The following is a 55,988-nucleotide window of genomic DNA, read 5'->3' on the forward strand; positions in this document are numbered from 1 at the left end:
AAGCTCCGAAGGGGCGGCGGCTCGTGCCGCCGCCCCGTCTTCTTACTTGGACGTGCGCTTCTGCACCGTCTCGGCCTCGAACGTGCTGTCGGTGAAGGACACCGTCGCGTCGTAGGGCTGGTCTTCGTTGATCATCGCGGTGACGAAGTAGCGGCCGGAGTTGAGGTGATAGATCACCTCCGGCTGGGTGGTCGCCGCCAGGATGTTGAAGTACGGCACCAGGTGCCCTTCCTGGAACTGCATCAGCTTGCCCTGCTGGTCATAGTCGTCGATGGCGACGATGTTCCAGCTGTCCTCGTCCAGGTAAATGCGACGCTTCTTGAAGGTGTGGCGCTGGTCTGGCTTGTTGTCGGCCTCCACCACCCAGACACGGTGCAGCTCGTAGCGCGGCAGATCCTGGTTGATGTGGTTGGGCCGCGCGATGTCGGCATACTTGGTCTTGTTGCCGGCGATGCGGTAGGCGTTGTACGGGATGTACATCTCCTTCTTGCCCACCAGCTTCCAGGTGAAACGCTCCAGCACGCCGTTGTACATGTCCACCTGGTCGTAGAACTGGTGGCCGTCGGTGCCTTCATACGGGTTGTCGCAGCAGACCGCAGGGGCGCGGCGGATGCGCTTGAGCACCGGCGCGTACAGCCAGGCGGCGCGACCTTCCGTGCCGAAGCCCGCCTTCTCGTGCACCAGGATGAAGGTGCCGGCGATGCGCGGCGGCGAGATCGTCTCCGACAGGTAGCGCAGGAAGTCGGTGCCCGGCTTCAGCTCCGGCGGGTTGGCGTTGCCGACGTTGGCGTAGTAGAACTTCACGTCCTCGACGATCTTGGTCAGCGTGAACTTGCCGTCCTGCTGCACGATCATCTGGTTGTTGTAGCGACGCAGCGCGTCACCGCGCCACTTCACGCGGTGATTCCAGATCGGCTCGGCACCGGAGCGCGGGATCGGGAACGGAAAGCCGACGAAGGCGCCCTTGGGGTTGTCCACGCCTTCCAGCTCGGCGCGGGTGGCATTCTTCACCGTCTCCGCCAGCACCTTCTCGGGGAAGTTCACCTTGCGGTGGCTGGGGTAGACGTTGAGCTTGTAGCTGGCCGGGAAGCGCTTGAGCAGCTCCTTGTGGCCCTCGGTCAGCTTGTCGGCGTACTTCGCCTGGTTCTTGGCGTCGATCGTGAACAGCGGCTTCTCGCCTTCGATCGCCGGATCGGAGGGGAACTGCCCCTTCAGCGCGCCCGACTGCTTGGCGGGCTTCCACTCGGGGATGGTGCCGTCCTTGTTGCCGGCGCGCTCGGCGCCCACCGGGGTCAGCTCCTTGCCCAGCTTGGCCGCCTCTTCGGCGGACACCTTGGCCAGCGCCGCCGATGGCAGCGCGGCCGCCAGCGCCACGATGGCGAGTATTCGCATCTTCATCTCGATTTCTCCTCTGTCACTTCTGTAAGGGGGGACAACTCAGGTCACTTGCGGGCCGGCCACCGGTGCCGAAACCGCGGTATCGGTGGGGGGACGCAACAGGAAGGCGGCGAAGGCCGGCAGCAGCACCACGGCGGCCACGGCGTTGGCGACGAACATCATGGTCAGCAGGATTCCCATGTCGACCTGGAACTGCAGGCCGGAGAACAGCCAGGTGCAGACCGTGGCCGCCAGCGTCAGCGCGGTGAAGATCACCGCCTTGCCGGTCTGGTGCAGGGTGTTCTCGTAGGCCTCGCGCAGCTTCATGCGCTTCTGCAGCACGTTCTCTTCCAGCACCGAGTAGATGTAGATGCCGTAGTCCACGCCGATGCCGGCGGCGAAGGCCGCCACCGCCAGGTTGGAGATCTTGATGCCGATCTCCAGGTAGACCATCACCGCATAGGACGCCACGTGCACCAGCGCCAGCGGCACCAGCACGCAGACCAGGCCGGCGACGCTGCGGAACGAGGCCAGCACGCAGATGCCGATACCCACGAACAGCCACAGCAGCACCGAGAACTCGGTGTCCTTGATGACGTCGTTGGCCGCGGCCATCACGCCAACGTTGCCGGTAGCCAGGCGGAACTTGACCGGCGCGTCCTCCGGCAGCTCGGAGACGAACTGGTTGACCGCGGCCACGATGGTGTCGATGGTCTCGGCCTTGTGGTCGCGGGTGAAGACCAGCACCGGCATGGCGCTGCAGTCTTCGTTCAGCAGGCCCGTGGAGCTGGGGAAAGGCTGCACGGTGATCACCAGCGCGCCGCTTTCACGCGGCAGCGTGTTGAACTTGGGGTTGGACTCGCTGTAGCTGTTGAACACCTTCTGCTGCAGCTTGGGCAGCGACAGCGTGGACTGCACGCCCGGGGTGTTCTCCATGCGCCAGGCGAAGCGGTCCATCAGCGAGACGATGGAGTGATCGATGCAGCCGTCGGTCTTGCCCTCGGCTACCACCTTGAGCACGTCCACGCCGATGGAGAAGTCGCGCACCACGGCGGCGGAGTCCAGGTTGTAGCGCGAATCCGGGCGCAACTCGGGAACGCCGGCATGCAGCTCGCCGATCTTCAGATCGCGCGCCACCCACTCGCCCCAGCCCCACAGCGCGGCGGCAGCCACCAGCACCACCGCGGCCACGGGCTTGGCGGTCAGGCCCGACAGCATGCGCCAGATCGGGGCGAACTGGCGGTCACGAGCCTTCTGGTGGGCACGGAACTTCACCGGGTCCTTGACCGTGGCGAAGGTCAGCAGGCAGGGCAGCAGCATCTTCTTGCACAGCACGATCGCCAGCAGGCCAAGCATGGCGTTGATCGCCATCTCGCGGATGATGTCGATGGGGATCAGCAGGATGGTGCCGAAGCCGATGAAGTTGGTGGCCAGCGCCGACAGGCCCGGGATGACCAGACGGCGGTAGGTGGCCACCGCAGCTTCCAGCGGCGGCAGGCCGTTGTCGGCCACTTCGTTGAGCCAGAAGCTGGTGATCTGGATGCCGTGCGAGGTGCTGATGGCCAGCACAATGAAGGGCATCAGCACCGCGAACGGGTCCAGCGCCAGACCGACCATGTGCAGCAGGCCCAGTTCCCAGATCACCGCGAGCACGCCGCAGGCCAGCGGCAGCAGCGCCACCTTGGGCGAGCCGCAGTAGCGCCACAGCAGCAGCCACACCAGCAGCACGGTCAGGCCGAAGAAGCTGAACACCTCGACGGCGCTGTCGGCGATATCGCCCACGGCCTTGGTGAAGCCGATGATGTGCACCTCGATGCCCGGGTTGTAGTCCGGGTTCGCCACTTCCTTCACGTCGATCTGGTAGCCGCGGAAGCTCTGCGCCACGCCATCCTCGCCCGGCGCTGCGTTGACGCTCTTGAGCGCGAACAGCAGCCCGCGCGGGTCGCTGTAGGTGCTGCCGACCAGGGCACCGGCCTGCAGCGGTGGCGCGGCGGACTTGAGGTGGTACTCGTAGAGCTTGGGGCTGGTGAAGCGGCCACGCACCTCTTCCAGCCGGTGGGCGGTGTCGATGTAGTCGAGCTTCACGCCGGTGACCGGATCGCGCTCCAGCAGTTCGGAGAACACCATGGCGCCGCCATGGTCGTTGGCGATCAGGCGGCCGACGATGCCGGCCTTGTCGACGTTGGCGCGCACGCGCTGCAGCGACTCCGGGGTCGGCTGGAAGTCGGCCGGCACGACGTTGCCGCCGGCGAAGCCGCCTTCCACTACCTCCAGGTAGCGCACGTCCGGCGTGAAGATGGAGCTGACGCGGGCGCGGTCCATGCCCGGCGTGAAGTACACCGCGTCGGTCAGCGCGCGCAGCGTGCGCATGAAGGAGGCGTTGTAGATATCGCCTTCCTTCTGGCGCAGCGCCACCAGCGTGACGTTGGCACCGCCGAATTCCTTCTGGTACTGCTTGTAGACGCCGATGTAGGGATGGCCCAGCGGCAGCTGCTTGTCGAAACCGGTCTCGACGCGCAGGTGCGTGGCCTGCCAGCCCAGGAACACGGTGATGATGGCCAGGACGGCCAGTGTCAGGCGACGGCGGCTGAAGATCAGCGGCTCCGTCAGGCGAACAAACGCCTGCGCGAATGCGCTACGTGAATCGTGCATGGAAGGACCTCAGATGTTGTCGGGTGTGGGCGGCGAAGCCGCCCGGGCCAGTTCAGAGCGGAGCGAAGTCCGGCTTGTCGCGGACGGCGCAGTGCGGACAGCTCCAGTCCGCCGGCAACCGCGCCCAGGGCGTACCCGGCGGGAAGCCCTCGGGCAGGTACCCGAGCCTTTCGTCGTAGATGAAGCGGCAGTTGGGACACTGGTACTGCGCCGCCCCCTGGACCGGCGCCTGCGGCGCGGGTGCGGCGCCGAGCAGCGGCGGCCCGCGATCGCGATCCGCCACCGAGCGGCCCATCCAGCGGGCCAGCAGCTGCCAGCGGCGCGAGGGCTGCAGGTTGGCGCGGGTCAGGTCGCCGCCGTGGTGCGCCACCACCCTCGGGTCCATCAGGCGGAACCACAGCGGCGGGAAGTAGGCGATCAGCACCATCGCGGCATAGCCCGAGGGCAGCTGCGGGCTGTCGTCGAAGTGGCGCAGTCCCTGGTAGCGGCGCGTGGGATTGGCGTGGTGATCGGAGTGGCGCTGCAGCTGATACAGCAGCAGGTTGGTGACGACGTGGTTGCTGTTCCAGGAGTGGCGCGGCTGGCAGCGCTCGGGACGGCCGTTGGCGTCGCGCAGGCGCAACAGGCCGTAGTGCTCCAGGTAGTTCACCACCTCCAGCAGGGTCGCGCCGTAGGCAGCCTGCGCCACCAGGAACAGCAGCGCCCAGGGACCCAGCCACACGGTGAGTGCGCCGAACATCAGCACGGTCATCGCCCAGGCCTGCAGGTTTTCGTTGCCCAGGGTCCAGGCGCCCTTACCGCTGCGCGCCAGGCGTGCGGCCTCGATGCTCCAGGCCGAGCGGATGCTGCCAATCACGGTGCGCGGCAGGAAAGCCCAGAAGCTCTCGCCCATGCGCGAGCTGGCGGGATCTTCCTGGGTGGCGACGTTCTTGTGGTGGCCCTTGTTGTGCTCGATGCAGAAGTGGCCGTAGGCCACCGGTGCCAGCGTGATCTTGGCCAACCAGCGCTCAAGCGCGTTGGTCTTGTGGCCCAGCTCATGCGCGGTGTTGATGCCCACGCCGTTGGTCATGCCCACGGTGACCACCAGGCCCACCAGTTCCCAGGCGGCCAGGCCACCATGGGCGGCGAGCCAGGCGCCGAGGATCGTCGCGGCGTACTGGCTGGGGATGTAGGCGTAGACGATGCGGCGATAGTAGGTGTCGCGGTCCAGCGCGGCGACGGCGGATTCCGGCGCGTTCACCGGATCGGTGCCGATCAGCCAGTCCAGGAACGGCACCAGGCCGTAGAACACCACCGGCATCAGCCACAGCAGCAGGCCGTTGCCGCCCAGCATCACGCCCAGCACCGACACCGCGCCCAGCAGCGGCAGGGCCGGGCTCAGCAACCACCACCAGCGCTTGCCGTCGCGCCAGCTGGCGGTTTCTCCCATCGTCGTTTCGAACGTATTCATTTTTATAACTTTCTCCAGACGGCGTGCATGCTGCCCGTGCCTACCCACCCGTTCTTGTCTTTTTGCGCCATGTTGTTGTCATAATGAGACAGGACCCCAGGTAGGAGCCCCCATGGCCAGGCAGGAACTGCGCGTGCCAGCGCGGTACTACATGCGCTTGCAGGAAGTGCTGGCACGCCAGGGCATTGACATGCGCGACCTGCTGCGCGATCTGTCGCTGCCGGTGGCCGCGCTGGAGCAGCCCGACGCCACGCTGTACTTCTCGCAGGTGGAACAGATCATCGCGCGCGCGGTGCAGGCCAGCGGACGCAGCGATCTCGGCTTCGAGCTCGGCAAGCTGCTGACGGTGAGCTCGCACAGCATCGTCGGCTTCGGCATGGTCAACAGCCCGACGGTAGAGCACGCGATGCATTTCGTGGCGCGCTACTTCCGGCTGGTGCTGCCGAGCTTCCGCATGCGCTACTCCAGCGGCCCCGATCACGGCGAGCTGCTGTTCACGCCGACCGCCGCCATGGGTCACCAGTGCCTGTCCTTCCATATCGAGACCATCGCCATGGCCTCGCTGCGCGACGTGCACGACATGGTCGGCTCGCGCATCCCCTGCCGCATGTACCTGACCATCGCCGAGCCTTCGCACCTGCATCGCTATACCGAGATCCGCGACCTGCACTGCACGTTCGGCACCGACCGCGAGCCCAGCGTGCGGCTGCAGTTCAACGTCGATTTCCGGCGCTACCCGATCGCGATGGCCGACGCCAATGCCCTGAAGGTGGCGGAGGAACGTTGCCGCGAGCTGGTGCAGCAGGTCACCGACGTTCGCCAGTTCGCCGACTGGGTGGCGATGACCCTGCGGGAGGTCGGCGACGGCGTGCCCACGCTGGCCGAGCTGGCCGGGGCGCTCAACCTGTCCACCCGCACCCTGAACCGCTACCTCGAACGCGAAGGCACCAGCTACCGCGAACTGGCCGGGCGCATCCAGCACGAAATGGCCTGCGAGCGGCTCGCCGCCGGCGTGCTCAGCATCACCGAGATCGCCTATTCGCTGGGCTTCCGCGACACCGCCAACTTCACGCGTGCCTTCCGCAGCCGCGCCGGCTGCAGCCCGCGCGACTACCGCATCCAGCTGGCCAGCAAGGCGCCGTCATTACCTGAGGGGTAATTGAGACTCCGCGCCCACGGCGGGAAGCTGCAGCCTCCCAAGACAAGGAGACTGCGATGAACCTCAACACCCTGCTGCTGGCCGTCCTCTTCGCCGCCTTCGGCGCGCTGAGCCTGGTGGCGATCGCCGAACACGGCTACATCGGCATCTTCACCAACCTGTTCCAGAACACCGCCGGCTGGCAGGCCCTGGCCGACCTGGGCATCGCCTGCCTGTTGATCGTGATCTGGATGGTGGGCGACGCCCGCCGCAGCGGCCGCAACGCGTGGCCGTATGTGCTGCTGACCCTGGCCGCCGGCTCCTTCGGCCCGCTGCTGTACCTGCTGGTGGGCCAGTTCAGCGGTGCCAAGGCACGCCATGCGCTGGCCTGAGGCCCTGCTGAGCTTCAGCTTGGTCGCGGCCGGAGTGCTGCACCTCCTGCCGCTGACCGGGCTGCTGTCCGCCGCCCGGCTCGAAGCGCTCTACGGCATCCCGGTGCGCGACGCCTCGCTGGAACTGCTGCTGCGCCACCGCGCCCTTCTGTTCGGCCTGCTCGGCGCGCTGCTGATCGCCGGTGCCTTCCGCAGCGAACTGCGGGCCGCCGCCATCATCGCGGCGCTGGCCAGCATGGTCGGCTTCCTGCTGCTGGCCGTGCAGGTCGAGGGCCTGGCCGCGCCGCTGCGCCGCGTCGCTCTGGCCGACGGGCTCGCTACGCTGCTGCTGCTCATCGCCCTGGCCGTGCATGCCTGGGGCCCCAAGGGAGACTCTGCTTGATCCAGGCCCAACCCCTGTCCCTGCGCTGCGCGGACAGCGTCACGCTGTCCGCGCGCGAATACGCCGGCGGCGATGCCGGCGCGGTCGTGATCTCCGCCGCGCTCGGCGTGCCGCAGGGCTTCTACGCCGCCTACGCCAGCTGGCTGGCAGCGCAGGGACTGCACGTCATCACCTGCGACAACCGCGGCTTCGGCGATTCCGCCAAGGCCCTGCGTGGCATCGCCGTGGACCTGGCCGACTGGGGCCGGCAGGACCTGGAAGCCCTGCTGCAGCGCGCACGCTCGGTGAACGCACGCCACTTCCTGGTCGGCCACAGCATCGGCTGCCAGATTCCCGGCCTGGCGCCGTCCAGCTCAAGCCTCAGCGGCGCCGTGTTCGTCGCCGGCACCGCGCCGCATCTGCGCTACTACCCCTGGGGCCAGCGTCCCGCGCTGGGCCTGCTGTGGTACGGCCTAGTGCCCTGGTTCACGCGCGGCCGCGACGCTGTGCCGCAGTCGAAGCTCGGCCTCGGCAAGGGCCCCGCGCTGCCGGTGGGCGCCGCCGCCGGCTGGGCCCGCTGGGCGCGCTCGCGCGACTACCTGTTCACGCCGGAGCTCGGGCTCGACCTGTCCGGCTATGGCCAGATCCGCGCACCGATCCTGGCCTGGAACTTCCCCGACGACCAATATGCCCCGCGCGCCGCCGTGGAAGCGCTGCTGCGCCACTACCCGCAGGCACGCATCGAGCGCTGCGGCGACGAGTTCACGCAGGGCGTTGGCCACTTCGGCTATTTCCGCGAGGCCCACCGCGACACGCTATGGCGCCGCACCGCCGACTGGCTGGCACAACAACCACCAGCTTCAGGAGCAACCCCGTGATCGATGCCGGCCGCCTGTACCGCTCCCTGCCGGTGCGCGAGCTGCAGGTCGGCGACGCCAGCCTGCCCTACTGCTGCCATGGCGGCGGCCCTGACCTGCTGCTGATCCACGGCTTCCCGCTGTCCGGCTACACCTGGCGGCACCTGCTGCCGGAGCTGGCCCGGCACCATCGCTGCCATGTCGTCGATCTCGCCGGGCTCGGCGACTCGCGCTGGCGCGACGACACGGACTTCACGTTCACCGGCCACGCCCGCCGCCTGAAGGCGATGGCGGAGCAACTCGGCCTGACGCGCTACGACATCCTGGCGCAGGACACCGGCGCCACCGTCGCGCGCTGCCTGGCGCTGCTGGCCCCGGAGCATGCGCGGCGCCAGGTGCTGATCAACACCGAGATTCCCGGGCACCGCCCGCCCTGGATCGTGGAGTACCAGCTGCTGATGCGCCTGCCCTTCACGCTGGCGATCTTCCGGCAGTTGCTGAAGTCACGGACCTTCCTGCGCTCCGGCATGGCCTTCGGCGGCAGCTTCTGTGAGCTGGACCTGATCGACGGCGACTTCCAGCGCCGCTTCGTGCAGCCGCTGATCGAACAGCCTCAGCGCCTGGAGGGCCTGAAGCACTACCTGCTCGGTATCCACTGGCCGACGCTGGATGCGCTGGCCACGCGTCATGCGGAGCTGCGCGAAGCGGTGCTGTTGCTCTGGGGCGAGGAGGACCGGACGTTTCCGCTGGCACAGGCCCGGCAGATGCTGCCCCAATTCCACGAGGCGCAGCTGGTCTCCATACCGGGCACACGGCTACTGCCGCAGGAGGAGAAGCCGGCGGCCGTGATCAAGGCGACGCTGGAATTCCTCGGAGCCTAGACTCGGGGATCAGGAACGCTCTGCCCGCAACTTGCGCGTCTGCGTCGGCGCGCCCGTCACCAGGCGGTCGCCGATGTGCCGCGTGAAGTACTTCCAGGTCCACTGCACGAACACGCGCAGGCGCTGCGCACCATCCACCAGCGCCGCGATATGCACGAAGGCCCAGGTCAGCCAGGCGAACCAGCCGGTGACCTTCATGAACTTCAGGTCGCCCACGGCCTTGTTCATGCCGATCACCGCCATGGTGCCGCGGTCCACGTACTTGAAGGGCTCGGGCGCCTTGGCGCCGGTGACGCGGGAGTGCAGCAGGTCGGCCGCGTAGCGGCCCTGCTGCATCGCGGCGGGCGCCAGGCCCGGCACTTCGCTGCCGGTGGCGTCGGTCAGGCGGGCGAGGTCGCCCAGCACGAAGATTTCCGGGTGGCCCGGCAGCGAGCAGTCCGGCTCCACCTTCACGCGGCCGCCACGGTCCAGTTGCACGCCGGTGCGCTGCGCCAGGATCTCGCCGAACAGCGAGGCGCGCACGCCGGCGGCCCACAGGATGGTCTGCGTGCGGATGGTCTCGCGGACCTCGCCCTTCTTCGTGCGCACGGAGTCGGCGTCGATGTCCTCGACCATGGTCTCGGTCAGCACCGTGACGCCGAGCTGCTCCAGGTGCTTGCGGGCGGACTGGCGCAGGCCCTCCGGGTATACCGGCAGAACGTCCTTGGCGCCTTCCACCAGCAGGATGCGCGCTTGGCTGGGGTCGATGCCGCGGAAATCGCGGCGCATGGTCTTGTGCGCCAGCTCGCCGATGGCGCCGGCCAGTTCCACGCCGGTGGGGCCTGCGCCGACCACGACGAAGGTCAGCAGCTCGCGGCGCAGCGCCTCGTCGTCGGTCAGCTCGGCGCGCTCGAAGGCACTGAAGATCTTGCGGCGCATCTCCAGCGCGTGCTCCAGCGTCTTCAGGCCGGGGGCGAACTCGCGCCACTCGTCGCGGCCGAAGTAATGGTGCTTCACGCCGGTGGCGACGATCAGGGTGTCGTACTTCAGCTCGCCGAACTCGTGCTTCAGCACGCGCGCCTGCGGGTCCACGTCGAAAGCCGTGGTGGCCAGGCAGCGCACACGGGGATACTTGCGCAGCACCACGCGCTGCGGGATCGCGATGTCGCCGGTGGACAGCGAGCCGGTGGCCACCTGGTACAGCAGGGGCTGGAACAGCTGGAAGTTGCGCTTGTCGAGCAGGGTCACCTGGTAGCCGCGCTGGCCGAGACGCTTGGCCGCATGCAGGCCGGCGAAACCGCCGCCGACGATGACGACATGATGCTGGTCGGGGAGGGACATATTCGAGCTTTCTAGTGGTAATGTTGCACTGCGGCAAAGATTACCACAGGCCCTCAGCCGGGCGGGGGCAGGACCTTGAACGGCGCCGATAAAGCCTTGTTTTTCGGGTACTTGGCATGCAGCCAGCGCTCCTGGAAGACGTAACGCGCTACCCCCGCCACGTCGTGCACGTACCAGGCGTTCATCGATGCGCCGACCGCCGCGCCCAGCACCGGGACCACCCCCATGACCTTGCGCCGGCCCATCTGCACGCCGATGCGGCTGGCCAGGGTCTGCATGCTGAATACCGCCGCCTCCTTGGCCATCTCGCGCTCGGCCACGCGCTCCACGCCATCGCGCCAGGCCGCGTCCAGCAGGTCGCCGCGCGAGCGCAGGGCCGCCAGCGCGGCCTGCTTCTCTTCCATGGAGTTGGCCGAGGCCAGCGCGAAGATGCCGATGGCCATGGCCTTGTGGGCCTGCAGGCCGTCCTCGCCGTAGCACATGGCGGTGCGGTGGATGGTGCGCAGGCCCATGCCCAGCAGCGCCGGCACGTCCACCACCATCCCGGCCGCGCCGGCCACGCCCAGCACCGCGCCGCCCGCGCCGGCCAGGGCCATGGCGCGGCGTTCCACCTGCCGGGACAGCTGGTCGCAGACTTCCAGCGGCAGCTCGCGCAGCTGGCGCGGCTCGTCGATGCCGGCGGTCTTCAGCAGCGCCTCGCGGCCGGAATAGCGGAAGGCCACGTCGTTGAGCCCGTTCAGCGCGGCGCGCAGCGCGGACACCGGCACCAGGGTCTTCACCGCCACGGCGGCCTTGCTGCCCGGCTTGGCCAGCAGGCGCGTACCCCAGCCCGGCGTCTCCTGCTCCCACTGGCGCAGGGCTTCCAACTGCTGCTGTTCGTACTCGGTCATTTCGGCACCCGGTTGACGTGATATGCAGTCTGACAACATTCTGGCGCATGTGTTTGATCGCCCTGGCCTGGCAGGCCCATCCGCGTTACCCGCTGGTCATGGCGGCGAACCGCGACGAGTTCCACCACCGCCCCACGGCGGCGGCGGCGTTCTGGCCGGACGCACCCGGCGTATTCGGTGGCCGCGACCTGTCGGGCCACGGCAGCTGGCTGGCCGCCTCGCGCGATGGCCGTATCGCCGCCGTCACCAATGTGCGGCGCATGGTCCCGCCGAGCCCGCATGCGCCCTCGCGTGGCGTGCTGGTGTCCGACTTCGTTGGCGGCCGGCTCAGCTGCGCCGAGTATGCCGCGCAGCTTACGGGCGGCGCGGCGCTGTTCTCCGGCTTCAACCTGCTGCTGATCGACAGCAACAGCGCGCTCTACGTCACCAATCAGCCGGAGTACCGCGTGGAGGTGCTGCGCCCGGGCGTGCATGGCCTGAGCAATGCCACGCTGGACACGCCCTGGCCCAAGCTGCGGCGCCTGCGCGACGGACTCTCGACCTGGGTGGCGCGCGACCGCACCGACAGCGACGCACTGTTCGAACTGCTGGGCGATTCACGCAGCGCCGACGACGCCGAGTTGCCCGACACCGGCGTGGGCCTGGAGATGGAGCGCTTCCTGTCGCCGCCGTTCATCCGCGGCACCAGCTACGGCACGCGCAGCAGCAGCCTGCTGCTCTGCGAAGACGGCCAGCTCAGTTTCAGCGAGCGCCGCTACGGCCCCGACGGCCAGCCCGCCGGCGAAACCCTGGAACGCTTCGCGCTTGGCGACTAGGCTGCGGCCATGGACGCACTGGAGCAGGAAGAGCAATTGCTGGACCAATGGCTGGAGCGCTTGCCGCAAGGCAGCGGCGCCGCCGATGTCTGGCTGCGCCGCATGCACACGCCGCTGGGCACGATGCTCGCCGGCGCAGCTGCGCAGGGCGTGGTGCTGCTGGAGTTCGCCGACGCGGCACGACTGCGCCGCGCCGGTGCCGCGTTGCGCCAGCATTTCGGCGATGACTGGACCGCCGCGGATCATCCCTGGCTGCGCCAGCTGGAAGCAGAACTGTCGGCCTACTTCAACGGCCGCCGCCATCGCTTCGAGGTACCGCTGGTGTTCCCCGGGACGCCGCTGCAGCAGTCGTTGTGGCAGGCACTGACCGAGATCCCCCATGGCGAGCGGCGCAGCTACGAGCAGATGGCGGCTCAACTCGGCGTGCCCGGCGCCGTGCGCGCCATCGGCACCTGCAACGGCATCAACCGCCTGGCCATTGTCGTGCCCTGCCATCGCCTGGTGAACAAGGATGGGCGTGGGCTTGGCGGCTATGGTGGAGGCTTGTGGCGCAAGCAGCGCCTGCTGGAGCTGGAATCCGCCATCTCTGTGCGAACCACGTCCTTGTCGGAGCCTCCCCGCTCGCCGACACTCTAGGACCAACCCTCCCAGCGAAGGTCCCACCAGGAGCAGGCAGTGTCTTACAGCGGCGATCTCGCCTTCCTCCGTCTGCTCTGCAGCTCGGGGGCCGACATCATGGTGCAGATGCCGCTGGCCTCTGAGGTGCTGCGCCGCCTGATTCCGGCGTTCAGCCTGTCGATGATCCGGGTCGATGCGCAATGCGCGCCCCAGGAGCACTACAGCGAATACTTCGACGAATACAGCCATCAGCTGTTCGCCAGCGCTGGCCATGTCTTTTCCGCGCGCAGTGACGATCCCGCTGCCTTCAGCAGCCTGCTGGCCGCACCACGAGCCTATGGCAACCTGATCGATACCTCGGTCGACTACCAGAATGGCGCCACCTACCAGCACCTGTTCCAGCGCAATGGCATCCATCATTGCCTGGATATCGCGTTGCGGGACGACAACGGCCCCATCGGCATCCTCGGCATCTTCCGCGAGCGAACAGCCCCTCATTTCTCGCGAAAGGACGTCGACACGGTTGGCGCCCTCTACTCTCACCTGGTACATGCCTGTCTCGCGCGCCCGGTACCGGGCGATTTCGACGAGGTCGATAGTGCCCTGCTGATCGCCACTACCGATGGGCGTATCCAGTGGGCTTCGGAGCAGGCCTGCGTCTGGCTCGAAGCCTCGAGCTTCGGCCAGGAGCGCAGCCTGCTCCGGGATCATCGCGTTTTGCCCGAGGCCTGCCGCCGTCTCTGCCGTGATTGGACGGCGCAGCGGCGTCCGCTGCGCAGCCACGCTTCAACCGCGCATCGGGCTCCAACCCTGACGCTGCCCGTCGCCGGTGGGCGCCTGCGGTTACGCGCCTATGGCCTGTCCTCCTCCAGCGCCGATCAATCCACCCATGTCGGCATACAGATCAGCCTGGAGATGCCGCGCGAACTGCGCGTACTCGGCGCGCTGGAGCGCAGCCCGCTGACGCCACAGCAGCGGCGTATCGCCTTCGCGCTGTGGCGCGGTCATTCTCCGATGGAACTCCGGGCCACTCTTGGCATTGGCCTGAGCACACTCAAGGCCTACCAGAAGGACCTGTATGCCCGCCTCGATGTGAGCGGCGTCACAGGCCTGCGCGAATTGCTGACACGACAGTCCGACTCCGTTGTGCTTGATCTGCAGAGGCATCAGCCCCGCTCCAACTAGGTCTTCAGGCTCTGTCCTGTGCAAATACCCCCCTGGGGAGGTATTTGCAAGATCAGGCTTCCCCTAGCATCTGACGCACCCCTCCTTGGCGCGCGTCCCATGATCCAGCTTTGTCGTTGCCTTGCCCGAGCCCGGGCATACCCGTCCGTACTGCCCGGCCTGCTGCTGATGACCTGCGCCGTCACGTCCCACGCCGGCAGCGCCGTCGTCGAGAGCGGAGCCGGTGCTGATCGCCAGCGCGCCGCCCTGGACTATCGCGGCGACCGGCTGCGCGTCGACGTGCAGGGTCAGGCCGGCGGCGCCCTGATCGTGCGCGAAGGCAGGGCCTATGCATTGGCCGAGGGCATGGTGATTGACCTCGGCGGCATGGGCGGAATGCTGGGACAGATGCAGCAGGGCGCGATCAGCGCCGGTCCCGACGATCTCGCCCGCTACATCGGCCTGGAACGCACCACGCGCAAGGAAACCATCGCCGGCGCGGCCGGCACGGTCCACCTCTTGCGCTATGAAGATGGCGCCGGGCACCCGCATAGCGAAGAGCTGGTGCTGTCAGCCGATGTGCGGGCACGCGAACTGGCCGACGCGCTGCAGCAGATGGCACTGGCCTTCCGCAACATGACCGGCAAGGCCGAAGCCCCGGGCGAGGCCGCCCTGCGCCAGCAGCTTGGCAATCAGGGCGTGCTGCGCTACGGCAGCGAGTTCCGCGTCATCAGCTTCGGCGGCCAGCCCGACGCAGCACGCTTCGACCTGCCCTCGGCGCCGCAGCAGATCCCGGCGCTGGGCAGTATCGGCGGCGAAGCCGCCGTACCCGAAGCTGCGAACAACGACGGCGGATGGCTGGGGCGCGTCCTCGGCGGCAAGGCGCAGCGACAGCAGGACCGCATCGAGGGACGCACCGAATCGGAGGCCGATGCGGCGACCGACCGGACGGTGGACCGTGTCCTCGACAAGGCCTTCGGCAAGATCTTCGGCGACTGAACATTTCCTGGATTCTCCTCATGAACATGAAAACAAGATGGCCTTTTGCGGCCACCCTGATCGCCGGCCTGCTGCTGGCGGCCTGTACCGACCAGGATGATGGCGGTCCGGACGGCCGCCCACCGAGTCCCGGGCCCGGCAAGATCATCGCCGCGCCGCTGGGCAAGGCCGTGCCCTGCCGGCTGACGCTGACCCCCGCCCGGGCTGAGCCAGGCGAGGTCGTGCAGGTCAACGGTATCCCTGCAAGCTTCGTCCGCCCCGGCATGCGCGTCATCGCGCGCGACGGCTCGTCCGAAGCGATCGGCGCGGCGTTCTTCGAGGCGCCCGCCAGCGGCCAGCCCTCGCGCTTCACCGTGCCACCGCGCCCGGCCAAACCGCTCGAAGGCGGCCCTGTGCTGATCGAGATCGGCGACGGACGCCAGCGCTGCGAGGCCGTGTCGCTGGAGATCGGCGCTTTGCCGGATGCCGAACCCGCGCTGGTCGGGCGGGTGGCGGACAAGCTGGAGGAATGGCTGGAACTGCAGGTCCGCCTGCTTGGCGGCGATCCCGCAACCCTGCTGACCGCGGACCGCAGCGCGATCGATCCCTCCCTGCTGCCCTTTGCGCTCAACCTGCGCCTGCTGGGCAGCGAGGCACAGCCGGGCTGGTTGCGCAGGCAGGTGACGCAGGCCGTCGCCAGCGGTGATCGTGTGATCCCCGGCGTGATGGCAGCCGCCGATCTGGAAGGCGAACTCGACCGCGCCATCGCCGAACTGCGCGAACTGCCGCTCCCGACTCTCGCCGCAGCCGTCCTGGCCAAGAACGCGCTCTGCCAGGGTGAGCAGCTGACCCCCAACCCTCCGCCGATCGGCAGCGCCGCGGAGTTGTCGCGTCGCATGCTGGCCGCCGGCAAGGGCGGGCTGTACCAGAGCAATGCGCTGGGTCAGCTCCTCGGCACGGTCGGCATCGCGGCCAGCGAGGAGGCCAGCAACGGGGCCAATGCCTTCGGAGCCGGCAACGTCAGCCTCGGGGCCAACGCCCTGGGCGCCAAGCTCTACATCCTCAAGACCACGGAAGCCGCCCGCCAAGCGCTGGAGCCCCGCACCATCGAATCCTTCGACGTGCGGCGCGCCGACACGCTGTTGGTAGAGGACCGCCCGGCCAACCAGCCAGGCCGCTGGGAGAATGCTTCGGTCATCGCCGTCGGCACGGAGTTCAACATCAATGCCGCCGCACTGGAGGGCCTGATCACCACGGTCGGCATGATTCCCGGCCCGGTGGGCGCCGCCGTCGGCGTGGGCAGCACCGCTTTCGCCAATCCGCTCAGCAATATCCAGAGCGAGCTGACCGAGGACGGCTGCACTCGCATCAAGGCTCCGCGCTACGGCCCGATCAACGTCTCTGACGAGGACTGGACGCGCTCCGAAATCATCGGCGATGCAGTGACGCGCATCGATCACCGCACCTACCGTGGCGCAGCCATCGGCGGCGCGGAACTCAAAATCACCCTGCGCGGCGAGAAGTTCGGCGTGCTCAGTGTCGGCATTTCCCGGACCTTCGCCATCGCCGTGAATCCGCAGATGCTGTCGCTGCTGCCTTCCTCGGTACGCCTGTCGGCACCGGGACAGACCGCCAGCATCGGCGCCACCATCGCCAATTCCGAGGCCGGGCCCAATGGCCCGGTCAACATCGCACGGCGCATCCTGACCCTGGGCGACCACCAGATCAGCAACACCCGGATCAGCGGTGACCTGCTGGAGGCGGATGTGCAGACCAGCGCCAAGCGTGAGGACTTCCCGCTACGCATCGAGTTCAAGCCGCTGAATCCGGTGCTGCCCGGCGGGCCGCCGCGCGAGCGCATCGCCGTGATCGACATCGGCGGCGAACTCACGCTGAAGCGCCAGGGCAGCGCCTGCCTGCTGCCGGGCTCGGAGGTGGAGTTCCAGGCCAACCTGGCCGGATTTGCGGCCAACGAACTGGGCGTGGACCTGCAGCTCAGCGGCGGCACACTGGTCAGCCATGCCAACAACCAGGCCGCTCAGCGCATCGTGGTGCGTGCCGGCGAAGCCGGCACGCTGAGCCTGCGCGCCACCTCGCGCGCCGACCGCAATGCCAGCGACGAGATCAGCCTGCCGGTGCTGCGCAGCTGCCTGCGCAAGGTCCACTACTCGGGCACCTCCTTCGACGCCGGTGGCATCGGGACCGAGTCCGACGGCAGCGAATCCTGCCCGCCTTTCTCGACCGTCGAGCTGCAAAGCACGCGCATCGGAGTCGATCCGGAGGAGATCGTGTTGCCGCCTGCGATCCCGCCGGACGGAAAGCTCTGGTTCGAGCGCAGCGAGCGCATCACGGCAGACTTCCTCACCGATTTCACCCTGCGCCAGGGTGACGGCGAGGGCAACTGCCCCAGCGCGCGGCTCAGCGGCAGCAGCAAAGGCGAGGGCCTGACCTATGCACGCGAGGACGGCACGCTGGGCCTGCGCCTGAATGCCGACATCAGCGGCAGCTGTGTATCCCAGGGAGATATCTCGGGCTGTAGCGGCAACCAGGCCACCGGCGTCATGAACACCCTGAGCTACTTCGAGGTCACCGAGGACACGCCCGTACGCATCGAGGGAGAGTTGCGATGCGCGAACCTGTCCGGGCTGGTCCTGATGACGGCCTTCTCCGGTATCGCCTCGCGCTATGAAAACGGCGTGACACCCTACATCCCGACCGACCCGATTGAGGGCAGCCTGATCCGCAAGCCCGACGGCAGCGGGCGGGTGCCGGTTCTGTGGGTGGCGGAATGCAAGTCGGCGAACCAGGTTATCCCCTTCTCCGAGACCGTGATTTTCCAGGCGCCCCGGCGGGTCGGCGGCAAGGATCTGATCATCGTCTCGACCAGCGGATCGGCCCAGGTTCTGGCGAGTGGCAAGCCCGCCATGGTACCGATCAGCGATCCGTCGCAGATTCCCTTCCCCGCCCCCGGCAACTACCGCAGTACGGCTGATGTGGAGTTCCGCGTGAAGCTGCTGCCGCAGTAGAGGCTCCAGACTTCAGCGGCTGACCGCGCGCAGCAATGCCAGCGGGCCCATCAGCCGCAGCCGCTGAAGTTCCTCTTCCCCGCGCAGCAGCAAGGTACCGGCAAAACCCAGCGCGTTGACCCCCAACCCTTCGTGCGCGCCGCGGCTGCGGCGCACCACCATCATCCAGTCCGGCGTCATCAGCAGGTTGTAGCCGCTGTAGCCCGCTGCCCCGCCGAGGCCGATCCCGGCAATCAGATGATCGTAGCGTGCTCGCAGCCGCGCGGGCTGTGCCAGGTCCTGCGGCGACAGCTCCACGCAGGCATGGGCGAAGGGCCAGCCGGCTTCCCGCTGCGCCCACTGCCGCGGGTCGAAGGGCTGCGCCTCGGCGGCTGGCATCAGCGGCCAGGGCAGCAACTGCACATGGCGGTGCCGCTGGCTGGCACCGGCGGCCGCGCCGCCGTTGAAGAAGGCAAGTCCCGCGGTCTGCCGCAACACCTGCGCCACCGCGGCGAAATCCGCTTCCTCCAGTGCCGCTTCCTGCTCGGCGAAGGCACGGGTCACCACCAGCACGTGGCCTTCCAGCACCTGGAATTTGTTGAGTAGCAACGCGTGCGTGTCAGACAGCTCGGCCACGAGCATCGCGGGGTCATAGGGCAGGAAGGGATTCGTCGGCTGCGGGGCGGCACGCTGGCGCTGCTCGGAGTCGCTCTTGCGGCGCAGGTCGCCGACACGCAGCACGAAGTCCAGCCCCTGGTCGCGCACGACCTGCGGCCGCGTCGGGATCGGCTGCAGGGCGCCGCTGTCCAGCGCGCGGCGCGTGGCCGCGCGGATCCGCTCCGGCAGGTCCATGCTCAGCCCAGGCGCAGGCCGCCATCCACCGGCAGCACGGCACCGGTGATGTAGGCCGCCTCCGGCGACAGCAGGAATTTCACGGCACGGGCGATCTCCTCACCGCCGCCCAGACGCGCCATCGGCACGCGCGCGAGTTCGGCGTGCTGCTGCAGCTTGTTGAGGCTGCCGGCCTCGGGCCAGATCATGTGACCCGGCGCGACGCCGTTGACGCGAATGCGCGGCGACAGTTCAAGTGCCAGCGATTCCGTCACCGCCCACAGGCCGGCCTTGGCCGCGGTGTAGGCGCTGTAGCCGCGCTGCGGGCGCCGGGCATGCACGTCGATGATGTTCACCACCGCGCCCTGCTCCATGCGCGCGGCGCAGGCCTGGGTCAGCAGCAGGGGCGCGCGCAGGTTGCTGCCCACCAGGTCCTCGAAGGCCGCGGCGGTCAACTCGCCGACTGGCGTGGGATACCAGGTGGAAGCATTGTTCACCAGCGCATCCAGCCGCCCCCAGCACTCGTGCGCCGCCTGCGCCAGCTTCTCCAGTGCCGCGGGGTCCAGCAGGTCGGCCTGCAGGGCCTGGGCCGAGTCCGGGCGGGCCTGGTTGAGGGTCATGGCCAGGGCCCAGGCCTCCTCGAAGGAGCGGTTGGCGTGGATCACAACACTCCAGCCCGCCGCATGCATCTCGCGCACGATGGCCGCGCCTACGCGCCGGGCGGCGCCTGTGACCAAGATCACTGGTGACATTGCCATGACGTACCTTTGCTTTATCCTTAGACGCTCTTTCCTCAATGCCAAGTGTAACTGTCCTGTGGACGGCATCCTCGAAGCGATTCTCCTCGGCGTCATCGAAGGCGTCACCGAATTCCTCCCCATCTCCAGCACCGGTCATCTGTTGATCGCCCAGCACTGGCTGGAGCGCCGCTCGGACCTGTTCAACGTTGCGATCCAGGCCGGTGCCATCCTGGCGGTGACCCTGGTCTACCGCCGGCGCCTGCTGGACCTGGCCACCACCTGGCGCGATCCCGGCACGCGTGACTACCTGGCCAAGCTGGCCACGGCCTTCGGCGTCACTGCCGCGGGGGGCCTGACGGCCAAGAAGCTGGGGGCGGAATTGCCCGACACGGTGCAGCCGGTCGCCTGGGCCCTGATCGTCGGCGCTTTCGTGATCTTCGCCGTGGAACGCTGGAACCGCGGACGTCCGATCGTGGAGGCCGTAACCTGGAAGGTGGCGATTGCAGTGGGCGTGGCGCAGGTGATCGCGGCGGTCTTCCCCGGCGCCTCGCGCTCCGCCGCGGCGATCTTCGCGGCCTTGCTGTTCGGCCTGTCCTGCCGCCCGCGCGCGGCGGAATTCGCCTTCATGGTCGGCATCCCGACGATGTTCGCCGCCACCGGCTACGAGCTGTACAAGACCCTGGGCAACCCCGCGGCGGCACAGGCGGAGAACTGGGCGGAACTGGGCATCGCCTTCGGCGTATCGGCGGCGGTGGGCTTCTTCACCGTGAAATGGCTGATGAAGTTCATCTCCAGCCACAGCTTCGAGCCGTTCGCGTGGTATCGGCTGGCGCTCGGCGGGGTACTGCTGACGATGCTGTAGCGGCGTCCCTGTCCGCAAGGGCGGCCGTGCGGATGCAGACGCGAGCTTGCTGGCGGCAAGCTGCTGGTCGCCAGCAAGCTGACTCGTGCATGCGTGGCGCTCACATCGAGTCGGGTTGCCGGACCGCCTGCTGCTGCGCCTTCCAATCCTTCAGACGCCGCGTGCGCCGCTCCTTCAGCGCCTCGCCGATGGCCGCGCCGCTGATGCCGTCGGCCATCACCTGGGCCGCCTGGATCTCGTTGGCGGCCACGCGCGCCGCGCGCAGGTAGTCGGCCTGCTCGTAGGGGCTTTCCTCGAAGCCGAGACGGCCGCGCGCATCGCAGACACTGGCCTGCAGTACCTGCTCGAAACGCTCACCCTTTGCAAAGCCTCCCATCCGCTCCAGCAGGCCCAGCAGCGTCGAAGGCTTGAGCTGCAGCGCCTGGTGGATGATCAGGTGCTCCTTGGTATGCACCAGCGCGAGGTCGCGGCAGGCCGAAGGCACGCGCAGGCGCGCACTGAAGGTCTCCACCAGCGGCACGCCGCGCATGTCGTGCATGCGGTGGCTGGGCCACTCCTGCTGCGGCGTAGCACCCTTGCCAAGGTCGTGCACCAGCACGGCGTAGCGCACCTCCAGCGGCAGTTGCAGCGCCGCCGAGGTGTCCACGCACATCAGCACGTGGACCAGCGTGTCCACTTCGGGGTGATAGTCGGCGCGCTGCGGCACTCCGTGCAGCGCCGCCAGCTCGGGCATGATGCGCGCCAGTGCACCGCACTCGTGCAGCGTGCGGAAGTAGGTGCCGGGCGAATCCGTCATCAGGCCCTTCCTGGTCTCCTGCCAGACGCGCTCGGGCACCAGGTGATCCACCTCGCCGCTGTCGACCATCTGTCGCATCAGCGTCAATGTCTGCTCGGCCACGCGGAAGCCCAACGACGCGAAACGCGCGTGGAAGCGCGCCACGCGCAGGATTCGCACCGGGTCTTCGCAGAAGGCCTCCGACACGTGGCGCAGCAGGCGCGCGTCGAGGTCGCGCTGGCCACCGTAGGGATCGACCAGCCGGCCGTCATCGTCGCGGGCGATGGCGTTGATCGTCAGGTCACGCCGGATCAGATCGTCCTCCAGCGTGACCTCGGGGCCGGTGTGGAAGCTGAACCCGCGGTAGCCCGGTGCAGTTTTTCGCTCGGTGCGCGCCAGCGCATGCTCTTCCTTGGTCTGCGGATGCAGGAACACCGGGAAGTCCTTGCCCACCGGCAGGTAGCCGGCCGCGCCCATCTCCTCGGGCGTGGCGCCGACCACCACCCAGTCGCGCTCACGTATGGGCAAGCCCAGCCGCTCGTCGCGTACCGCTCCACCAACGAGATAGCGCTTCACACGCAGCCCGGGCTGCCCTTCAGGCAGGCCGCCGCTGCCGGCGTCGGGATCGACACCGGCAGCAGGAGATTGCTCGCATCCTGCGGCTGGCCCGAAGCCAGCCAGCCGTCGGCGGTGATGTGCCAGATGATCTTCTGGATGTAGCCGCGCGTCTCGTTGTACGGCACGTTCTCGATCCACACGTCGGCGTCGCGCGGCTCTTGCGGCAGCCAGCGTGCCACTGCGTTGGGACCCGCGTTGTAGGCGCCCAGCGTCAGGATGAAGCGGCCGCCGAAACGGTCGGTCTGGTCGCGCAGGTAGGCGGCTCCCAGCGGCACGTTAATGGCGGGGTCGAACAGCGACTCGCGCGTAGGCGCCGGCTGCTTCCACTTGCGCGCCACCTGCTGCGCGGTGGGCATCAGCAGCTGCAGCAGGCCCAGGGCCTGCGAGCGCGATACCGCGGTGGGCAGGAACAGGCTCTCCTGGCGCATCACGCCGTAGATCCAGGGCCCCGGGATGCCGGCGAACTGGGCGCCCGCCTCGATCTCCTTGGTGAATGCCTGCGGATACAGCAGCGTCAGGTCGCGGGTCAGGTTCATCTGGTTGAGCATGCCCACCGACTGGATATGCCAGCCCCAGGCCGAGGCCAGGCGTGCGGCCTGCACGCGCGTGAGCTCGTCCGCACCCTGCAGCGCCAGGCGCCACTCGGGGTTGGCCAGGTCGGTACGCTCGATCAGGTACAGCTCGCGGGCACGCTGCATCTCCGGCTTGGCCATCAGCTGCTGCTGCACGGCCTCGTCCACCACCAGCTTCTGCGACACCGGCACCAGCTTCTTCTGCAGGCGCCAGGCGGCCAGCACGGCGTAGTAGCCGTTGTCCTGCATCAGCGTGCTGTAGATCGGCTCGGCCTGCGCGCGACGGCCCAGCGTCTCCAGCGCGCGGGCGCGCCAGTAGCTCCAGCGCGGCTCCGCCGCCTGCGCCGCCGGCATGGCGTGCAGCCACTGCGCGGCCAGCTCCCACTGGCCCTGCCACAGCGCCGCGCGCACGCGCCACTCCTGCGCCTTGTCGTCCAGGGCGTCTTCGGGCACCAGCTTGTAGAGCGACAGCGCCTCGGAGCGGCGGTCCAGCGCGTAGCCCATGGCCAGGTCGCGGCGCAGCTCGGCGATCTGCCGCGCGTCGATGCGGCGGCGCTCGATCATCTTGGGCAGCAGCGGCGCGATCTCGTCCGGCTTGCTGCGCGCCAGCTTGGCCCAGGCGGCTTCCAGCGGCGCCCACTCCACGGTGTCCTGCGGCGCGGCGATCAGCGCCTCGATGGCGGGGCGCGGCTCGCGCAGCAGGCGCGACCAGCGCTGCAGCGGCGCCGCGCGTGCGGCCGGCACGCCGCGCAGCAGCCAGTCAGCCAACTCCGTGTTGCCGGCCTCCAGCGCCAGGCGGGCGCGCTGCTCCAGGCGCTCCGGCGTCAACACGCCGCGCTGCTGCAGCCACTGGAACGGCGGCACGCAGGCCTGCGGCAGCTGCTGGCCGGTCATCCACACGCCCAGAATCTCGTCGCGCAGGCCGTCCTCGATACCGCCGGTCTGCAGCCAGGCGTTGTAGCGGTGACAGCGCAGGGTATCGTCGGACGCCGTCGCGTCGCTGTTGGCCAGCAGGGTGGTCCACTGCTGGCGCTGGGCCAGGTTGCCCAGCCAGTCGCGCTGCAGGGCACGCGCGGCCGGCAGCGCGGAGTTGGCCCGCAGCCAACCGGCGATCTCGGCGTCCAGCGCCTCGCCCGGGCGGGTCTTGAGCGCCTGGCGCAGGCGCGCCGCCTGCAGGTACGGATACAGGATGTAGTTGCGCAGGCCCGGGCTTTCGGCGGCCTCACCGCCGCTCTCGACGGTCTTTAGGGCGGAACGGAACTCGACGCGCAGCACGTCGCTGGTGGTCTGGGCCGAGACGGTGCCGCTCAGGAATAAGCACAGAAGGAATGCTGGGAGACGGAGCATCAGTGGGGGGTGCCTGTTGTAGGATGCGCGCCTCATTGTAGTGCGCTGCAACCTGAGAGTTCGCTGAATCATGGAATCCTTGCTCATCTACCTTCTGACCGGCGCAGCGGCCGGATTGCTCGCCGGATTGTTCGGGATCGGCGGCGGCATGGTCATGGTGCCGGCGCTGGCGCTCGTGCTCCCAGGCCAGGGCGTGCCACCGGAAGTGACCATGCAGGTCGCCGTGGCCACCTCGCTGGCCGTGATCTCCGCCACCTCCATCTCGTCCATGCTCAGCCACCAGAAGCACGGCGCGGTGATCTGGCCGGTGTTCCGCTGGATGGCCCTGGGCCTGGTCGCCGGCTCGGTGGGCGGCGCCTTCGTCGCCGACCAGCTCGCCAGCCGGACCCTGGCCCTGATCGTGGGTTGCGGCGCGCTGGCCGTGGCCGCGCAGATGTTCTTCGACCTCAAGCCCAAGGCCGCCGCGCCCCTGCCCGGCCCCACCGCGCTGACCGGCACCGGCGGCGTCATCGGCCTGCTGTCGGCCCTGGTCGGCATCGGCGGCGGCTCGCTGACCGTGCCTTTCCTGACCTGGCGCAGCGTGGACATCCGCAAGGCCGTGGGCACCTCGGCCGCCTGCGGCGTGCCGATCGCCTGGGCCGGCGCCGTGGGGTTCATCCTGTCCGGCTGGGACCGCGCGGACCTGCCCTCCCCGCACCTGGGCTACGTCAGCCTGCACGGCTTCGCCGGCCTGGCCATCGCCAGCGTGCTGATGGCGCCGCTGGGGGCGAAGCTCGCACACCGCCTGCCGCCGCGGCAGCTGAAGCGCGGTTTCGCCCTGCTGCTGACCGGCGTTGGGATCAAGATGCTGATTGGCTAGAATCAGCGGGCGGCGATCATCGCCGCGGGTGAGAAAAGTCTTGGTCAGACGGGGAGTTATCGGGGGTATCCGCCGCAGGGGCAGCGCCATGCTGCTGGGCCTGCTACTGGCCGCCGCCAGCGCCCAGGCCGCCGAGGTCTACGTCTACCGCGAGCCCGCCGGCACCCGCCTGTTTACCGACCAGCGCGTGCGCGACCCGGCCTACGTCTTCATCTCCAAGTTCGGCCGCCCCACCGCCTATGTTTCCTGCAAGGGCATCAGCTCCGCCGGCCTGGAGGCGCGCCTGCGCAGCTACGAGGATCTGATCGTCAAGTACGCCGATCAGCAGGGCGTGGAACCGGCGCTGGTCAAGGCCGTGATGCGCGTGGAGTCGTGCTTCGACCACCGCGCCGTGTCGCGCGTGGGCGCGCGCGGCCTGATGCAGCTGATGCCCGGCACCGCCGCCGACATGGGCGTGAGCGACAGCTTCGACCCCGCGCAGAACATCCGCGGCGGCGTCACCTATCTGCGCCTGATGCTAGACCGCTTCGGCAACAACCAGAAACTGGCCCTGGCCGCCTACAACGCCGGCCCCGGCGCGGTGACCAAGCACCAGGGCGTGCCGCCGTTCAAGGAAACCCAGGCCTACGTCGAGAAGGTGCGATCGCATTACGAGCGCTACCGCTCGAGCTAGCCCGGCTTCAGCTCGGCCAGGAAAGCCTCCAGCGCCGGACTGTGCCAGGCGCTCTTCAGCAGCACGCGGTACAGCGGCCGCCGGATGCGCAGGCCCTTCACTTCCACCACCCGAAGGATGCCGGCCTTGAGCTCGGTGCGGGTCGCCTGCGCCGACAGGAAGGCCAGCGCCACGCCGCTGGCCACGGCGTGCTTGATGGCCTCCGTGCTGGCCAGGGTCATCGCCGGACGCGGGCGGATGCCCTTGGCGGCCAGCGCGCGCTCGGTCACGGCGCGGGTGCCGGAGCCGGGTTCGTGCATCAGCAGCGGGCACTCGGCCAGCGCCGCCAGCGTCAGCGGACCCGCCGCCGCGAGCGGATGGCGCGGCGCGGCGATCAGCACCAGTTCGTCCTCGGCGTACACGCGGTAATCGAGCTGGTCGCTGCTGACCACGCCCTCGGCGAAGCCGATGTCGATCTCGCCGGCCAGCAGCTTGGCCTCGATGGCCTGTGTGTTCTCCACCTGCAGGCTCAGCTCCACGCCCGGATGGCGCCGGGCAAAGGCCGCCAGCATCTCCGGCAGCATGTAGCCGCCGATGGTGCGGCTGGCACCGATGGCCAGGCGCCCGCGGCCGAGCTGCTGCAGGTCGCCCAGGGCCTGAGTGGCCTCGGCCTCGATCGCGAACAGGCGGTTGGCATAACCCAGCAGCAGGCGGCCGGCCTCGGTGGGCCGCACGCCGCGCGGCAGGCGGTCCAGCAGCACCACGCCCAGCGCCCGCTCGAACTCCGCCAGCTGCTTGGAGACCGCCGACTGGCTGATGTGCAGCTCGCGCGCGCCGCCACTGACACTGCCGCTGGCGGCCACGGCCTGGAAGATGGCGAGATGGTTGAGATTCATGCCGGCCTACATATGTATTAAAGAGAACGATGGCATCTATATATTGCAATTTATTTATGGTTCCGTGGGGGCCTACAATGCCGGTCCGGCGCCCGGAATCCCGGTGCCCGCCCCCTCACCCAAGCTGGACACGACCATGATCAAGCCCCACGGCTCCGACACCCTGAACCCGCGCTACGTCGCCGACGATGCCCGCCGCGCCGCCCTGCAGAAGGAGGCCGAGGGCCTGCCGAGCCTGCTGCTGAACTCCGCCGCCGCCGCCAACGCGGTGATGCTCGGCGCCGGCTACTTCAACCCGCTGACCGGCTACATGAACAAGGCCGACGCCCTGGGCGTGGCCAAGGACCTGAAGACCAGCGCCGGCCTGTTCTGGCCGGTGCCCATCGTCAACCTGACCAAGGAATCCGGCATCAAGGCCGGCAGCCGCATCGCGCTGCGCGACCCCAATGTCGACGGCAACCCGGTGCTGGCGGTTATGGACGTGCAGGCCGTGGAGAGCGTCAGCGACGACGAGCTGCAGTTCATGGCCAAGGAAATCTTCGGCAACCTCGACGCCAAGCACCCCGGCGTGCAGACCTTCCTGAACCTGGGCAACACCCTGGTCTCCGGCCCCATCGAGGTGCTGAACTACAGCTACTTCCAGGGCGAGTTCCCGGAAACCTTCCGCACCGCCGTGGAGATCCGCAACGAGATCCAGCAGCGCGGCTGGAAGAAGGTCGTGGCCTTCCAGACTCGCAACCCGATGCACCGCGCGCATGAAGAGCTGTGCCGCATGGCACAGGAGCGCCTGCAGGCTGACGGCATCGTCATCCACATGCTGCTGGGCAAGCTCAAGGAAGGTGACATTCCGGCGCCGGTGCGCGACGCCTGCATCCGCACGATGGTGGACCACTACTTCCCGAAGAACACGGTGATGATCACCGGCTACGGCTTCGACATGCTCTACGCCGGCCCGCGCGAGGCCGTGCTGCACGCGCTGTTCCGCCAGAACATGGGCGCCAACTACCTGATCGTGGGCCGTGACCACGCCGGCGTGGGCGACTACTACGGCCCCTTCGACGCGCAGACCATCTTCGACGAGCGCGTGCCCGCCGGCGCCCTGCAGATCGAGATCTTCCGCGCCGACAACACCGCCTACAGCAAGAAGCTGGGCCGCGTGGTGATGATGCGCGAAGCCCCGGACCACACGCCGGAAGACTTCATCGCCCTGTCGGGCACCAAGGTGCGCCAGATGCTGGGCCAGGGCATCGCCCCGCCGCCCGAGTTCTCGCGCCCGGAAGTGGCCAAGGTGCTGATGGAGTACTACCAGCTGGAAGACGCCAAGAAAGCCTGAAACGGCCGAGGCGGCAAGCGTTGCAAGGGAAAGGGGCCTGCGGGCCCTTTTTCTTTTGCCCGCCCGCCGTGTGATCCAGGTCCATGACCGCCGGGCCCGCCAGGCCTATAGTGGCAGGACTGGGAAACTGCGGGGGCAGATACTCATGAGCGGACCGACATCATCGCGGCTGCTGGCGGCGGGGGCCGCCCTGGCCGCACGCTACACCCTCGAACAGCTGACACCGGAGAACGTGGCCGACACCACGGGCCTCACGCGCGAGCAGTTCGCGGCGCAGTTCGGCAACCTGGACAGCTACCTGACCGAGATGAACCGGCAGTTCCTGGATCACATCCTGGACCGCCTGGTGCGCGACGCCGCCAGCACCCCGCCGGGGCTGCCGCGCATGTGCCGCGCCACCGAACTGCAGCTGGACCTCTGCCTGGAACACCGCAGCCTGCGCCTGCTGCTCAGCGAGGCGCGCCGGGTTCTGCCCGGCATGGCGCAGGCCTTCCACAAGCGCAACCGCACCACGGCCATGATGATCGGCGTGGAGCTCAAGTCCCTGGGTTGCCCCAACTCCAATGCCATCGGCCGGGTCTATTGCCAGATGGTGCTGGAAGCCGCGCAGATCGAATGCGAAGCAGGCTCGCCGAACCCGGCCTTGCGCCGCGTGCTGGCGGAGTTCCTGGCCAACGCGCTGGCGGCACCGCCGGTGGCCAAGACGGCCAGCGCGCCGGTGGCGGCGAAGGACTAGGCAGGTCAAGGCATACAGGCAGGCCGTGCTGTCACTGCATATTCAGAAGAACTGACTGGAGCGTTCAAGCGCGAACGTGCGCCTGCAGCGGCTCTTTAGCTTTCATACGCGACGTGGTTGTCATTCTCACTGGTCAGCCTTGCCATACTTGCTTGAACGCCAGACCGAACAGTCGGTGTTCTCTCACGAGCCCCAGAAGGTTCTCCGAACCATCTTCGTGATCTGCGCAAAAAATCCCGAAGGGCTGTGCTTCGATCTTGAACAGCAATCTACGAGGAACGGCTTCCTTGATGAAAGAATACTGCTCAATGAACAACCGCTTCCCCGAGCCCTGATGAACGAGCCAAGTCGATTCTTTCTCATCCAGGCAAGGCGACAGCCCCAGCACATTGACGAGAGCTCCGTCTCCTCCGCCCCAGAAAACAGGGAGCAGTTCGCAATAGGCCTCGAGCCTTGGCCCCAACAACTTCCTTGATTCAGACCATATCAGCAGATTCCCCGCACCAAAGCTGAATATCTGAGGCACCAAAGCCTTGTCGTTATCAAACTCCGCAGCAATGGGAGTAGTCCATTCGGCCTTTTTTGAGGAACCGTCCAGGGCCAAGAGCCTCCGGTCATTTACCGAGTCGTCCTGAGGTAAAAGACTTTTAAATCGATCAACCTCAAGTTCTATCTTGTAGATTTTCATCTGATGATCGTAGGGCGGGAAAGCGCAGCGCATCCCGCCTTGTGGATGCTCTCAAGGCGGGATGCGCTGCGCTTTCCCGCCCTACGGTCATCACCCTATCGACCCTCAGTCCTTGTCTTCAATCCAGACGCAGAAATATCGCCCATCCTCGCGGGCCACGATGATGCCCGCGGCGAAGGGGGACTCGGTGAGGGAATCCGAAATCTCTCCATCGAGCCAGTTGCCGTTCGAGTAGTACCGACTCCCGGGCTTGGCATGAGCGGACAGGATCGCGTCCGCCATCTGCTCGGCTTCGGGCCTGGACATAAGCGGCATCTGGAACGGCAGGTCCTTGTGCAAGAGAGCCGTGAGAATGGCATGAGCCGCCGTCTGATCGTGCTCGCGGAGTTGGCTGTCATCCGCCTTCAATCCCGCCTGCTCGAGCACCTTGCCCATATCCTGCGAAGGCTCGGAGATGAGCAGGCAGCGGGCATCGCCCGCGCCACGCGCGTCGATGATTTCCTGTGAGTCAACCATGAATCCAGCCTTTCGATTGCGTTGATAAGAGTGTTGCCGCTGCGTACATCAGGCAAGAAGACCGTTCCAGACCCTTGCCATGTCGCCTAAGCTCCCTCGCGGATCTTGGCGACAAAATCCTGCAGATACGGCTTCTCCGCCAGGCTCTCCGGCATCGCTGCATACAACTCACAACGCAGGCCCGATTCCCCCAGCGGCTTGGCCACCACGTAACCCCGCTCCAGATACGCCTGCACGCTCCACGCCGGTAGTGCCGCGATGCCGCGCCCACTGGCGACCAGTTGCAGGATCGCCACCGTCAGCTCCGCATTGCGGCGCTTGGGCTTCACGCCGGCGGGGGCGAGGAAGTGGCGCACCACGTCGAGCATGTCGTCGTCCACCGGGTAGCTGATCAGGGTTTCGCCGGCGAAATCCTCCGGCGCCAGCCAGAGCTTCTGCGCCAGCGGGTGGTGGCGCGACAGGATCGCTACCGTCTCGTAGGTGAACAGCGGCGCCATGGCCACGCCCGTGCGCGGCGCGGGGCGGTCGTGCACCACGGCGAAGTCGGCCACGCCGGTTTCCACCAGCGAGATCGGCTCGGCCTGGAAGCCGCTGACCAGGTCCAGTTCCACCTGGGGCCAGTGCTCGCGGAAGGCGTCCATGGCGGGCATCAGCCAGTCGAAGCAGGTGTGGCATTCCACGGCCACGCGCAGCTGGCCACCCCCGCCGGAAACCCACTGCGCCACCTCACGCTCAGCCTCGGAGGTCAGCTCGCGCACTTCGCGGGCCAGGGCCAGCAGGCGTGCGCCGGCCTGGGTGAAGCGCAGCGGCTTGGTACCGCGCTCGAACAGGGGCGAGCCGTAATGGCTCTCCAGCAGCTTGAGCTGGTGCGACAGGGCGGACTGGGTGACGAAGACCCGCTCGGCCGCCTTGGACAGGGATCCGGTGTCGGCCAGGGCCACCAGCGTCTGCAGGTGGCGCATCTCCAAGGGAGACTGGATCATGAATTTCTCTCAATAAAACCATTAAAACTACGAGATTGAATCATAGCAGCGACCGGCCGACCATGAGCACCCCTCAAATCAATAGTCTCCAGACATGTCCCACGCTCATATCCTTGGCTTTCCCCGCATTGGCGCCCGGCGCGAGCTGAAGACCGCCGTGGAGGCCCACTGGCAGGGCCAGCTGAACGAAGCCGGTCTGCGCGCCGTGGGCCGCGAGCTGCGCAACCGCCACTGGGCGCTGCAGCAGGCCGCTGGCCTGGACTGCGTGACGGTGGGCGACTTCGCCTTCTACGACCACCTGCACAACGCCACGGCGCTGTTCTCCGCCGCCCCGGCCCGCTTCGGCCTGGCCGGCCCGGTGGACCTGGCGGGCTACTTCGCCATGGCGCGCGGCACGCCGGAGCAGCCGGCGCTGGCGATGAAGAAGTGGTTCGACACGAACTACCACTACCTGGTGCCGGAGGTGGATTCCCACACCACGTTCCGCCTCAACCGCGACTGGTTGCTGCCGGAACTGCAGGGCGCGCTGGCCGCAGGCCACCGCGCCAAGGTGGTGCTGCCCGGCCCGCTGACTTGGCTGTGGCTGGCCAGCGCGCCGGCCGGCTTCGACAAGCTCTCGTTGCTGCCGGCGCTGCAGTCGGTCTACGCCGAGCTGGCGGCTGAACTGCGCGCGCTGGGCGTGAGTTGGCTGCAGCTGGACGAGCCGATCCTGTCGCTGGACCTGCCGGGCGAATGGCTGGCGGCCTACCCGCAGGCCTATGGCGCCATCGCACCCGCGGCCCCGCCGGTGCTGCTGGCGACCTATTTCGGCAGCGTGGCCGAGCATGCGGCGCTGCTGAAGGCACTGCCGATCGTCGCGCTGCACCTGGACCTGGTCCGCTCACCGCGCCAGCTCGAGGCCTTCCTGCCGGACTGGCCGCAGGACAAGGCCCTGTCGCTGGGCGTGATCGACGGCCGCAACCTGTGGCGCACGGACCTGGCCAAGGTGCTGGCGCTGCTGCACCCGGCCAAGGCCCTGCTGGGCGAGCGCCTGTGGATCGCGCCGTCCTGCTCGCTGCTGCACGTGCCGCATGACCTGGCGCGGGAGGCCCAGCTCGATCCGACCATCAAGAGCTGGATGGCCTTCGCCGCGCAGAAGCTCGACGAGCTGTCGCTGCTCAAGCGCGCCCTGGAGCAGGGCGAGGCGGCCGTGTGGCGCGAACTGCAGGCCGCGGCTACCGCCATCGAGAGCCGCCGCCAAGCCCCGAGCACCCAGGTGGCCGCTGTGCGCGCCCGCGTCGCCGCGCTGAAGCCGGCGGATGCCGAGCGTGCCGCACCGTTCGCGCAGCGTATCGCCGCCCAGCAGGCGGTACTGAACCTACCCAAGCTGCCTACCACCACCATCGGCTCCTTCCCGCAGACCGCCGAGATCCGCGCGGCGCGCGCCGCATTCAAGGCCGGCAAGATCGGCGAGGCCGAGTACACCGCGGCGATGAAGGCCGAAATCAAGCTCTGCGTGGACAAGCAGGAGCAGTTGGGGATCGACGTGCTGGTGCACGGCGAGCCCGAACGCAACGACATGGTGGAGTACTTCGGCGAGCAGCTCGACGGCTACACCTTCACCCAGTTCGGCTGGGTGCAGAGCTATGGCTCGCGCTGCGTGAAGCCGCCGGTGATTTACGGCGACGTCTCTCGCCCCACGCCGATGACGGTGGAGTGGTCCCGCTATGCGCAGACCCTGACCGACAAGCCGATGAAGGGCATGCTCAGCGGCCCGCTGACGATGCTGTTCTGGAGCTTCGTGCGCGACGACCTGCCCAAGCGCGACGTGGCGCTGCAGCTGGCGCTGGCGCTGCGCGACGAGGTGGTGGACCTGGAAGCGGCGGGCATCAAGGTGATCCAGATCGACGAGCCGACGATCCGCGAAGGCCTGCCGTTGAAGAAGGCGGACTGGCCGGCGTATCTCGACTGGGCGGTTCAGGCCTTCCGCATCACCGCCGCGGGCGTGCGCAACGAAACGCAGATCCACACGCACATGTGCTACTCGGAGTTCAACGACATCCTGTCGTCCATCGCGGCGCTGGATGCGGACGTGATCACCATCGAGACCTCGCGTGCGCGCATGAAGCTGCTGGATGGCTTCGCCGAGTTCCGCTACCCGAACGACATCGGGCCCGGGCTCTACGACATCCACTCGCCGCGCGTGCCCGCGCAAGCGGAGATGCAGGAACTGCTGCAGCGCGCGCTGAAGGTGGTGCCGGCCGAACGCCTGTGGGTGAACCCGGACTGCGGCCTGAAGACCCGTGGCTGGGCGGAGACGGAAGCGGCACTGAAGACCATGGTGGCGACGGCCCGCGAGGCGCGGGCGGCGCTGAACTGATGGGCTTCGGTTTCGCCAAGCGCAGCCATGACGCGGCGAAGGACGCCGCCCGGGAGGAAACCCGGGCGGCGGACCCGCTGACTCGCTTCGCCTACGTGGAGCCCACGGAAGAGGACGAACCCGAGACACACCGGCACGGCGAATCCTGCGCCTGCCGCCTGCGTGGAGAATGATCATGTGGACCAACGCCCCGAGCCTTTCCGAATTCGACCCTGAGCTGTCCTCTGCCATCCGCAAGGAAGAAGGCCGGCAGGAAGCGCACATCGAGCTGATCGCCTCCGAGAACTACGCCAGCCCGGCGGTAATGGACGCCCAGGGCTCGGGCCTGACCAACAAGTACGCCGAAGGCTACCCGGGCAAGCGCTACTACGGCGGCTGCGAGTTCGTGGACATCGCCGAACAGCTGGCCATCGACCGCTTGAAGCAGGTGTTCGACTGCGACTACGCCAACGTCCAGCCGCACTCCGGCGCCCAGGCCAACGCCGCCATCTTCCTGGCCCTGGTCAACCCGGGCGACACCGTCATGGGCATGAACCTGGCCCAGGGCGGCCACCTGACCCACGGCAACCCCGCCAACTTCTCTGGCAAGCAGTACAAGATCGTCCCGTATGGGCTGGACACCGAGACCGGCCTGATCAACTACGACGAGATGGAACGCATCGCCCTGGAGACCAAGCCCAAGATGCTGATCGGCGGCTTCTCCGCCTACAGCCGGGTCAAGGACTGGGCGCGCATGCGCCAGATCGCCGACAAGGTCGGCGCCGTGTTCTGGGTGGACATGGCCCATATCGCCGGCCTGGTGGCCGCGGGTGAATACCCCAGCCCCCTGCCGCATGCCCACGTGGTGACCAGCACCACCCACAAGACCCTGCGCGGCCCGCGTGGCGGCGTCATCCTGACCAAGGGACAGTCCGAGGACTTCAACAAGAAGTTCCAGTCCGCCGTGTTCCCCGGCATCCAGGGCGGCCCCCTGATGCACGTCATCGCCGCCAAGGCCGTGGCGTTCAAGGAAGCCCTGGACCCAAGCTTCAAGGTCTACCAGAAGCAGGTGGTGGCCAACGCCCGCGCCATGGCCCAGGTCCTGCTGGACCGCGGCTACAAGGTTGTTTCGGGCGGCACCGACAACCACCTGTTCCTGCTGGACCTGATCGCCAAGAACGTCACCGGCAAGGACGCCGAGGCCGTGCTGGGTCGAGCCCACATCACGGTCAACAAGAACTCGGTCCCGAACGACCCCAAGAGCCCGTTCGTAACCTCGGGCCTGCGCCTGGGCTCGCCGGCCTCGACCACCCGCGGCTTCAAGGAGCCGCAGATGGCGCAGGTGGCGAACTGGATCGCCGACCTGGTGGACGCGATGAGCGCCGGTGCGGATGTCGACGCCGTCGTCGCCCGCGTGCGCGGCGAGGTCGAGCAGCTTTGCGCCGGCTTCCCGGTGTACGGCGCCATCAGGCGTGCCGCCTGACCGGGAATCGAGAATCGGGAATGGAGAATCGTAGAAGAAGGGGCGGGGAGTCTTTTGACGATTCCCGATTCCCGATTCCCGGAAAAGCTAATCGTCGCGCATTTCCAGGTTGCGGTTCACGCCCAGCGCCAGCAGCGTGCCGACGGCACCCGACAGCAGGTACAGGCCGACATAGCCCACGCCGAGATTGGAGGCCAGGAACAGCGCCACCAGCGGTGCGAAGGCGGCACCCACCAGCCAGGCGAAGTCCGAGGTGACGATAGCGCCGCTGTAGCGGTAGCGGCTGGGGAAGGTGGAGTTGATGGCGCCGGCAGCCTGGGCATGGCTGAAGCCCAGCAGCACGAAGCCGACCAGGATGAACAGGTAAGCGCCCAGGCGGCTGCCCTCCTGGAACACCGGCAGCATGCCGACGATGCTGAAGATGGCGATCAGCACGGCGCTGATCGCGAGCGTGGCACGGCGGCCGATGCGGTCGGCCACCTTGCCGGAGACCAGCATGCTGATCACGGCGAGCACCGCGCCGGCGATCTGCACGAACAGGTAGTCGGTGATGGCGTCCTGCGTGAACAGCGAGGCCCAGGACAGCGGGAACACCGTGACCAGGTGGAACAGCGCGAAGCTGCCCAGCGGCGCGAAGGCGCCGAGCAGGATGCTGGCACGCTGCGTGCGGAACAATTCACCGAGCGGGGCCGGTTCCAGCTCGCGTGACTTCAGCAGGTGACTGAACTCGGGTGTCACCACCAGACGCAGACGGGCGAACAGTGCAACAACATTGATGGCGAAAGCGACGCAGAAGGGATAGCGCCAGCCCCAGGCCAGGAAGTCATCGGGCTTGAGCTGCAGCAGCAGGAACACGAACAGGCCGGCCGCGAGCAGGAAGCCCAGCGGGCCGCCGAGCTGCGGGATCATGGCGAACCAGCCACGGCGCTCCGGCGGGGCGTTCAGCGCCAGCAGCGAGGGCAGGCCGTCCCAGGTTCCGGCCAGGGCCACGCCCTGGGCGATGCGGCAGATGGCCAGGATCACTACCGAGGCCACGCCGATCTTCTCGTAGCCCGGCAGGAAGGCGATGCCGGCGGTGGCGGTGCCCAGCAGGAACAGCGCGATGGTCAGCTTGGTGCCGCGCCCGTACCAGTCGTGGATCAGGCGGAATAGCAGCGAGCCGAAGGGACGCGCGACGAATGCCAGCGAGAAGATGCCGAAGGAGTAGTACATCGCCGTGGTCTTGTCGACGAACGGGAAGACCACGGACGGAAACACCAGCACGGCGGCGATGCCGAAAACGAAGAAGTCGAACATCTCCGACAGGCGGCCGATGATCACGCCGATCGCGATCTCGCCCGGCGCGACGCGAGCGTGGTCGGCTCCGGCGACGTGGGCCTGGCCTTCCAGCGAGCCGGGGCCCGCGTTCGATTCATGGCTGACGGTCGACATCCTGCTCTCGGTCAAAAAAGGTTGAGGGATTACCCCATCTGGTGCATAACCATCTCATGGTCCGGGGTGCGCGCGACATAGGACAAAACGTCCAATCGCGGGGTCCGGTCCGGCTGCTTAAAGTGGGTCATCCGGTAACACCGAAAGATACGCCATGGCTGCCAGAATTGCTCGCTGCATGCTGTTGTTCCCGCTGGTCTTTCTGCTGGCCGGCTGCGACTGGGTGGTGCTGCGCCCATCGGGCGATATCGCCATGCAGCAGCGCGATCTGATCGTGGTGTCCACGATCCTGATGCTGCTGATCGTGCTGCCGGTCATGGCTCTGACCGCGCTTTTCGCCTGGCGCTACCGCCAGTCGAACAAGGAAGCGAATTATGACCCCGAATGGCACCACTCGACCCAGCTGGAGCTGGTGATCTGGTCGGCGCCGCTGCTGATCATCATCGCGCTGGGCGCGGTCACCTGGATCGCCACCCACACCCTGGACCCCTTCCGCCCGCTGGACCGCATCGACGCCCAGCGCCCGGTGCAGGCCGACGTGAAGCCGCTGAAGGTGCAGGTGGTGGCCATGGACTGGAAGTGGCTGTTCATCTATCCCGACTACGGCATCGCCAGCGTCAACGAGATGGCGGCGCCGGTGGATGTGCCCATCGAGTTCAGCATCACCGCCTCCACGGTGATGAACTCCTTCTTCATCCCCGCCCTGGCCGGACAGATCTACGCCATGCCGGCCATGGAGACCAAGCTGCACGCCGTCATCAACAAGGCCGGCGACTACGAGGGCTTCTCGGCCAACTACAGCGGCCACGGCTTCTCGCACATGCGCTTCCGCTTCGCCGGCATGAGCGGCGCCGACTTCGACGGCTGGGTGGCCAAGGTCCGGGAGGCCAAGGACCCGTTGAACCGCGAGGAATACCAGCGCCTGGATCAGCCCAGCGAACGCGTGCCGGTGCGTCACTACGGCTCGATCATGGCCGGTCTGTTCGACGCCGTGGTCAATCTCTGCGTGGACCCCAACAAGATGTGCATGCGCGACATGATGGCGATCGATGCCCGCGGCGGCCTGGGCATGGCCGGCGTCTACAACGTCTCGCGCCTGGCCTATGACCGTCCGCGCTCGCAGGTCAGCCGCGCGCAGGCCGAGGCCTTCGTGCTGTCGCTGTGCCAGGTCGGCCCCGAGGTGATGCTCTCGGCCGCCGCTGATGCCCCGATGTACGGCCTGCTTCGCTAGAGATTCACCATGCAAGAACGTTCGGAACTGATGCAGACCCTGTTCGGCCGCCTCACGCTGGAGGCCATCCCCTACCACGAGCCGATCCTGATCTGGACCTTCGTGGCCACGGCGATCCTGGGCATGTCCCTGTTGGCCTACATCACCAGGAAGCGCGCCTGGGGCACGCTGTGGAACGACTGGTTCTGCAGCATCGACCACAAGAAGATCGGCGTGATGTACATGATCCTGGGTATCGTCATGCTGCTGCGCGGCTTTGCCGACGCCATCATGATGCGTGCCCAGCAGGCCTTCGCCTTCGGCGACTCGATGGGCTACCTGCCACCGCACCACTACGACCAGATCTTCACCGCCCACGGCGTGATCATGATTTTCTTCGTGGCCATGCCCTTCGTCACCGGCCTGATGAACTACGTGGTGCCGCTGCAGATCGGCGCGCGCGACGTGGCCTTTCCCTTCCTGAACAACTTCAGCTTCTGGATGACCACGGCCGGGGCCATCCTGGTGATGATGTCGCTGTTCGTGGGCGAGTTCGCGCAGACCGGCTGGCTGGCCTATCCGCCGCTGTCGGGCATCGACTACAGCCCCAGCGTCGGCGTGGACTACTACATATGGGCGCTACAGATAGCCGGCGTCGGAACATTGCTGTCCGGCGTCAACCTGCTGGTGACCATCGTCAAGATGCGCGCTCCCGGCATGACGCTGATGAAGATGCCGGTGTTCACCTGGACGGCGCTGTGCACCAACGTCCTGATCGTGGCGGCCTTCCCGGTACTGACCGCGGTGCTGGGCCTGCTGTCGCTGGACCGCTACGTCGGCACCAACTTCTTCACGAATGACTTTGGCGGCAACGCCATGATGTACGTGAACCTGATCTGGATCTGGGGCCACCCGGAGGTCTACATCCTGATCCTGCCGCTGTTTGGCGTGTTCTCGGAGGTAGTCTCCACCTTCAGCGGCAAGCGCCTGTTCGGCTACACCTCGATGGTCTACGCCACCGTGGTCATCACGATCCTGTCGTACCTGGTGTGGTTGCATCACTTCTTCACCATGGGCTCGGGTGCCAGCGTCAATTCGTTCTTCGGCATCACCACCATGATCATCTCGATCCCCACCGGCGCGAAGATGTTCAACTGGCTGTTCACGATGTATCGCGGCCGCATCAAGTTCGACGTTCCTATGCTGTGGACCATGGGCTTCATGTTCACCTTCGTCATCGGCGGCATGACCGGCGTGCTGCTGGCCGTGCCGCCGGCCGACTTCGTGCTGCACAACAGCCTGTTCCTGATCGCACACTTCCATAACGTGATCATCGGCGGCGTGGTGTTCGGCGTGTTCGCCGGCATCAACTACTGGTTCCCCAAGGTGGCCGGCTTCAAGCTGGACGAGTACTGGGGCAAGGTCTCGTTCTGGTTCTGGCTGGTCGGCTTCTGGGTGGCCTTCGCGCCGCTCTACGTGCTGGGCCTGATGGGCGTGACGCGCCGTGTCAGCCACTTCGAGGACATGAGCCTGCAAATCTGGTTCCAGATCGCCGCTGTCGGCGCAGTGCTGATCGGCATCGGCATCCTGGCCTTCCTGGTGCAGATCTTCGTCAGCATCCGTCGCCGCGAGTCGCTGCGCGACGAGACGGGCGACCCCTGGAACGGCCGCACCCTGGAGTGGGCCACCTCCTCGCCGCCGCCGGCCTACAACTTCGCCTTCACGCCGCGCGTGCACGACCAGGACGCCTGGTACGACATGAAGCGGCGCGGCCACCAGCGTCCGACCAGCGGCTTCGTGGACATCCACATGCCGAAGAACACGGCGGCGGGCATCGTACTGGCCGGCATCAGCATGCTCTGCGGCTTCGCACTGATCTGGCACATCTGGTGGTTGGCCGCGGCCTCGTTCTTCGGCCTGATCGCCGCCACCATCATTCACACCTTCAACTACGACCGCGACTACCACATCCATGCCGATGAGGTGACTTCGGTCGAAGACCAGCGCACGCGCCAGCTCGCGGCGCAGCAGGGATAGGCTCCAATCATGAGCGCACATACCGCTGACACCACGTTCCCGCCGGACAGCTTCTACGACACCGGCGAGCATCACCCGCAGAACGGGACGATGCTGGGCTTCTGGCTGTACCTGATGAGCGACTGCCTCATCTTCGCCGTGCTGTTCGCCATGTACGGCGTGGTGGGTGCCAACTACGCCGCCGGCCCGGGCCCCAAGGACCTGTTCGACCTCGGCCTGGTGGCGGTCAACACCGCCATGCTGTTGCTGTCGTCGATCACCTACGGCTTCGCCATGCTGGAAATGGCGCGCGGTCGCCAGAATGCCGTGCTGGGCTGGCTGGCCATCACCGGCCTGTTCGGCCTGGCCTTCGTCGGCCTGGAAATCTACGAGTTCGCACACCTCATCCACGAGGGCGCGGGCCCGCAGCGCAGCGCCTTCCTGTCGGCATTCTTCGCGCTGGTGGGCACCCACGGCCTGCACGTCAGCTTCGGCATCGTCTGGCTGGTGGTGCTGATGATCCAGGTGCGCAAGATGGGCCTGACCGAGCCGAACCGCCGGCGCCTGGCCTGCCTCAGCCTGTTCTGGCATTTCCTCGACGTCATCTGGATCGGCGTCTTCACCTTCGTCTACCTGATGGGAGTGCTGCGATGAGCACCGCCGATACCGAGCAGGCCTACGACCCGCGCCACGTCCACAGCCACCACCATCCCGAGGGCGAGGCCCACGGCACATTCAAGGGCTACGTGACGGGATTCATCCTGTCGGTGATCCTGACGGCGATCCCGTTCTGGCTGGTGATGGGTGACGTGCTGCCCAGCAAGCAGGCCACGGTGTTCATCATCATGGGCTTCGCGGTCGTGCAGATCCTGGTGCACATGATCTACTTCCTGCACATGAACACCAGCTCCGAGGGCGGCTGGAACATGCTAGCCATGATCTTCACGCTGGTGCTGGTGGTGATCACGCTCGCCGGCTCGCTATGGGTCATGTTCAACATGAACGAGAACATGATGCCGGTCTCGGCGCACGAGATGCGCAACGCTCCGTGACGCATGAAGGCGCCAGGCCGCGCTCCATCATCAGCCTCGCGCTGCTGGGAATCGTCGGCCTGACGCTGATCGCCGGGCTGGCCTGGCTCGGCAGCTGGCAGGTACAGCGTCGCGCCTGGAAGCTGGACCTGATCGAACGGGTGGAGCAGCGCCTGCGGGCCGTCGCCACGCCGGCGCCCGGCGCCAGCGCCTGGCGCGCCATCGACAAGGACGACGAATACCGCCGCGTCTTCGCCGAAGGCGAATTCCTGCATGACCGCGAGGCCTGTACCCAGGCCGCCACCAAGCTCGGTGCCGGCTGCTGGGTGATGACCCCGCTGCGCCAGGCCGATGGAACCCTGGTGCTGATCAACCGCGGCTTCGTGCCACCCGAGCGGCGCGATCCCGCCAGCCGCGCGGCCGGCCAGCCTGCCGGGATGCAGCGGGTCGAAGGCCTGCTGCGCCTGACCGAGCCTGAAGGCGGCTTCCTGCGCCACAACGATCCCGCCGCGAACCGCTGGCATTCGCGCGACGTGGCCGCCATCGCCGCCGCCCGCGACCTGCCGGTCGGCCAGGTCGCGCCCTACTTCATCGATGCCGCCACCACGGTGGAAAACGGCCCGGTGGGTGGCCTGACGGTGGTGAGCTTCCACAACAACCACCTGGTCTATGCCCTGACCTGGTACGGCTTGGCGCTGATGGTGGCGGGCGGATTGGGCATGGTGGGCCGACGCGAATGGCGGCTGAGACGCAGATAGACCCGGCCCGCGGTAGGATCACGCCCATGTCGCTGATCCAGTCCACCGCTCGCAACCTCTCGCTGCTCGCCTCCATGGGCCAGACGGCGGGGCAGCAGAACCTGATGCAACTGATCCAGCTGCGCTGGATGGCGGTGTTCGGCCAGGTGCTGACCATCGCCCTGACCACCGCCCTGTTCGGCATCCCGCTGCCGCTGCAGGAGATGTTCGCGGTGGTGGGCTGCCTGATCCTGCTCAACCTGTTTAGCCTGCTGCGCCCGCGCCAGTTCGGCGAGGTGCGTAACGGCGACCTGCTGGCCGGCCTGCTGCTGGACGTGGCGGCGCTCACCGCCCTGCTCTACTACAGCGGCGGCGCCACCAACCCCTTCGTGTTCCTCTACCTGCTGCAGGTGGCGCTGGGTGCCGTGCTGCTGGAGACCTGGTCGGCCTGGCTGCTGCTGGGCGTCACCAGCCTCTGCTTCGCCGGCCTCACCCGCTGGTACCTGCCGCTGCAGATGCCCACCCACGAGGAACTGTTCGAGCTGCACGTGCTGGGCATGCTGGTCTGCTTCGTGCTCGACGTGGCACTGATGGTGGTCTTCATGACGCGCATCAACGCCAACCTGCGCCGGCGCGACGCGCGCCTGGCCGGCCTGCGCCAGCAGGCGGCGGAAGAGGACCACATCGTGCGTATGGGCCTGCTGGCCTCCGGCGCGGCGCACGAACTGGGTACACCGCTGGCCACGCTGTCGGTGATCCTCGGCGACTGGAAGCGCATGCCGCAGTTCCGCGACGACCCTGAGTTGCTGCAGGAGATCGTCGACATGGAGGGTGAGGTGCGGCGCTGCAAGTCCATCGTCACCGGCATCCTGATGTCGGCCGGCGAGGCCCGCGGCGGCGCCCTGGCCGTGACCACCGCCGGCAGCTTCCTCGATGAGCTGGTCGGCGAGTGGTGCAACACGCGGCCGTCGGTGAGCCTGGAGTACCGCATCGACGACAGCACGCCCCACACCTGGATGAAGGAGCCGGTGATCTCGGATTCCGCGCTCAAGCAGGTGATCTGCAACGTGCTCGACAATGCCGCCGACGCCTCGCCAGCCTGGGTCGGCCTCAGCGCCGGTTGCGCCGACGGCCTGCTGACGCTGACCGTGCAGGACCGCGGCCTGGGCTTCGCGCCGGAGATGCTGGAGAAGATCGGCAAGCCCTACCAGTCGAGCAAGGGCCGCCCCGGCGGTGGCCTCGGCCTGTTCCTGGTGGTGAACGTGTTGCGCAAGCTGGGCGGCCAGGTAATCGCGGAGAACCGGCCGGAAGGCGGCGCGCGCGTGCGCTTGCAACTGCCGCTGTCCGCCCTGGCGATCGGAGAGGACGATGAACGACGCGGCTGAACGCCTGATGCTGATCGTGGAAGACGATGCCGCCTTCGCGCGCACGCTGAAGCGCTCCTTCGAGCGCCGCGGCTACCGTGTGCTGCATGCCGCCAGTGCCGAGGAAACGCGCGAGCTGCTGACGACCGCGCGGCCCGAGCGCGCCGTGGTGGATCTCAAGCTGGGCCAGGAATCGGGTCTCACGGTGGTTCAGCTGCTGCACCAGCACGATCCGGAGATGATGATCGTGGTACTCACCGGCTTCGCCAGCATCGCCACCGCGGTGGAAGCGATCAAGCTCGGCGCCTGCAATTACCTGGTCAAGCCCTCCAACACCGACGACATCGAGGCGGCCTTCAGCAGCGAGCCCGCGGAGCCGCAGGCCCAGGCCCCGGTGGCGGCGCGCCCCACCTCCATCAAGACGCTGGAGATGGAGCGCATCCACGAGGTACTGGCGGAGACCAACTTCAACATCTCCGAGACCGCACGCCGCCTGGGCATGCACCGCCGCACGCTGGCCCGCAAGCTGGCCAAGCGCTGGGTGCCGTAGGGCCGGCGCCTACGATTCCTTGCGGTAGAGGCTCACGATGCTGGAGAAATCCAGCGCGCCCGATGCGGCACTGTGCAGGCCGTAGAGATTGCGCGCCAGTTCGCCCAGCGGGATCGGGCTGCCGCTGGCGATGGAAGCTTCCGCCGCCAGGCCCAGGTCCTTGAGCATCAGGCTGCTGCCGAAACCGCCGCTGTAACCACGCGAGGCCGGCACGTTGTCCTGCACGCCCGGCCAGGGGTTGTACAGCTCCAGCGACCAGTTGCGGCCGGAACTCTTCACCATGATCTCGGATAGCACCTTGGGATCCAGGCCGTTGGCGACACCGAGCGCGAGCGCCTCCGCGGTACCGGCCATGTGGATCGCCAGCAGCATGTTGTTGGCGATCTTCGCCACCTGGCCCGCGCCATTGCCGCCGGCATGGAAGATGTTCTTGCCCATGGCCGACAGGTAGGGGCGCGCGCGCTCCAGCGCCTCGGCCGCGCCGCCGACAATGAAGGTCAGCGTGCCGGCCGCTGCACCAGCGGTGCCGCCGGAAACCGGGGCGTCGATGAAGACGATGCCGCGCGCCTGCGCCGCCTCCGCCACCTTGCGCGAGCTGGCCGGGGCGATGGTAGAGCAGTCGATCACCAGGGTGCCTGCGGCGATCTTCCCGATCAGGCCATCCGTGCCCAGGTACAGCGATTCGACATGCTGGCTGGCCGGCAGCATGGAGATCACGGTCTCCGCTCCCTGGACGGCCTCCGCCGGGCTGGTCGCCACCGTGGCACCGGCGGCACGCGCGGCCTCCAGCGCGGTGGGCGAGAGATCGAACACGCGCAGGGCGTGGCCGGCCTTGATCAGGTTGAGCGCCATGGGGCCGCCCATGTTGCCGAGGCCGATGAATGCGATTTGGGTCATGAAAAATCCCTTCTGTTCTCCTCTCTCCCGCTTGCGGGAGAGAGGCTGGGAGAGAGGGTTTCTGTAGATCTTTCGAGAACTACAGAAACCCTCTCCCTGAATCCCTCTCCCGCAAGCGGGAGAGGGGACGGCAATCCGCTACTAGATGCCCACCGACGCCGCGCTGTCCGTCCAGGGTGCGCGGAAGTGTTCTTCCACCCACTCCGGCGTCACCTCCGCCAGCGTCGGCGGGGTCCACTTCGGCACGTTGTCCTTGTCGATCAGCAGCGCACGTACGCCTTCCGCGAAATCCGGATGGGCACAGCACTGCAGCGCCACGACCAGCTCCAGACGGAACACCTCGGACAGGCTCAATGCGGCAGCGCGCTCGCGCAGCGCCCAGACCAGCGCGGCCGTGGTGGGCGAGCCGGCCGCCAGGGTGGCGGCGGCGCGCTTGAGCCAGGGATCGTCGCCGGCATAGCCGGTAATGGCGACGTGGACCTCCGCCAGCGTGGCGCCGGCGGTGAGCGCTTCGATGGCCTGCGCATGCTGCTGCAGCGGCGAGGCCGGCAGCAGCTCCCGTGCAGGCTCGGCAAGCGTCGCCAGTACAGCACTCAGCACCGCACGATTGGCGTCGGCGTCATCGCTCCAGTCCACGGCCGCCAACTGCTGGAACAGGCTGTCGCGATCGGCGCTGCGGACGAAGTGATCGCCCAGGCCCGCCACCAGCAGGTCATGGCCGTTGATGGACGCGCCGGTCAGCGCCAGGAACAGGCCCATGCGTCCCGGCATGCGGCGCAGGAACCAGCTGCCGCCCACGTCCGGGAACAGGCCGATGGTGATCTCCGGCATGGCCACGCGCGAGGTCTCGGTGACCACGCGATGGCTGGCGCCCGCCATCAGGCCCAGGCCGCCGCCCATGACAATACCGCTGCCCCAGACCATCAGCGGCTTGGGGTAGCGGTGGATGCGGTAGTCCAGGCTGTATTCCTCGTCGAAGAAGGCGAGGTTGGCCAGGTTCGGCGGCGGCCCCTGGTGATCCAGGATGGCGCGGTACAGGCTGCGCACGTCCCCGCCGGCGCAGAAGGCCTTTTCGCCGGCGCCGTGCAGCACCACGCAGGCAATGCCGGGATCGGACGACCAGCGCTGCAACTGCGGATCGAGCAGGCGGATCATTGGCAGGCTCAGCGCATTGAGCGACTTCTCGACGTTGAGCTGGGCGAAGCCGATGCGCTTGCCGTTGGCCGCCTTGACCTCGCGGAACAGGACCGGCGCGTCCTGGGTGGTGGCGTCAGCCATTGCGCCACTCCGGCTTGCGCTTCTCCAGGAAGGCGTTGACGCCTTCCTTCTGGTCCTGGGTGTCGAACAGGTCCACGAAGCGCTCGCGCTCCACCGGCAGGATCTGGCGCAGCGGGTTGCCGCGCGCACCCTGGATCAGCGTCTTGCAGACGGCGACGCTGGTGGGGCTCTGCTTGCTCACCTGTTCGGCCAGCTTCAGCGCCGCCTCCAGCGCACCGCCGCTGGGCACCACCTGTTCCACCAGGCCGATACGCAGTGCGGTGGCGGCGTCGATGCGCTCGCCGCAAAGGATCAGGCGCTTGGCCCAGCCCTCGCCCACCAGCCAGGGCAGGTTTTGTGTGCCGCCGGCGCAGGGCAGCAGGCCGACGGTGGCCTCCGGCAGCGCCATCTGCGCATGCTCCTCGGCGATGCGCAGGTCGCAGGCCAGCGCCGCCTCCAGGCCGCCGCCCATAGCGTAGCCGTTGATCGCGGCGATGCTGACGCCACGGAAGTCCGACAGCGCCTCGAAGGCCTCTCCGAAGCGTCGCGCCATGTCGCGTGCACGCGCCTTGTCGCCATCGGCGAACAGCTTCAGGTCGGCGCCGGCGGAGAAGAACTTGGCGCCTTCGCCGGTGACGACCAGCGCATATATCTCGCGATCCGCGTTCAGGTCCGCCACCAGGCGCCTGAGGTCGGCCAGGCTCTCCGCCGTCCAGGTGTGGGCCGGCGGGTTGCTCAAGAACAGGATGGCGGTGTGGCCGCGCTTCTCCAGCTTCAGGTTGGTGTAGCTCATCTCAACTCCTCGGTTGCGCCCTCGCGCAAGATGGCGCGGGCGACGATCACCCGCATGATTTCGTTGGTCCCTTCCAGGATCTGGTGCACCCGGTTGTCGCGCAGGTGGCGCTCCAGCGGGAATTCCTTCATGTAGCCGTAGCCGCCGTGCAGCTGCAGCGCCTCGTTGGCCACCTTGAATCCCGCATCGGTCGCATAGCGCTTGGCCATGGCGCAGTAGGTGGTGGCATCGCTGCTGCCGGTATCCAGCTTCCAGGCGCCGAGCCGCACCATCTGCCGCGCCGCCACCAGTTCCGTCAGCATGTCGGCGAGCATGAACTGCAAGGCCTGGAACTGCGCGATGGGGCTGCCGAACTGCTTGCGCTCGTGGATGTAGCCCTGCGCACGATCCAGCGCCGCCTGCGCGGTGCCGATCGAGCAGGTGGCGATGTTGATGCGCCCGCCGTCGAGCCCCTTCATGGCGATGGCAAAGCCCTGGCCCTCGGCGCCGATGCGGTTCTGTTCGGGCACCTCGACGTTGTCGAAGCTGATCATCCGCGTGGGCTGGCTGTTCCAGCCCATCTTGTGTTCCTTCTTGCCGTAGGAGATGCCCGGGCTGTCCGCCGGCACCGCGAAGGCGCTGATGCCCTTGGGTCCTTCCGCGCCGGTGCGCGCCATCACCACGAGCCAGTCGGTGGAGCCGGCGCCGGAGATGAACACCTTGGTGCCATTGAGCAGGTAGTAGCCGCCACGCTTCTCCGCGCGGGTCTTCAGCGCCGCCGCATCGGAGCCCGCTCCGGGCTCGGTCAGGCAGTACGAGGCCAGCAGTTCACCGGCCGCGAGCCTGGGCACCCACTGCCGGGCAAGCTGCTCCTGCCCCCAGGTGGCGAACATCCAGGTCGCCATGTTGTGGATGGTGATGAAGGCCGTGGTGCTGGTGCAGCCGGCCGCCAGCTCCTCGAAGATGACCGAGGAGTCGAGGCGTGACAGGCCCAGGCCACCGAGCGCCTCCGGCGTGTAGAGGCCGCAGAAGCCCAGCTCGCCGGCCTTGGCGATCGTCTCCCGTGGAAACTCGGACTCCGCGTCCCATTGGGCAGCGTAGGGCGCCAGTTCATGGCGCGCGAAATCACGCGCCGCCGCCTGCAACGCACGCTGCTCGTCGTTGAGTGAGAACTCCATGACGCATGGCCTTATTTCAGGCTGATCGTGGTGTTCACGCCGACCGACAGCGTGCTGTCGTCGAACCAGCGCTGCGTGACGGTCTTGGTCTGGGTGTAGAACAGGATGACCTGCTTGCCGTAGGGCCCCAGGTCGCCCAGCTTGGAACCGCGCGAGCCGGTGAAGGAGAACAGCGGCACCGGTACCGGGATCGGCACGTTGATGCCGACCTGGCCGACGTCGATGTCTTCCTGGAACTTGCGCGCGGCGGCGCCGGACTGCGTGAACAGCGCCACGCCGTTGCCGTTGGGGTTGCTGTTGATCAGCTCGATCGCTTCATCCAGCGTGTCCACCGAGACGATCACCTGCACCGGCCCGAAGATCTCCTGGTCGTAGATCGACATGCCGGGCCTGGCGCCCGAGAAGATCGTGGGGCCGACGAAGTTGCCGCTCTCGTAGCCGGGAACGGACGGATTGCGCCCGTCCAGCTCCAGCGTGGCGCCGTCGGCCAGGCCGCGGGCGATCAGGCCGTCGACGCGCTCGCGCGCCGCGCGGGACACCACGGGGCCGACATCGGTACCGGGCTCATGGCCGGCATTGACCTTGAGCGTCCTGGCCTTGGCGACGATCTCGGGAATCCACTGCTTGGCCTCGCCCACCAGCACCGTCACCGAGGCCGCCATGCAGCGCTGGCCGGCGGCGCCGAAGGCCGCGCCGGCGAGGTTGTTGAGCGCCTGCTCCTTGTTGGCGTCCGGCAGCACCACGGCGTGGTTCTTGGCGCCCATCATGCACTGGGCGCGCTTGCCGGCCAGGGTTGCGCGGTTGTAGACGTGCGTGCCGACCTTGGTCGAACCCACGAAGGACACGGCCTTGATGTCCGCGTGATCGCAGATGCCGTTGACGATGTCCGGGCCGCCGTGGATCACGTTGAGCACGCCCTTGGGAATGCCGGCCTCCAGGGCCAGCTCCACCAGGCGCATGGTCACCATCGGGTCCTGCTCCGAAGGCTTCAGCACGAAGGTGTTGCCGGTGGCGATGGCCATGGGGAACATCCACAGCGGGATCATCGCGGGGAAGTTGAACGGCGTGATGCCGGCGCAGACGCCCAGCGGCTGCAGGATGGTGTAGGTGTCCACGCCGCCGGCGACGTTGGTGGCCAGTTCGCCCATCTGCAGCGTGCCGATGTTGGCGGCGTGCTCCACCACCTCCAGGCCGCGGAACACGTCGCCCTCGGCGTCCGGCAGGGTCTTGCCCTGCTCGGCGGTGAGGATGGCGGCGAGTTCCTTCATGTTCTCGCGGATCAGCTGCTGGTACTTCAGGAAGATGCGTGCGCGCACACCGATCGGTGTCTTGCGCCAGGTCTTGAAGGCGTCCTTGGCGGCTGCCACGGCGGCGTCGAGCTCTGCCGGCGTGGCAAAAGGCACGCGGGCCAGAACCTGCTGCGTGGCCGGGTTGATCACGTCGCGCCACTCGCGCGACTGCGACTCGATGAATTCGCCGTTGATCAGCAGCTTGACGCCGGGGATTGCCGCGTTGGGCTTGAGGACAGCCGACATGATGTGTGCTCCGCAAAACGTCGCGGTCTGCCCGGGGAAGGCGCGCACAGCCGCCCGGCCGGACAAGGCTCAGGTCAGGGCACGCACGCTTCGTGTTTCCGTCTGCAAACCGCCATGCCGTCACGCCCACCGCGAACGGGATTCTTGAACGCATGGCCTGGCTTTCCAGGTCATGCGCATGCAGGCCGGTCTCCGGACTTGCAAGGATTTCTGCGCGGCCTTCCCGATGCATGACATCAGTGGCGTAGAAGCGCAGCGACGCTTGCTTACCGTTGCGGGGGCAGTTGCGGAATGTCCGGGCGAGTTCGCCGGGGGCACCGTATTCCCGTTTCACCCTGCGTCCGGAAAGGACCAGGGCACCTGCATGGCGCGGATTCTAGTGCGAGTCCCGGACGATGGCAGTGACGGAATCCGTCCATCGGCATGATCTTCTTTGCCATGTCCGGCCCATTGCGGGCCGGATTACGGCGATGGAATTCAGCGCAGGCGGTCGAGGATCGCCGCCTCGTCCGCCGCGGCAAAGCCCGCATGCAGCCAGCCATCTTTTGCAATGACCGGCCGCTTCGCCAGCGAAGGCTGGGCCGAGAGCAGCGCCGCCGCGTTGACCGCCGTGAGCCCTTCGCGCGTCGCCTCGTCCAGCTTGCGCCAGGTGGTGCCCTTGCGGTTCACGATGAGGTCCATGCCCAGCGCGTCGACCCAGGTCTGTGCCAGCTCGCGCGGCAGCCCTTCTGCCTTGAAGTCGTAGAAGCGATAGGCGATGCCCGCCTCCGTCAGCCGGCGCAGCGCGCGCTGCACCGTGTCGCAATTCTTGATGCCGTGCACGACGACCATGCGGGCCACCGGTGATGAAAGGGCCGCCGAGCTTACTGCATGTCCGACTGCAGCACCGTCTGCAGCAACGCGCGGTAGTAGGCCACGCGCGGGAAGCGGTTGATGCCGAGGTTGAAGGTCCGGTAGCTCACGCCCCAGTGGTGCGTGCGCACGGCGCCGAGATGCAGGCGGTGCTGCGGCGGAACCTGCGGCGCCTCGGGCAGCAGGTTGTCGGGCAACGCCACCTGGCCGTCGTTGTAGACGGTGAGCGGTGCGGTCACCAGCGCCTGGCGGTGCATGGCCCAGTCGTCGAAGTTGAACTGCCACCAGCGCCGGCGGTAATCGGTCAGCGGCATGATGGCGGCGGCGGTGTAGTAGCGCAGCTGCGGCGGCAGGCGCGGCGCATAGTCCCGTGCCCGCTGCTGCCGTACCTCGTGCCCCAGTGCGCGCACACCGTGGATCATGTCGTCGCAGAGCTGCGGCGTGCCCAGGCCCAGCAGCCTGCCGATCCAGGGATGCCGCCGCGCGAAGGCCACCAGCTTGTCCATGGGCACCAGCTGCGGCGACTCGCCGACGCAGTCGTCCGCCAGGTACGAACCACCGATATCACCGCAGAGCCCCAGGAAGCCGCGCGTCGCCGGCAGGATGAACTCGTCCGCGAACACGCCGCTGTGCAGATCAGCCAGCAGTTCCAGCGACAGCGGCGCACCATAGGAGTAGCCGACGAAGAACAGGCGATAGCCCTCGCCCACCCAGCGCCGCAGGCTGGCGCTGCCATGCAACATGCGGAACATCGTGGGCACGATGTGCTCGCTGGCGGCGTTGGAGCGCGGGTAGCGTAGATACACCAGCTTGAGGCCGTCGCCGCTCTGGTAGAGCTGTTCGCGCGTCTCGCCTTGCGCCGGGTGCAGCATCAGCACCGTGTGCGGCGAGCCCTTGCGTTGCACCTGCTCATGCCAGGAGAAATTCTTCAGCGTCTCGTGCGTGAAGCCCGGCACCATCACCAACACGGTCTTCTGGTTGCGGAAGAAGGCCTCGTCGATGCGCGGCTGCGGCTCCTGCAGGCCGGCGAGCGCCGACTCCACCTCCTCGGTGCTGTAGGCGATGCCGGATAGGTCCAGGTCGCGACGCGCCCCGGCGATGCGCAGGTCCTCGACGCGGTAGGGCTTCCACATCCAGCGCGCGATCTGCGCCGGATCATGGCCCTCGGCCCGCAACTGCCACAGGAAATTGTCCCGGAAGCGCCGGGCGGCCTCCTCGCTCATGCTGTCCCCTGGATCTTCATGTCCTTAGTTTTGCTGGCAAGATAGCGCGAAGAACCGCGATTCATCGAGTCGCGCTTGCAATGTGCCATTGAGCGATGTAAATATTTCGACATGACGAGTCGTCTGTCGGAGTCCGAAACATCATGACCCGCAGCACCGAGCAGCATCCGCTGAAGGCGCGCCGCGCCCGCTTCGATTTCAGCGACACGCCGCTGCACTGGATTCCCGGCGACGCGTTTTCCACGCACCTGGTCAACGGCATCCACCTGCTGCTGCCCGCCGGCGAGCTCTGGTTCTGCCGCGTCTACAACCAGGCACTGCCGCTGATCCGCGACGAGCGCCTGCGCGAGGACGTCGAGGGCTTCATCCGCCAGGAGGCCTGGCATGCGCGCGCCCATATCGGCGCGCAGGCCTACCTCCAGCGCCACGATCTGCAGACCGAGGCCTTCCTGGCGCGCGCCGACCGCCTGTTCGGCGAAGTGCTGGGCGATGCGCCCTTCGGCCTCAAGCAGATGCAGCGCGATCCGCTGAAGCGCTACTGGCTGGTACTTCGCGTGGGGCTGATCGCCGCCATCGAGCACTTCACCGGCATGCTCGGACAGTGGGCCATGGACAACAAGACCTGGGACAAGGCCGACCCGGTGATGGCCGACCTGTTCCGCTGGCACCTGGCCGAGGAAGTGGAGCACCGCTGCGTCGCCTTCGACCTGTTCGAGCACTTGTGCCGCACGCAGCTGGGCTTCTACGTCAGCCGCCAGGTGCTGATGGCGGCGGTGTTCCCGCTGTTCATCCACTTCCTGCTCGACGGCTACCGCGAGCTGGCCGCGCAGGACCGTGACGACCGCGCCAGCCGCCGCATGGCGCGGCGCTCGCTGCTGCGCCTGCTGGTGGAGCTGGAGCGCGTGGGCCGCCGCACGGAGAACATCCCGCCGCTGAGTTTCCTGCTGGCCGGCGCACTGCGCTGGATTTCGCCGCGCTTCCACCCGATGACCGAGGGCGACACGCAGCAGGCACTGGACTACTTGGCGCGCTCGCCGGCCGCCAGGGCGGCGACGCTGCAGTAGCGCCTCCGGCGCGCGCGGCAAGCCTTCAGTGCTTGCCGTCTTCCTGCAGCTCGGCGTCCGGCAGGTAGCTCACGCCCTTCATGCCGGACTCCAGGATCGCCTGGCGCAGCACCGCGATCGCCTTGCGACGCGGCCAGGATTTGCGCCAGATCAGCGCGATACGGCGCTGGGGGCCGGGCTGCACGAAGGGCTTGGACAGCAGGTGCCCGGGGTCATCGCCGCGGTTCTCCACCGAGGCACGCGGCAGCACGGTGATGCCCAGGCCGCCTACCACCATGTGGCGGATCGTCTCCAGGCTGCTGCCGGTCTGCGGGCGCGGGCCGGCGCCGTCCGGCTCCACGCATTTGGGGCAGGCCTCGATCACCTGCTCGCGGAAGCAATGCCCGGGACCCAGCAGCAGCAGTGGCTCGCCGGCGAGCTGGCGGGCCGGGATCTGCTTCTCGTTGGCCCAGTGATGGTCTCGCGGGAGCAGCACCACGAAATCCTCGTCGTAGACCGGCCAGGCCGCCAGGCCCGTCAGGTCCACCGGCAACGCCAGCAGCGCCACGTCCAGCTCGTTGTCGCGCAACTGCTCCAGCAGCTTGGCGGTGAAGTTTTCCTCGATCACCAGCGGCATCAGCGGCGCGCGCTCGCGCATCAGCGGCACCAGGCCCGGCAGCAGGTAGGGGCCGACGGTGTAGATCGCGCCGAAGCGCAGCGGGCCGTTGAGCTCATCGCGGCCTTCGCGCGCCATGTCCTCGATCAGCTTGGACTCGGCCAGCACGCGGCGCGCCTGGGTGATGATGCGCTCGCCCACCGGCGTGGGCTTGGCCTCGCCGCGGTTGCGCTCGAACAGGATCACGCCCAGCTCGTCCTCGAGCTTCTTCACCGCGACCGACAGCGTCGGCTGCGACACGAAGGAACGCTCGGCGGCGCGGCCGAAGTGGCGCTCCTTGTCGAGGTTCACCAGGTAACGGAGTTCGGTGAGGGTCATGGCCTTTAGCCTAAACGCTGCCGGCCCCGGCGCAAAGCCATGCCAAGGTATCCTTGCGGCCCGCCCCATGGATGGAGCCGCCGTGCTGCGCCGCCTGCTGATCCTGCTGTGCTTCTGCGCCCTGCCCGCCAGGGCCGGCTTCATCGACGAGCGCCCGGACCTGGAACCCCTGTTCGGCGGCACGCCCGGCTGCTTCGCGCTCTACGACGTGGCCGCCGACCGCCTGCTGCTGGTGAACCCCGGGCGGGCGAACACGCGCTACATCCCCGCCTCCACCTTCAAGCTCGCCAACAGCCTGATCGCGCTGGAGACCGCGGCCGTGCGCGACATCGACGAGGTGATCCCCTACGGCGGCCAAGCCCAGCCCTTCAAGGCCTGGGAGAAGGACATGCCGATGCGCGAGGCCTTCCCGGCGTCCAACGTGCCGGTGTACCAGGAGATCGCGCGCCGCGTCGGCCTGCCGCGCATGCAGGCGATGCTGGAACGCCTGGACTACGGCAACCACAACGCCGGCACCGTGGTGGACCGCTTCTGGCTGCGGGGCCCGCTGCAGATCAGCGCGGTGGAGCAGGCCCGCTTCGTCGCCCGGCTGGCGCAGGGCCAGCTGCCGTTTTCAGCGGGCAGCCAGTCCGCCGTGCGCGAGATCGCGGGGATCGAGACCCGTGGCGGCGACGTGCTTTATGGCAAGACCGGCTGGGTCTTCGGCACACAGCCGCAGATCGGCTGGTGGGTGGGCTGGGTGGAACGGGAGGGGCGCGTCTACGGCTTCGCCCTCAACATCGACCTGCAGGGCGAGCAGGACATCGGCAAGCGCCGGCAGGTCGGCGAGGCCATCCTGCGCCAGCTGCAGTTGTTCTAGATCCAGGTACCCGGCTTGAGATAGCGCTCCAGCAGCGCCGCCTCGGGCGAACCCGGCTCGGCGTGATGGTCGTACTCCCAGCGTACCTGCGGCGGCATCGACATCAGGATCGACTCGGTGCGGCCGCCAGACTGCAGGCCGAACAGGGTGCCGCGGTCCCAGACCAGATTGAACTCGACGTAGCGCCCGCGGCGCAGCAACTGCCACTGCCGCTCGCGCTCGCCGTAGGGCTGGTCCTTGCGGCGCGCCACGATGTCCGCATAAGCCGCGCCATAGGCATCGCCCACACGCTGCATCAGCGCGAAGCCGGCCTCGAAGCCGCCCTCGCTCCAGTCGTCATAGAAGATGCCGCCGATCCCACGCGGCTCGTTGCGGTGCTTGAGAAAGAAATACTCGTCGCACCACTGCTTCAGCTTCGGATAGACGTGAGCCCCGGCCGGCGAACAGGCGTCACGTGCCGCGCGATGCCAGTCGCGGCAGTCCTCGTCATAGCCGTAATAGGGCGTGAGATCAAAACCGCCCCCGAACCACCAAACCGGCTCTTCACCCGGCTTCTCCGCCAGGAACAGACGCACGTTGCAATGGCTGGTGGGCGCATGCGGGTTGCGCGGATGCATCACCACCGACACGCCCATCGCGCGCCAGCTGCGTCCCTGCAGTTCCGGCCGGTGGGCCGTGGCGGAGGGCGGCAGCCTGGTGCCATGCACCAGCGAGAAGCCCACGCCACCACGCTCGAACACGGCACCGTCCGCCATCACGCGCGAGACGCCGCCACCGCCCTCGGCACGCTGCCATTCGTCACGCCCGAAACTCACCTGGCCGTCGATGGCTTCGAAGCGTTCGCACAGACGCTGCTGCAGGCCGCGCAGCCAGGATTCGACAGCGGTGAAGTCGGGCGTGCTCATCGGCGCAGGATATGTCCGGTCGAAACATCACGGATCGTGGTCGGCTTGCTCAAGTGGCCCAGCGCCCCCGGCATCAGGAAGTCGATCTCGTCGCCGAAGTACAGGCGCACCTGCGCCACCGTCATGGCCGGCGCACGGCCAGCGGGGTTGGCGCTGGTGGAGACGATGGCTCCGCCATAGGCCTCGCAGAGTTCTACCACGGCCGGGTGGCTGCTGACGCGCACGGCGACGCCGTCATGGTCGCCGCTGATCCACATCGGGGTGTAGTCCCTGGCCGGGAACACCCAGGTCGCCGGGCCCGGCCAGGTGGCGGTGGCGCGCTTCAGGGCGTTGTTGGACGGCACCTGCACGTAGGGCTCCAGCTGCTCGAAGCGCGAGGCGATCAGGATCACGCCCTTTTCCCAGGGGCGATCCTTGATCTGCAGCAGGCGCATCACGGCGCGCTCGTCCTGCGGCTCGCAACCCAGGCCCCAGACGGCCTCGGTGGGATAGGCGATCACACCGCCGCGCTGCAGCGCGCGGCAGGCAGCTTTCAGGCGCAGCGGTGCAACGTTCACGGACTAGCTCTTATTCCTGGCGGCGGCTTTCTTCGCCGGAGCCTTCTTGGCAGTGGACTTCTTGGCAGTGGCCTTTTTCACGGCGGTCTTCTTGACCGCGGCCTTCTTGGCGGCCGGCTTCTTCGCTGGAGCCTTCTCGGCACTCTCGGCCTTGGCGGCGGCCGCCTTCTTGGCCGGCGCCTTGCCCTTCTTGCCGCCCTTCTTCGGTGCCGCCGCGGCGGCTTCCGCCAGCCAGGCCTCGCACTCGAAGACCGTCACGTCGTCGACTTCCTTGTTGCGCGGAACATTCGCGCGACGCGTGCCGTCGGTGATGTAGGCGCCGAAGCGGCCCTTGATGATGCGGATGCCGGTGCCGTCGAAGACCTTGAGCGTCGCCGCTTCCAGCGCCGCCGCCTTCTGCTCGATCAGCTCGATCGCGCGCGGCAGCTCGATGGTGTACGGATCGTCGTCCTTCTTCATCGAGACAAAGCTCTTGCCGTGCTTGATGTACGGGCCGAAGCGGCCGATGTTGGCCTCCACCTCGTCGCCGTTGGGCAGCGTGCCGATCTTGCGCGGCAGCTGGAACAGGGCCAGGGCCTGCTCCAGCGTGATGGTGTCGATGCGCTGGTTGGCCCGCAGCGAGGAGAAGCGCGGCTTGTCCTGGTCGTCCTTGGTGCCGATCTGCACGAAGGGACCGAAGCGACCCAGGCGCGCGCTGACCGGCTTGCCGGTGGCCGGGTCGGTGCCGATGATGCGGGCCTCCGACACGTCCTTGCGCGACAGCTCCATCTTCTCTTCGATGCGCGGCTTGAAGCTGTTCCAGAACTGCGCCAGCAGCGGCTTCCACTGCTTCTCGCCGCGCGAGACGGCGTCGAGATCGTCCTCGAGATGCGCCGTGAACTCGTAGTCCACGTACTGCTCGAAGTGGTCGGTCAGGAACTTGTTGACGATCATGCCGACGTCGGTCGGCACGAAGGCCTTGCCCTCCAGGCGCACGTAGTCGCGACCCTGCAGGGTGGAGATGATGGTGGCGTAGGTCGACGGGCGGCCGATGTCAAACTCTTCCAGCGTCTTGACCAGGCTGGCTTCGGTATAGCGCGGCGGCGGCTGGGTGAAGTGCTGCTCGGGCAGCAGTTCCAGCAGCTTCACGCGCTCGCCTTCCACCAGCGCCGGCAGGCGCTTGTCGTCCTCGTCACCCTCGTCGCGGTCTTCCGGATCCTGCGCGCGGATGTCGTAGGCGGCCAGGAAGCCCGGCGTCACCAGCACCGAGCCGGTGGCGCGGAAGGCATGCTCGCTGCCGGCACGCAGCTCGGCGCTGACGGTGTCGAACACCGCCGCTTCCATCTGCGAGGCCACGGTGCGCTTCCAGATCAGCTCGTAGAGCTTGGCCTGGTCGGGCTTGAGGAACTGCGCCACCTGGCGAGGCAGGCGCGCAGCCGAGGTCGGGCGCACGGCTTCATGCGCTTCCTGG

Annotated in this window: 52 protein-coding genes and 1 riboswitch (1 of these 53 cut by a window edge); of the genes, 27 read left to right on the forward strand and 25 right to left on the reverse strand. The window is 67.7% G+C overall.

Translation table 11 applies throughout. The features are described from left to right. Positions 1-42: 42 nt before the first annotated feature. The 3 genes from QT386_RS16535 to QT386_RS23500 are packed head-to-tail and all read right to left on the reverse strand — an operon-like array spanning position 43 to position 5,479. Entirely contained in the window at positions 43-1,398 is a 1,356-nt protein-coding gene (locus QT386_RS16535; RefSeq protein ID WP_289274845.1) for a DUF1329 domain-containing protein, read from the reverse strand. Positions 1,399-1,437: 39 nt separating this feature from the next. Then, positions 1,438-4,029, reverse strand: a complete 2,592-nt coding sequence (locus QT386_RS16540) for an RND family transporter (protein ID WP_289274846.1) — start codon at positions 4,027-4,029, stop codon at positions 1,438-1,440. A gap of 52 nt (positions 4,030-4,081) precedes the next feature. Continuing rightward, positions 4,082-5,479: a fatty acid desaturase gene (locus tag QT386_RS23500; protein WP_367401453.1), complete on the reverse strand. Its 1,398-nt coding sequence runs from the start codon at positions 5,477-5,479 to the stop codon at positions 4,082-4,084. Positions 5,480-5,591: 112 nt separating this feature from the next. Between QT386_RS23500 and QT386_RS16555 the strand changes: the two genes are divergently transcribed. From QT386_RS16555 to QT386_RS16575, 5 genes are read left to right on the forward strand one after another with little or no spacing between them, the layout of a single operon-like run. Next, positions 5,592-6,638 carry an AraC family transcriptional regulator gene (locus QT386_RS16555; protein ID WP_289274847.1) on the forward strand — a complete coding sequence of 349 codons (1,047 nt, stop codon included), beginning with the start codon at positions 5,592-5,594 and terminating at the stop codon, positions 6,636-6,638. Positions 6,639-6,694: 56 nt separating this feature from the next. After that, on the forward strand, positions 6,695-7,009 hold the full coding sequence (locus QT386_RS16560) for a DUF2834 domain-containing protein (RefSeq protein ID WP_289274848.1): 315 nt from the start codon (positions 6,695-6,697) through the stop codon (positions 7,007-7,009). Beyond that, positions 6,996-7,391 (forward strand): hypothetical protein, encoded by a 396-nt coding sequence (locus QT386_RS16565; RefSeq protein ID WP_289274849.1) that lies wholly within the window; start codon positions 6,996-6,998, stop codon positions 7,389-7,391. The genes QT386_RS16560 and QT386_RS16565 overlap by 14 nt, the downstream gene beginning before the upstream one ends. Next, the gene (locus QT386_RS16570) at positions 7,388-8,248 is read left to right on the forward strand and encodes an alpha/beta fold hydrolase (protein ID WP_289274850.1); all 861 of its coding nucleotides are present in this window, start codon (positions 7,388-7,390) and stop codon (positions 8,246-8,248) included. Before QT386_RS16565 ends, QT386_RS16570 begins: the two co-directional genes overlap by 4 nt. Further along, on the forward strand, positions 8,245-9,108 hold the full coding sequence (locus QT386_RS16575; protein ID WP_289274851.1) for an alpha/beta hydrolase: 864 nt from the start codon (positions 8,245-8,247) through the stop codon (positions 9,106-9,108). The genes QT386_RS16570 and QT386_RS16575 overlap by 4 nt, the downstream gene beginning before the upstream one ends. Before the next feature lie 9 nt (positions 9,109-9,117). Here the strand turns inward: QT386_RS16575 and QT386_RS16580 are convergent, their stop codons facing one another. Then, a complete protein-coding gene (locus tag QT386_RS16580; protein ID WP_289274852.1) occupies positions 9,118-10,428 on the reverse strand; it encodes an NAD(P)/FAD-dependent oxidoreductase in 1,311 nt (436 codons plus the stop codon). 53 nt (positions 10,429-10,481) lie between these two features. Then, positions 10,482-11,318, reverse strand: a complete 837-nt coding sequence (locus QT386_RS16585) for an EcsC family protein (RefSeq protein ID WP_289274853.1) — start codon at positions 11,316-11,318, stop codon at positions 10,482-10,484. A gap of 47 nt (positions 11,319-11,365) precedes the next feature. On the opposite strand from QT386_RS16585, the gene QT386_RS16590 reads away from it, so the two are divergent. From QT386_RS16590 to QT386_RS16610, 5 genes are all read left to right on the forward strand, one after another. Then, a complete protein-coding gene (locus QT386_RS16590) occupies positions 11,366-12,133 on the forward strand; it encodes an NRDE family protein (protein ID WP_289274854.1) in 768 nt (255 codons plus the stop codon). A 9-nt stretch (positions 12,134-12,142) separates the two neighbouring features. Further along, positions 12,143-12,769, forward strand: coding sequence for a methylated-DNA--[protein]-cysteine S-methyltransferase (locus tag QT386_RS16595; protein ID WP_289274855.1), 627 nt, complete (start codon positions 12,143-12,145; stop codon positions 12,767-12,769). A gap of 99 nt (positions 12,770-12,868) precedes the next feature. Next, the gene (locus QT386_RS16600; RefSeq protein ID WP_289274856.1) at positions 12,869-13,936 is read left to right on the forward strand and encodes a hypothetical protein; all 1,068 of its coding nucleotides are present in this window, start codon (positions 12,869-12,871) and stop codon (positions 13,934-13,936) included. Between the two features lie 168 nt (positions 13,937-14,104). Beyond that, a complete protein-coding gene (locus QT386_RS16605; protein ID WP_289274857.1) occupies positions 14,105-14,914 on the forward strand; it encodes a hypothetical protein in 810 nt (269 codons plus the stop codon). A gap of 20 nt (positions 14,915-14,934) precedes the next feature. Next, positions 14,935-17,919 carry a hypothetical protein gene (locus QT386_RS16610; protein WP_289274858.1) on the forward strand — a complete coding sequence of 995 codons (2,985 nt, stop codon included), beginning with the start codon at positions 14,935-14,937 and terminating at the stop codon, positions 17,917-17,919. 12 nt (positions 17,920-17,931) lie between these two features. Here QT386_RS16610 and QT386_RS16615 read toward each other — a convergent pair whose 3' ends face one another. Both QT386_RS16615 and QT386_RS16620 read right to left on the reverse strand, forming a co-directional pair. Next, complete coding sequence (locus QT386_RS16615) at positions 17,932-18,750, reverse strand: hypothetical protein (protein WP_289274859.1); 819 nt, start codon at positions 18,748-18,750, stop codon at positions 17,932-17,934. A 2-nt stretch (positions 18,751-18,752) separates the two neighbouring features. Beyond that, entirely contained in the window at positions 18,753-19,487 is a 735-nt protein-coding gene (locus QT386_RS16620; RefSeq protein ID WP_289274860.1) for a pteridine reductase, read from the reverse strand. A gap of 67 nt (positions 19,488-19,554) precedes the next feature. On the opposite strand from QT386_RS16620, the gene QT386_RS16625 reads away from it, so the two are divergent. Further along, positions 19,555-20,331 carry an undecaprenyl-diphosphate phosphatase gene (locus QT386_RS16625; protein ID WP_367401455.1) on the forward strand — a complete coding sequence of 259 codons (777 nt, stop codon included), beginning with the start codon at positions 19,555-19,557 and terminating at the stop codon, positions 20,329-20,331. Between the two features lie 100 nt (positions 20,332-20,431). Here the strand turns inward: QT386_RS16625 and QT386_RS16630 are convergent, their stop codons facing one another. Next, entirely contained in the window at positions 20,432-21,682 is a 1,251-nt protein-coding gene (locus tag QT386_RS16630; protein ID WP_289274862.1) for a multifunctional CCA addition/repair protein, read from the reverse strand. Then, positions 21,679-23,643: a transglycosylase SLT domain-containing protein gene (locus QT386_RS16635; RefSeq protein WP_289274863.1), complete on the reverse strand. Its 1,965-nt coding sequence runs from the start codon at positions 23,641-23,643 to the stop codon at positions 21,679-21,681. Before QT386_RS16635 ends, QT386_RS16630 begins: the two co-directional genes overlap by 4 nt. Positions 23,644-23,713: 70 nt before the next feature. On the opposite strand from QT386_RS16635, the gene QT386_RS16640 reads away from it, so the two are divergent. Together QT386_RS16640 and QT386_RS16645 are read left to right on the forward strand one after the other, a co-directional pair. After that, on the forward strand, positions 23,714-24,502 hold the full coding sequence (locus QT386_RS16640; RefSeq protein WP_289274864.1) for a sulfite exporter TauE/SafE family protein: 789 nt from the start codon (positions 23,714-23,716) through the stop codon (positions 24,500-24,502). 88 nt (positions 24,503-24,590) lie between these two features. Further along, positions 24,591-25,175 (forward strand): lytic transglycosylase domain-containing protein, encoded by a 585-nt coding sequence (locus QT386_RS16645; protein ID WP_289274865.1) that lies wholly within the window; start codon positions 24,591-24,593, stop codon positions 25,173-25,175. Here QT386_RS16645 and QT386_RS16650 read toward each other — a convergent pair. Beyond that, positions 25,172-26,050, reverse strand: a complete 879-nt coding sequence (locus QT386_RS16650; RefSeq protein WP_289274866.1) for a LysR family transcriptional regulator — start codon at positions 26,048-26,050, stop codon at positions 25,172-25,174. The genes QT386_RS16645 and QT386_RS16650 overlap by 4 nt on opposite strands. 136 nt (positions 26,051-26,186) lie before the next feature. On the opposite strand from QT386_RS16650, the gene sat reads away from it, so the two are divergent. Beyond that, a complete protein-coding gene (gene sat, locus QT386_RS16655) occupies positions 26,187-27,383 on the forward strand; it encodes a sulfate adenylyltransferase (RefSeq protein ID WP_289274867.1) in 1,197 nt (398 codons plus the stop codon). 145 nt (positions 27,384-27,528) lie between these two features. Continuing rightward, positions 27,529-28,119 carry a hypothetical protein gene (locus QT386_RS16660; RefSeq protein ID WP_289274868.1) on the forward strand — a complete coding sequence of 197 codons (591 nt, stop codon included), beginning with the start codon at positions 27,529-27,531 and terminating at the stop codon, positions 28,117-28,119. Between the two features lie 133 nt (positions 28,120-28,252). Here the strand turns inward: QT386_RS16660 and QT386_RS16665 are convergent, their stop codons facing one another. The 3 genes from QT386_RS16665 to QT386_RS16675 form a co-directional block, all read right to left on the reverse strand. Further along, positions 28,253-28,807, reverse strand: a complete 555-nt coding sequence (locus QT386_RS16665) for a hypothetical protein (RefSeq protein WP_289274869.1) — start codon at positions 28,805-28,807, stop codon at positions 28,253-28,255. A 105-nt stretch (positions 28,808-28,912) separates the two neighbouring features. Next, a complete protein-coding gene (locus tag QT386_RS16670) occupies positions 28,913-29,323 on the reverse strand; it encodes a hypothetical protein (RefSeq protein WP_289274870.1) in 411 nt (136 codons plus the stop codon). Positions 29,324-29,409: 86 nt separating this feature from the next. After that, the gene (locus tag QT386_RS16675) at positions 29,410-30,306 is read right to left on the reverse strand and encodes a LysR family transcriptional regulator (RefSeq protein WP_289274871.1); all 897 of its coding nucleotides are present in this window, start codon (positions 30,304-30,306) and stop codon (positions 29,410-29,412) included. Between the two features lie 94 nt (positions 30,307-30,400). Between QT386_RS16675 and metE the strand changes: the two genes are divergently transcribed. The 3 genes from metE to glyA are packed head-to-tail and all read left to right on the forward strand — an operon-like array spanning position 30,401 to position 34,127. Then, entirely contained in the window at positions 30,401-32,665 is a 2,265-nt protein-coding gene (gene metE / locus QT386_RS16680; protein ID WP_289274872.1) for a 5-methyltetrahydropteroyltriglutamate--homocysteine S-methyltransferase, read from the forward strand. Beyond that, positions 32,665-32,838: a hypothetical protein gene (locus tag QT386_RS16685; RefSeq protein WP_289274873.1), complete on the forward strand. Its 174-nt coding sequence runs from the start codon at positions 32,665-32,667 to the stop codon at positions 32,836-32,838. Before metE ends, QT386_RS16685 begins: the two co-directional genes overlap by 1 nt. 2 nt (positions 32,839-32,840) lie before the next feature. Next, positions 32,841-34,127 carry a serine hydroxymethyltransferase gene (glyA, locus tag QT386_RS16690; protein WP_289274874.1) on the forward strand — a complete coding sequence of 429 codons (1,287 nt, stop codon included), beginning with the start codon at positions 32,841-32,843 and terminating at the stop codon, positions 34,125-34,127. An 87-nt stretch (positions 34,128-34,214) separates the two neighbouring features. On the opposite strand, the gene QT386_RS16695 is transcribed toward glyA, so the two are convergent. Further along, the gene (locus QT386_RS16695; RefSeq protein WP_289274875.1) at positions 34,215-35,558 is read right to left on the reverse strand and encodes an MFS transporter; all 1,344 of its coding nucleotides are present in this window, start codon (positions 35,556-35,558) and stop codon (positions 34,215-34,217) included. A 154-nt stretch (positions 35,559-35,712) separates the two neighbouring features. On the opposite strand from QT386_RS16695, the gene cyoA reads away from it, so the two are divergent. The 7 genes from cyoA to QT386_RS16730 are packed head-to-tail and all read left to right on the forward strand — an operon-like array spanning position 35,713 to position 42,466. Then, complete coding sequence (gene cyoA, locus QT386_RS16700) at positions 35,713-36,789, forward strand: ubiquinol oxidase subunit II (protein ID WP_289274876.1); 1,077 nt, start codon at positions 35,713-35,715, stop codon at positions 36,787-36,789. Positions 36,790-36,798: 9 nt separating this feature from the next. Then, on the forward strand, positions 36,799-38,805 hold the full coding sequence (cyoB, locus tag QT386_RS16705; protein WP_367401454.1) for a cytochrome o ubiquinol oxidase subunit I: 2,007 nt from the start codon (positions 36,799-36,801) through the stop codon (positions 38,803-38,805). A 9-nt stretch (positions 38,806-38,814) separates the two neighbouring features. Beyond that, the gene (gene cyoC / locus QT386_RS16710; protein WP_289274877.1) at positions 38,815-39,438 is read left to right on the forward strand and encodes a cytochrome o ubiquinol oxidase subunit III; all 624 of its coding nucleotides are present in this window, start codon (positions 38,815-38,817) and stop codon (positions 39,436-39,438) included. Next, positions 39,435-39,836: a cytochrome o ubiquinol oxidase subunit IV gene (gene cyoD, locus QT386_RS16715; protein ID WP_289274878.1), complete on the forward strand. Its 402-nt coding sequence runs from the start codon at positions 39,435-39,437 to the stop codon at positions 39,834-39,836. The genes cyoC and cyoD overlap by 4 nt, the downstream gene beginning before the upstream one ends. After that, complete coding sequence (locus tag QT386_RS16720) at positions 39,833-40,573, forward strand: SURF1 family protein (protein ID WP_289274879.1); 741 nt, start codon at positions 39,833-39,835, stop codon at positions 40,571-40,573. The genes cyoD and QT386_RS16720 overlap by 4 nt, the downstream gene beginning before the upstream one ends. 26 nt (positions 40,574-40,599) lie before the next feature. After that, on the forward strand, positions 40,600-41,937 hold the full coding sequence (locus QT386_RS16725) for an ATP-binding protein (RefSeq protein ID WP_289274880.1): 1,338 nt from the start codon (positions 40,600-40,602) through the stop codon (positions 41,935-41,937). Beyond that, entirely contained in the window at positions 41,921-42,466 is a 546-nt protein-coding gene (locus tag QT386_RS16730) for a response regulator transcription factor (RefSeq protein WP_289274881.1), read from the forward strand. The genes QT386_RS16725 and QT386_RS16730 overlap by 17 nt, the downstream gene beginning before the upstream one ends. A gap of 9 nt (positions 42,467-42,475) precedes the next feature. Here the strand turns inward: QT386_RS16730 and mmsB are convergent, their stop codons facing one another. The 7 genes from mmsB to QT386_RS16765 form a co-directional block, all read right to left on the reverse strand. Then, positions 42,476-43,363: a 3-hydroxyisobutyrate dehydrogenase gene (gene mmsB, locus QT386_RS16735; protein WP_289274882.1), complete on the reverse strand. Its 888-nt coding sequence runs from the start codon at positions 43,361-43,363 to the stop codon at positions 42,476-42,478. A 141-nt stretch (positions 43,364-43,504) separates the two neighbouring features. Further along, on the reverse strand, positions 43,505-44,641 hold the full coding sequence (locus QT386_RS16740; RefSeq protein WP_289274883.1) for an enoyl-CoA hydratase/isomerase family protein: 1,137 nt from the start codon (positions 44,639-44,641) through the stop codon (positions 43,505-43,507). Next, positions 44,634-45,413 carry an enoyl-CoA hydratase gene (locus QT386_RS16745; RefSeq protein ID WP_289274884.1) on the reverse strand — a complete coding sequence of 260 codons (780 nt, stop codon included), beginning with the start codon at positions 45,411-45,413 and terminating at the stop codon, positions 44,634-44,636. The genes QT386_RS16740 and QT386_RS16745 overlap by 8 nt, the downstream gene beginning before the upstream one ends. Continuing rightward, the gene (locus tag QT386_RS16750; protein ID WP_289274885.1) at positions 45,410-46,570 is read right to left on the reverse strand and encodes an acyl-CoA dehydrogenase family protein; all 1,161 of its coding nucleotides are present in this window, start codon (positions 46,568-46,570) and stop codon (positions 45,410-45,412) included. The genes QT386_RS16745 and QT386_RS16750 overlap by 4 nt, the downstream gene beginning before the upstream one ends. Positions 46,571-46,581: 11 nt before the next feature. After that, positions 46,582-48,105: a CoA-acylating methylmalonate-semialdehyde dehydrogenase gene (locus QT386_RS16755; protein ID WP_289274886.1), complete on the reverse strand. Its 1,524-nt coding sequence runs from the start codon at positions 48,103-48,105 to the stop codon at positions 46,582-46,584. Positions 48,106-48,270: 165 nt separating this feature from the next. Beyond that, a riboswitch (cobalamin riboswitch) is annotated at positions 48,271-48,484 on the reverse strand. A 98-nt stretch (positions 48,485-48,582) separates the two neighbouring features. Beyond that, a complete protein-coding gene (locus tag QT386_RS16760; RefSeq protein ID WP_289274887.1) occupies positions 48,583-48,936 on the reverse strand; it encodes an ArsC/Spx/MgsR family protein in 354 nt (117 codons plus the stop codon). A gap of 32 nt (positions 48,937-48,968) precedes the next feature. After that, positions 48,969-50,180 (reverse strand): hypothetical protein, encoded by a 1,212-nt coding sequence (locus tag QT386_RS16765; protein WP_289274888.1) that lies wholly within the window; start codon positions 50,178-50,180, stop codon positions 48,969-48,971. A 143-nt stretch (positions 50,181-50,323) separates the two neighbouring features. Between QT386_RS16765 and QT386_RS16770 the strand changes: the two genes are divergently transcribed. Next, complete coding sequence (locus QT386_RS16770) at positions 50,324-51,244, forward strand: metal-dependent hydrolase (protein WP_289274889.1); 921 nt, start codon at positions 50,324-50,326, stop codon at positions 51,242-51,244. Between the two features lie 25 nt (positions 51,245-51,269). Here the strand turns inward: QT386_RS16770 and QT386_RS16775 are convergent, their stop codons facing one another. Beyond that, positions 51,270-52,217 carry a hydrogen peroxide-inducible genes activator gene (locus QT386_RS16775; RefSeq protein ID WP_289274890.1) on the reverse strand — a complete coding sequence of 316 codons (948 nt, stop codon included), beginning with the start codon at positions 52,215-52,217 and terminating at the stop codon, positions 51,270-51,272. 67 nt (positions 52,218-52,284) lie between these two features. On the opposite strand from QT386_RS16775, the gene blaOXA reads away from it, so the two are divergent. Then, positions 52,285-53,076, forward strand: a complete 792-nt coding sequence (gene blaOXA / locus QT386_RS16780) for a class D beta-lactamase (protein WP_289274891.1) — start codon at positions 52,285-52,287, stop codon at positions 53,074-53,076. Here the strand turns inward: blaOXA and hemF are convergent. The 3 genes in view from hemF to QT386_RS16795 are tightly spaced (at most 3 nt apart) and all read right to left on the reverse strand, a layout consistent with a single transcriptional unit that may run on beyond the window. Then, positions 53,073-53,981 carry an oxygen-dependent coproporphyrinogen oxidase gene (gene hemF, locus QT386_RS16785; RefSeq protein ID WP_289274892.1) on the reverse strand — a complete coding sequence of 303 codons (909 nt, stop codon included), beginning with the start codon at positions 53,979-53,981 and terminating at the stop codon, positions 53,073-53,075. The genes blaOXA and hemF overlap by 4 nt on opposite strands. Next, positions 53,978-54,538 carry a Sua5/YciO/YrdC/YwlC family protein gene (locus tag QT386_RS16790; protein ID WP_289274893.1) on the reverse strand — a complete coding sequence of 187 codons (561 nt, stop codon included), beginning with the start codon at positions 54,536-54,538 and terminating at the stop codon, positions 53,978-53,980. Before QT386_RS16790 ends, hemF begins: the two co-directional genes overlap by 4 nt. 3 nt (positions 54,539-54,541) lie before the next feature. Continuing rightward, positions 54,542-55,988, reverse strand: the 3' portion of a protein-coding gene (locus tag QT386_RS16795) for a DNA topoisomerase I (protein WP_289274894.1). 1,049 nt of this gene lie beyond the right edge of the window; 1,447 of the gene's 2,496 nt are visible here — the last part of the coding sequence; the start codon falls outside the window, past its right edge; its stop codon occupies positions 54,542-54,544.

The organism is Solimonas sp. SE-A11, assembly GCF_030345715.1.
Classification (GTDB): Bacteria; Pseudomonadota; Gammaproteobacteria; order Nevskiales; family Nevskiaceae; genus Solimonas_A.

Coding starts and splice junctions, on each gene's coding strand:
- QT386_RS16535 (WP_289274845.1), bottom strand. CDS start 1,398: ATGAAGATGCGAATACTCGCCATCGTGGCGCTGGCGGCCGCGCTGCCA.
- QT386_RS16540 (WP_289274846.1), bottom strand. CDS start 4,029: ATGCACGATTCACGTAGCGCATTCGCGCAGGCGTTTGTTCGCCTGACG.
- QT386_RS23500 (WP_367401453.1), bottom strand. CDS start 5,479: ATGAATACGTTCGAAACGACGATGGGAGAAACCGCCAGCTGGCGCGAC.
- QT386_RS16555 (WP_289274847.1), top strand. CDS start 5,592: ATGGCCAGGCAGGAACTGCGCGTGCCAGCGCGGTACTACATGCGCTTG.
- QT386_RS16560 (WP_289274848.1), top strand. CDS start 6,695: ATGAACCTCAACACCCTGCTGCTGGCCGTCCTCTTCGCCGCCTTCGGC.
- QT386_RS16565 (WP_289274849.1), top strand. CDS start 6,996: ATGCGCTGGCCTGAGGCCCTGCTGAGCTTCAGCTTGGTCGCGGCCGGA.
- QT386_RS16580 (WP_289274852.1), bottom strand. CDS start 10,428: ATGTCCCTCCCCGACCAGCATCATGTCGTCATCGTCGGCGGCGGTTTC.
- QT386_RS16585 (WP_289274853.1), bottom strand. CDS start 11,318: ATGACCGAGTACGAACAGCAGCAGTTGGAAGCCCTGCGCCAGTGGGAG.
- QT386_RS16590 (WP_289274854.1), top strand. CDS start 11,366: ATGTGTTTGATCGCCCTGGCCTGGCAGGCCCATCCGCGTTACCCGCTG.
- QT386_RS16595 (WP_289274855.1), top strand. CDS start 12,143: ATGGACGCACTGGAGCAGGAAGAGCAATTGCTGGACCAATGGCTGGAG.
- QT386_RS16600 (WP_289274856.1), top strand. CDS start 12,869: ATGGTGCAGATGCCGCTGGCCTCTGAGGTGCTGCGCCGCCTGATTCCG.
- QT386_RS16605 (WP_289274857.1), top strand. CDS start 14,105: ATGACCTGCGCCGTCACGTCCCACGCCGGCAGCGCCGTCGTCGAGAGC.
- QT386_RS16610 (WP_289274858.1), top strand. CDS start 14,935: ATGAACATGAAAACAAGATGGCCTTTTGCGGCCACCCTGATCGCCGGC.
- QT386_RS16615 (WP_289274859.1), bottom strand. CDS start 18,750: ATGGACCTGCCGGAGCGGATCCGCGCGGCCACGCGCCGCGCGCTGGAC.
- QT386_RS16620 (WP_289274860.1), bottom strand. CDS start 19,487: ATGGCAATGTCACCAGTGATCTTGGTCACAGGCGCCGCCCGGCGCGTA.
- QT386_RS16635 (WP_289274863.1), bottom strand. CDS start 23,643: ATGCTCCGTCTCCCAGCATTCCTTCTGTGCTTATTCCTGAGCGGCACC.
- QT386_RS16640 (WP_289274864.1), top strand. CDS start 23,714: ATGGAATCCTTGCTCATCTACCTTCTGACCGGCGCAGCGGCCGGATTG.
- QT386_RS16645 (WP_289274865.1), top strand. CDS start 24,591: ATGCTGCTGGGCCTGCTACTGGCCGCCGCCAGCGCCCAGGCCGCCGAG.
- QT386_RS16650 (WP_289274866.1), bottom strand. CDS start 26,050: ATGAATCTCAACCATCTCGCCATCTTCCAGGCCGTGGCCGCCAGCGGC.
- sat (WP_289274867.1), top strand. CDS start 26,187: ATGATCAAGCCCCACGGCTCCGACACCCTGAACCCGCGCTACGTCGCC.
- QT386_RS16660 (WP_289274868.1), top strand. CDS start 27,529: ATGAGCGGACCGACATCATCGCGGCTGCTGGCGGCGGGGGCCGCCCTG.
- QT386_RS16665 (WP_289274869.1), bottom strand. CDS start 28,807: ATGAAAATCTACAAGATAGAACTTGAGGTTGATCGATTTAAAAGTCTT.
- QT386_RS16670 (WP_289274870.1), bottom strand. CDS start 29,323: ATGGTTGACTCACAGGAAATCATCGACGCGCGTGGCGCGGGCGATGCC.
- QT386_RS16675 (WP_289274871.1), bottom strand. CDS start 30,306: ATGATCCAGTCTCCCTTGGAGATGCGCCACCTGCAGACGCTGGTGGCC.
- metE (WP_289274872.1), top strand. CDS start 30,401: ATGTCCCACGCTCATATCCTTGGCTTTCCCCGCATTGGCGCCCGGCGC.
- QT386_RS16685 (WP_289274873.1), top strand. CDS start 32,665: ATGGGCTTCGGTTTCGCCAAGCGCAGCCATGACGCGGCGAAGGACGCC.
- glyA (WP_289274874.1), top strand. CDS start 32,841: ATGTGGACCAACGCCCCGAGCCTTTCCGAATTCGACCCTGAGCTGTCC.
- QT386_RS16695 (WP_289274875.1), bottom strand. CDS start 35,558: ATGTCGACCGTCAGCCATGAATCGAACGCGGGCCCCGGCTCGCTGGAA.
- cyoA (WP_289274876.1), top strand. CDS start 35,713: ATGGCTGCCAGAATTGCTCGCTGCATGCTGTTGTTCCCGCTGGTCTTT.
- cyoB (WP_367401454.1), top strand. CDS start 36,799: ATGCAAGAACGTTCGGAACTGATGCAGACCCTGTTCGGCCGCCTCACG.
- cyoC (WP_289274877.1), top strand. CDS start 38,815: ATGAGCGCACATACCGCTGACACCACGTTCCCGCCGGACAGCTTCTAC.
- cyoD (WP_289274878.1), top strand. CDS start 39,435: ATGAGCACCGCCGATACCGAGCAGGCCTACGACCCGCGCCACGTCCAC.
- QT386_RS16725 (WP_289274880.1), top strand. CDS start 40,600: ATGTCGCTGATCCAGTCCACCGCTCGCAACCTCTCGCTGCTCGCCTCC.
- QT386_RS16730 (WP_289274881.1), top strand. CDS start 41,921: ATGAACGACGCGGCTGAACGCCTGATGCTGATCGTGGAAGACGATGCC.
- mmsB (WP_289274882.1), bottom strand. CDS start 43,363: ATGACCCAAATCGCATTCATCGGCCTCGGCAACATGGGCGGCCCCATG.
- QT386_RS16740 (WP_289274883.1), bottom strand. CDS start 44,641: ATGGCTGACGCCACCACCCAGGACGCGCCGGTCCTGTTCCGCGAGGTC.
- QT386_RS16745 (WP_289274884.1), bottom strand. CDS start 45,413: ATGAGCTACACCAACCTGAAGCTGGAGAAGCGCGGCCACACCGCCATC.
- QT386_RS16750 (WP_289274885.1), bottom strand. CDS start 46,570: ATGGAGTTCTCACTCAACGACGAGCAGCGTGCGTTGCAGGCGGCGGCG.
- QT386_RS16755 (WP_289274886.1), bottom strand. CDS start 48,105: ATGTCGGCTGTCCTCAAGCCCAACGCGGCAATCCCCGGCGTCAAGCTG.
- QT386_RS16760 (WP_289274887.1), bottom strand. CDS start 48,936: ATGGTCGTCGTGCACGGCATCAAGAATTGCGACACGGTGCAGCGCGCG.
- QT386_RS16765 (WP_289274888.1), bottom strand. CDS start 50,180: ATGAGCGAGGAGGCCGCCCGGCGCTTCCGGGACAATTTCCTGTGGCAG.
- QT386_RS16770 (WP_289274889.1), top strand. CDS start 50,324: ATGACCCGCAGCACCGAGCAGCATCCGCTGAAGGCGCGCCGCGCCCGC.
- QT386_RS16775 (WP_289274890.1), bottom strand. CDS start 52,217: ATGACCCTCACCGAACTCCGTTACCTGGTGAACCTCGACAAGGAGCGC.
- blaOXA (WP_289274891.1), top strand. CDS start 52,285: ATGGATGGAGCCGCCGTGCTGCGCCGCCTGCTGATCCTGCTGTGCTTC.
- hemF (WP_289274892.1), bottom strand. CDS start 53,981: ATGAGCACGCCCGACTTCACCGCTGTCGAATCCTGGCTGCGCGGCCTG.